Origin of the sequence: Caballeronia sp. SBC1 (assembly GCF_011493005.1) — a bacterium.
Classification (GTDB): Bacteria; Pseudomonadota; Gammaproteobacteria; order Burkholderiales; family Burkholderiaceae; genus Caballeronia.
The window spans coordinates 517,284-574,954 of record NZ_CP049156.1; the positions used below are offsets into that span (position 1 = coordinate 517,284).

The 57,671-nt window shown below is 59.7% G+C and carries 46 protein-coding genes and 1 pseudogene (2 of these 47 cut by a window edge); 21 read left to right on the forward strand and 26 right to left on the reverse strand.

Annotated features, from left to right (window positions below):
* Together SBC1_RS02300 and SBC1_RS02305 are read right to left on the reverse strand one after the other, a co-directional pair.
* Nucleotides 1-133, reverse strand: the 5' end (the start) of a protein-coding gene (locus tag SBC1_RS02300; RefSeq protein ID WP_165086281.1) for an NAD(P) transhydrogenase subunit alpha. Its footprint begins 197 nt before the window's first position; 133 of the gene's 330 nt are visible here — the first part of the coding sequence; it begins with the start codon at nucleotides 131-133; its stop codon lies beyond the left edge, outside the window.
* 1 nt (nucleotide 134) lies between these two features.
* Entirely contained in the window at nucleotides 135-1,286 is a 1,152-nt protein-coding gene (locus SBC1_RS02305; protein ID WP_165987138.1) for a Re/Si-specific NAD(P)(+) transhydrogenase subunit alpha, read from the reverse strand.
* 283 nt (nucleotides 1,287-1,569) lie between these two features.
* Between SBC1_RS02305 and SBC1_RS02310 the strand changes: the two genes are divergently transcribed.
* The 4 genes from SBC1_RS02310 to SBC1_RS02325 all read left to right on the forward strand — a co-directional run bounded on the left by SBC1_RS02310 (nucleotide 1,570) and on the right by SBC1_RS02325 (nucleotide 6,058).
* Nucleotides 1,570-2,070, forward strand: coding sequence for an NUDIX hydrolase (locus tag SBC1_RS02310; protein ID WP_165086285.1), 501 nt, complete (start codon nucleotides 1,570-1,572; stop codon nucleotides 2,068-2,070).
* Between the two features lie 33 nt (nucleotides 2,071-2,103).
* The gene (gene mnmA / locus SBC1_RS02315) at nucleotides 2,104-3,255 is read left to right on the forward strand and encodes a tRNA 2-thiouridine(34) synthase MnmA (protein WP_165987140.1); all 1,152 of its coding nucleotides are present in this window, start codon (nucleotides 2,104-2,106) and stop codon (nucleotides 3,253-3,255) included.
* Between the two features lie 443 nt (nucleotides 3,256-3,698).
* Nucleotides 3,699-4,274, forward strand: coding sequence for a TetR/AcrR family transcriptional regulator (locus SBC1_RS02320; protein ID WP_165086290.1), 576 nt, complete (start codon nucleotides 3,699-3,701; stop codon nucleotides 4,272-4,274).
* Nucleotides 4,275-5,032: 758 nt separating this feature from the next.
* The gene (locus tag SBC1_RS02325; RefSeq protein WP_165987142.1) at nucleotides 5,033-6,058 is read left to right on the forward strand and encodes an alpha/beta hydrolase; all 1,026 of its coding nucleotides are present in this window, start codon (nucleotides 5,033-5,035) and stop codon (nucleotides 6,056-6,058) included.
* 98 nt (nucleotides 6,059-6,156) lie between these two features.
* Here SBC1_RS02325 and SBC1_RS02330 read toward each other — a convergent pair whose 3' ends face one another.
* The 5 genes from SBC1_RS02330 to SBC1_RS02350 form a co-directional block, all read right to left on the reverse strand.
* Entirely contained in the window at nucleotides 6,157-6,777 is a 621-nt protein-coding gene (locus tag SBC1_RS02330; protein ID WP_165987143.1) for a glutathione S-transferase C-terminal domain-containing protein, read from the reverse strand.
* 231 nt (nucleotides 6,778-7,008) lie between these two features.
* On the reverse strand, nucleotides 7,009-7,737 hold the full coding sequence (locus SBC1_RS02335) for a membrane integrity-associated transporter subunit PqiC (RefSeq protein ID WP_165987144.1): 729 nt from the start codon (nucleotides 7,735-7,737) through the stop codon (nucleotides 7,009-7,011).
* Entirely contained in the window at nucleotides 7,734-9,407 is a 1,674-nt protein-coding gene (locus SBC1_RS02340) for an intermembrane transport protein PqiB (protein ID WP_165086298.1), read from the reverse strand. The genes SBC1_RS02335 and SBC1_RS02340 overlap by 4 nt, the downstream gene beginning before the upstream one ends.
* A complete protein-coding gene (locus SBC1_RS02345; RefSeq protein ID WP_165086301.1) occupies nucleotides 9,400-10,095 on the reverse strand; it encodes a paraquat-inducible protein A in 696 nt (231 codons plus the stop codon). Before SBC1_RS02345 ends, SBC1_RS02340 begins: the two co-directional genes overlap by 8 nt.
* Complete coding sequence (locus SBC1_RS02350) at nucleotides 10,092-10,892, reverse strand: paraquat-inducible protein A (protein WP_165086303.1); 801 nt, start codon at nucleotides 10,890-10,892, stop codon at nucleotides 10,092-10,094. The genes SBC1_RS02345 and SBC1_RS02350 overlap by 4 nt, the downstream gene beginning before the upstream one ends.
* A gap of 458 nt (nucleotides 10,893-11,350) precedes the next feature.
* Between SBC1_RS02350 and SBC1_RS02355 the strand changes: the two genes are divergently transcribed.
* From SBC1_RS02355 to SBC1_RS02370, 4 genes are all read left to right on the forward strand, one after another.
* Entirely contained in the window at nucleotides 11,351-11,911 is a 561-nt protein-coding gene (locus tag SBC1_RS02355; protein WP_165987146.1) for a cytochrome b, read from the forward strand.
* A 146-nt stretch (nucleotides 11,912-12,057) separates the two neighbouring features.
* Entirely contained in the window at nucleotides 12,058-12,630 is a 573-nt protein-coding gene (locus tag SBC1_RS02360) for a YceI family protein (protein WP_165086308.1), read from the forward strand.
* Nucleotides 12,631-12,690: 60 nt separating this feature from the next.
* Nucleotides 12,691-13,275 carry a YceI family protein gene (locus SBC1_RS02365; RefSeq protein ID WP_165987148.1) on the forward strand — a complete coding sequence of 195 codons (585 nt, stop codon included), beginning with the start codon at nucleotides 12,691-12,693 and terminating at the stop codon, nucleotides 13,273-13,275.
* A 289-nt stretch (nucleotides 13,276-13,564) separates the two neighbouring features.
* Nucleotides 13,565-14,839 carry an MFS transporter gene (locus SBC1_RS02370; RefSeq protein ID WP_165987150.1) on the forward strand — a complete coding sequence of 425 codons (1,275 nt, stop codon included), beginning with the start codon at nucleotides 13,565-13,567 and terminating at the stop codon, nucleotides 14,837-14,839.
* A 139-nt stretch (nucleotides 14,840-14,978) separates the two neighbouring features.
* On the opposite strand, the gene secF is transcribed toward SBC1_RS02370, so the two are convergent.
* The 5 genes from secF to queA all read right to left on the reverse strand — a co-directional run bounded on the left by secF (nucleotide 14,979) and on the right by queA (nucleotide 21,034).
* On the reverse strand, nucleotides 14,979-15,929 hold the full coding sequence (secF, locus tag SBC1_RS02375) for a protein translocase subunit SecF (RefSeq protein WP_165987152.1): 951 nt from the start codon (nucleotides 15,927-15,929) through the stop codon (nucleotides 14,979-14,981).
* Nucleotides 15,930-15,946: 17 nt separating this feature from the next.
* A complete protein-coding gene (gene secD / locus SBC1_RS02380; protein WP_165987154.1) occupies nucleotides 15,947-18,016 on the reverse strand; it encodes a protein translocase subunit SecD in 2,070 nt (689 codons plus the stop codon).
* A 105-nt stretch (nucleotides 18,017-18,121) separates the two neighbouring features.
* Complete coding sequence (gene yajC, locus SBC1_RS02385; protein ID WP_062091715.1) at nucleotides 18,122-18,445, reverse strand: preprotein translocase subunit YajC; 324 nt, start codon at nucleotides 18,443-18,445, stop codon at nucleotides 18,122-18,124.
* Between the two features lie 171 nt (nucleotides 18,446-18,616).
* On the reverse strand, nucleotides 18,617-19,804 hold the full coding sequence (gene tgt / locus SBC1_RS02390) for a tRNA guanosine(34) transglycosylase Tgt (protein WP_165987156.1): 1,188 nt from the start codon (nucleotides 19,802-19,804) through the stop codon (nucleotides 18,617-18,619).
* Nucleotides 19,805-19,981: 177 nt separating this feature from the next.
* Nucleotides 19,982-21,034, reverse strand: a complete 1,053-nt coding sequence (gene queA / locus SBC1_RS02395; RefSeq protein WP_165086323.1) for a tRNA preQ1(34) S-adenosylmethionine ribosyltransferase-isomerase QueA — start codon at nucleotides 21,032-21,034, stop codon at nucleotides 19,982-19,984.
* A 368-nt stretch (nucleotides 21,035-21,402) separates the two neighbouring features.
* Here queA and recG point away from each other — a divergent pair, with 368 nt between their 5' ends.
* The 7 genes from recG to SBC1_RS02430 all read left to right on the forward strand — a co-directional run bounded on the left by recG (nucleotide 21,403) and on the right by SBC1_RS02430 (nucleotide 30,309).
* Nucleotides 21,403-23,643 (forward strand): ATP-dependent DNA helicase RecG, encoded by a 2,241-nt coding sequence (recG, locus tag SBC1_RS02400; RefSeq protein WP_165987158.1) that lies wholly within the window; start codon nucleotides 21,403-21,405, stop codon nucleotides 23,641-23,643.
* 200 nt (nucleotides 23,644-23,843) lie between these two features.
* Complete coding sequence (locus SBC1_RS02405) at nucleotides 23,844-24,803, forward strand: hydrogen peroxide-inducible genes activator (RefSeq protein WP_165086328.1); 960 nt, start codon at nucleotides 23,844-23,846, stop codon at nucleotides 24,801-24,803.
* A 357-nt stretch (nucleotides 24,804-25,160) separates the two neighbouring features.
* On the forward strand, nucleotides 25,161-26,654 hold the full coding sequence (locus tag SBC1_RS02410) for a catalase (RefSeq protein ID WP_165987160.1): 1,494 nt from the start codon (nucleotides 25,161-25,163) through the stop codon (nucleotides 26,652-26,654).
* Nucleotides 26,655-26,748: 94 nt separating this feature from the next.
* A complete protein-coding gene (locus tag SBC1_RS02415) occupies nucleotides 26,749-26,919 on the forward strand; it encodes a hypothetical protein (protein ID WP_165987162.1) in 171 nt (56 codons plus the stop codon).
* Between the two features lie 155 nt (nucleotides 26,920-27,074).
* On the forward strand, nucleotides 27,075-27,566 hold the full coding sequence (locus SBC1_RS02420) for a Dps family protein (protein ID WP_031357483.1): 492 nt from the start codon (nucleotides 27,075-27,077) through the stop codon (nucleotides 27,564-27,566).
* 178 nt (nucleotides 27,567-27,744) lie between these two features.
* Nucleotides 27,745-28,605, forward strand: a complete 861-nt coding sequence (gene ubiA, locus SBC1_RS02425) for a 4-hydroxybenzoate octaprenyltransferase (protein ID WP_165987163.1) — start codon at nucleotides 27,745-27,747, stop codon at nucleotides 28,603-28,605.
* Between the two features lie 414 nt (nucleotides 28,606-29,019).
* Nucleotides 29,020-30,309: an NCS2 family permease gene (locus SBC1_RS02430; protein ID WP_165987165.1), complete on the forward strand. Its 1,290-nt coding sequence runs from the start codon at nucleotides 29,020-29,022 to the stop codon at nucleotides 30,307-30,309.
* Here the strand turns inward: SBC1_RS02430 and SBC1_RS02435 are convergent.
* Genes SBC1_RS02435 through guaD form a run of 3 tightly spaced genes read right to left on the reverse strand, consistent with a single transcriptional unit; the run spans nucleotide 30,304 to nucleotide 34,243 of the window.
* Nucleotides 30,304-31,590: a nitrate/nitrite transporter gene (locus tag SBC1_RS02435; protein WP_165987167.1), complete on the reverse strand. Its 1,287-nt coding sequence runs from the start codon at nucleotides 31,588-31,590 to the stop codon at nucleotides 30,304-30,306. The two genes, SBC1_RS02430 and SBC1_RS02435, sit on opposite strands and share 6 nt — an antisense overlap.
* Nucleotides 31,591-31,611: 21 nt before the next feature.
* Nucleotides 31,612-32,997, reverse strand: a complete 1,386-nt coding sequence (locus SBC1_RS02440) for a nitrate/nitrite transporter (RefSeq protein ID WP_165987169.1) — start codon at nucleotides 32,995-32,997, stop codon at nucleotides 31,612-31,614.
* A complete protein-coding gene (guaD, locus tag SBC1_RS02445) occupies nucleotides 32,939-34,243 on the reverse strand; it encodes a guanine deaminase (protein WP_165987171.1) in 1,305 nt (434 codons plus the stop codon). The genes SBC1_RS02440 and guaD overlap by 59 nt, the downstream gene beginning before the upstream one ends.
* Before the next feature lie 265 nt (nucleotides 34,244-34,508).
* Here guaD and SBC1_RS02450 point away from each other — a divergent pair, with 265 nt between their 5' ends.
* The 3 genes and pseudogenes from SBC1_RS02450 (at nucleotide 34,509) to SBC1_RS39735 (ending at nucleotide 37,150) form a co-directional block, all read left to right on the forward strand.
* Nucleotides 34,509-35,006, forward strand: coding sequence for a MarR family winged helix-turn-helix transcriptional regulator (locus SBC1_RS02450; protein WP_207958422.1), 498 nt, complete (start codon nucleotides 34,509-34,511; stop codon nucleotides 35,004-35,006).
* A 111-nt stretch (nucleotides 35,007-35,117) separates the two neighbouring features.
* Nucleotides 35,118-35,261, forward strand: a pseudogene (locus SBC1_RS02455) (4-hydroxybenzoate octaprenyltransferase); the annotation flags it as partial.
* Nucleotides 35,262-35,506: 245 nt separating this feature from the next.
* Nucleotides 35,507-37,150 (forward strand): Ig-like domain-containing protein, encoded by a 1,644-nt coding sequence (locus SBC1_RS39735; RefSeq protein ID WP_243830265.1) that lies wholly within the window; start codon nucleotides 35,507-35,509, stop codon nucleotides 37,148-37,150.
* A 209-nt stretch (nucleotides 37,151-37,359) separates the two neighbouring features.
* Here SBC1_RS39735 and proC read toward each other — a convergent pair whose 3' ends face one another.
* The 6 genes from proC to SBC1_RS02490 form a co-directional block, all read right to left on the reverse strand.
* Nucleotides 37,360-38,172: a pyrroline-5-carboxylate reductase gene (proC, locus tag SBC1_RS02465; RefSeq protein ID WP_165086346.1), complete on the reverse strand. Its 813-nt coding sequence runs from the start codon at nucleotides 38,170-38,172 to the stop codon at nucleotides 37,360-37,362.
* A gap of 26 nt (nucleotides 38,173-38,198) precedes the next feature.
* A complete protein-coding gene (locus SBC1_RS02470; RefSeq protein WP_165086349.1) occupies nucleotides 38,199-38,903 on the reverse strand; it encodes a YggS family pyridoxal phosphate-dependent enzyme in 705 nt (234 codons plus the stop codon).
* 81 nt (nucleotides 38,904-38,984) lie between these two features.
* The gene (gene glcF, locus SBC1_RS02475) at nucleotides 38,985-40,211 is read right to left on the reverse strand and encodes a glycolate oxidase subunit GlcF (protein WP_165086351.1); all 1,227 of its coding nucleotides are present in this window, start codon (nucleotides 40,209-40,211) and stop codon (nucleotides 38,985-38,987) included.
* Between the two features lie 14 nt (nucleotides 40,212-40,225).
* The gene (gene glcE, locus SBC1_RS02480) at nucleotides 40,226-41,314 is read right to left on the reverse strand and encodes a glycolate oxidase subunit GlcE (protein WP_165086354.1); all 1,089 of its coding nucleotides are present in this window, start codon (nucleotides 41,312-41,314) and stop codon (nucleotides 40,226-40,228) included.
* Nucleotides 41,315-41,516: 202 nt separating this feature from the next.
* Nucleotides 41,517-43,010, reverse strand: a complete 1,494-nt coding sequence (locus tag SBC1_RS02485) for an FAD-linked oxidase C-terminal domain-containing protein (RefSeq protein WP_165086356.1) — start codon at nucleotides 43,008-43,010, stop codon at nucleotides 41,517-41,519.
* Between the two features lie 195 nt (nucleotides 43,011-43,205).
* Entirely contained in the window at nucleotides 43,206-44,621 is a 1,416-nt protein-coding gene (locus tag SBC1_RS02490; protein ID WP_165086358.1) for an FAD-binding oxidoreductase, read from the reverse strand.
* A 204-nt stretch (nucleotides 44,622-44,825) separates the two neighbouring features.
* Here SBC1_RS02490 and SBC1_RS02495 point away from each other — a divergent pair, with 204 nt between their 5' ends.
* Complete coding sequence (locus SBC1_RS02495) at nucleotides 44,826-45,377, forward strand: cob(I)yrinic acid a,c-diamide adenosyltransferase (RefSeq protein WP_165086360.1); 552 nt, start codon at nucleotides 44,826-44,828, stop codon at nucleotides 45,375-45,377.
* Between the two features lie 135 nt (nucleotides 45,378-45,512).
* A complete protein-coding gene (gene hmpA, locus SBC1_RS02500; protein ID WP_165987173.1) occupies nucleotides 45,513-46,715 on the forward strand; it encodes an NO-inducible flavohemoprotein in 1,203 nt (400 codons plus the stop codon).
* Nucleotides 46,716-46,781: 66 nt separating this feature from the next.
* Here the strand turns inward: hmpA and aroG are convergent, their stop codons facing one another.
* The 5 genes from aroG to SBC1_RS02525 form a co-directional block, all read right to left on the reverse strand.
* Nucleotides 46,782-47,855: a 3-deoxy-7-phosphoheptulonate synthase AroG gene (aroG, locus tag SBC1_RS02505; protein WP_165086365.1), complete on the reverse strand. Its 1,074-nt coding sequence runs from the start codon at nucleotides 47,853-47,855 to the stop codon at nucleotides 46,782-46,784.
* Between the two features lie 158 nt (nucleotides 47,856-48,013).
* On the reverse strand, nucleotides 48,014-48,214 hold the full coding sequence (locus SBC1_RS02510; RefSeq protein ID WP_165085146.1) for a hypothetical protein: 201 nt from the start codon (nucleotides 48,212-48,214) through the stop codon (nucleotides 48,014-48,016).
* Nucleotides 48,215-48,300: 86 nt separating this feature from the next.
* Nucleotides 48,301-49,767 (reverse strand): metalloprotease TldD, encoded by a 1,467-nt coding sequence (gene tldD / locus SBC1_RS02515; RefSeq protein WP_165086368.1) that lies wholly within the window; start codon nucleotides 49,765-49,767, stop codon nucleotides 48,301-48,303.
* Nucleotides 49,768-49,867: 100 nt separating this feature from the next.
* The gene (locus SBC1_RS02520; RefSeq protein WP_165987174.1) at nucleotides 49,868-50,701 is read right to left on the reverse strand and encodes a carbon-nitrogen hydrolase family protein; all 834 of its coding nucleotides are present in this window, start codon (nucleotides 50,699-50,701) and stop codon (nucleotides 49,868-49,870) included.
* Between the two features lie 97 nt (nucleotides 50,702-50,798).
* A complete protein-coding gene (locus tag SBC1_RS02525) occupies nucleotides 50,799-54,992 on the reverse strand; it encodes a YhdP family protein (protein WP_165987176.1) in 4,194 nt (1,397 codons plus the stop codon).
* Nucleotides 54,993-55,198: 206 nt separating this feature from the next.
* Here SBC1_RS02525 and glnE point away from each other — a divergent pair, with 206 nt between their 5' ends.
* Nucleotides 55,199-57,671 carry the 5' portion of a bifunctional [glutamate--ammonia ligase]-adenylyl-L-tyrosine phosphorylase/[glutamate--ammonia-ligase] adenylyltransferase gene (glnE, locus tag SBC1_RS02530; protein ID WP_165987177.1) on the forward strand. It continues 326 nt past the right edge of the window, so 2,473 of the gene's 2,799 nt are visible here — the first part of the coding sequence; the start codon lies at nucleotides 55,199-55,201; its stop codon lies beyond the right edge, outside the window.

The window sequence follows — 57,671 nt, forward strand, 5'->3', positions numbered from 1 at the left end:
CCGAAATTGCGTTGGTCACGGCCATCAAAGGCGTGTGCAAGGCGGGCGTGACGTTCCACACCACGTGATAGCCAACGTAGATCGCCAGCACGAAGATGATGAGGTTGATGACCGTGTGATTTACCAGTTCCATGTCAGTCTCCTTTGATCCCGCGCGTGACCTGGCCGTCGCGGCACAGGAGCGTCGCGGCGACAATATCGTCGGCCATATCGATGTTCAGCGTCCCTTCCTTCGTCACAATCAGCTTGATGAAATCAAGCAGGTTGCGAGCGTAGAGAGCGGAGGCATCGGTGGCGACCATCGAGGCGAGATTGGTGTAGCCGACCACATGCACACCGTGTTTCATCACGACCTGATCGACTTCGGTGAGCGGACAATTGCCGCCGCGGCGGCCTTCGAATTCAGGACCGCGTCCCGCCGCCAGATCGACGATGACCGAGCCCGGTTTCATCTGCTGGACGGTTTCCGCCGCGATCAACGTAGGCGCGGGGCGACCGGGAATCAGTGCGGTCGCGATGACGATATCGGCTTGTTTTGCACGTTCGGCCACCAGCACGGATTGCCGCGCGAGCCAGCTTGGCGGCATGGGACGAGCGTAACCACCGACACCAACCGCGGCTTCGCGTTCTTCATCGGTTTCGTAGGGAACTTCGAGGAATTTCGCACCCAGCGATTCGATCTGCTCCTTCACAGCTGGACGCACATCGGACGCTTCGATCACCGCACCCAGCCGCTTCGCCGTGGCGATAGCCTGCAAGCCCGCCACGCCCGCGCCGAGCACGAGCACGCGTGCCGCTTTGACGGTGCCGGCTGCGGTCATCAGCATCGGCATGAAGCGCTGATAGATATTGCTTGCAACGAGCACGGCCTTATACCCGGCGATATTCGCCTGCGACGACAACACATCCAGGCTCTGCGCACGCGTGGTACGCGGCGCGGCTTCCAGCGCGAACGCCGTGATGCCGGACGCTGCCAGGCGCGCATTGTTCTCGGCGTTGAATGGATCGAGCATGCCGGCAATCACCGCGCCGGACTTCAGCAGCAGCAATTCGGCTTCGTTGGGCGAATGAACCTTGAGGACGAGATCAGCAGCGAACGCGGTGTTGGCATCGACTAGCTCGGCGCCGGCAGCGGCGTAGGCATCGTCGATATAACTCGCTGGCACGCCCGCGCCGCGCTGCACCGTAACCCGGTGACCTTGCGACACGAACTTCTTGACCGTCTCCGGCGTCGCGGCGACACGCGCCTCGTTCGCCCGCGTTTCGGCAGGCACTCCGATATGCATCTTCAATCCTCCTCACGTTCTAGTTTTTGATTTGGCCGTGTGCAGTCGCTCGCGCTGTTGTCAGCAACCCTCTTGCATGGGACCGGAGCAAGCGCTAAAGCTCCAACTCTGGTCGACAAACGGGAGACGCCTGGTGCACGTGATTAAGCGGTTATTTAAGCTGTTATTTGCGACTGATTGTCACTGTAACCGAAACATTCGCGAAAAATGACGCGATCGGACAACAACCTGCACGATCCTTGCCGACGACGGAAAAACGCGCAAAACGGTAAAATACCGTCCCATGAAACCAGAACGTTGGACACCGCGCGTGACGGTCGCGGCAATTGTGGAGCGGGACGGGCGCTTTCTCGTGATCGAGGAGCACACGTCGGACGGGCTCAGGATTAATCAGCCGGCCGGGCATCTGGAAGCGGGAGAAACACTCGTCGACGCCGTGAAGCGCGAGACGCTCGAGGAAACCGCGCACCGTTTCGAGCCGCAGGCGCTTGTCGGCACGTATCTCACGCACTTCGAGCGGCCCGGACGGTCGGTCACGTATTTGCGGTTTACGTTCTGCGGCACGACATCAGGCGAAGTGCCGGGCATGGCGCTGGACGCGGGCATCGTGCGGGCCATGTGGCTTACCGCCGACGAATTGCGCGCATGCGCTGACCGGCACAGGTCGCCAGCGGTGCTGGAATGTCTCGATCATTACCTCGACGGGCGCCGCGTGCCGCTCGACTTCATTCATACCCTTTCGGTCGCGCCGGTGCCGGTTGGGACCCAGGCTGACGCCGGGTGACTTTAGCCTCAGGCAAGTAACGTAGAGAGAGAAATGAGCAAGGCCGGAAAACAGAAAGTCGTGGTGGGCATGTCGGGCGGCGTGGATTCGTCGGTGACCGCATGGCTGCTCAAGGAGCAGGGCTACGACGTGATCGGCCTGTTCATGAAGAACTGGGAAGATGACGACGACAGCGAATACTGCTCGACGCGGCAGGACTGGATCGACGTGGTGTCGGTGGCGGACCTGATCGGCATCGACGTGGAAGCGGTCAACTTCGCAGCCGAATACAAGGATCGCGTGTTCGCTGAGTTCCTGCGCGAATATTCGGCCGGCCGCACGCCCAATCCGGATGTGCTGTGCAACGCCGAGATCAAGTTCAAAGCCTTCCTCGACCACGCGATGTCGCTTGGCGGCGAGACGATCGCAACGGGGCACTACGCCCGTGTGCGGGAGCGCGACGGGCTGTTCGAACTGCTGAAGGCCACCGATTCGACCAAGGATCAGTCGTACTTTTTGCATCGGCTGAATCAGGCGCAGTTGTCGAAGACGCTGTTTCCGCTCGGTGAGATGCCGAAAACGAAGGTTCGCGAAATTGCGGCGCAGATCGGCTTGCCGAATGCAGCGAAGAAAGATTCCACGGGCATTTGTTTTATCGGCGAACGGCCGTTTCGCGAGTTCCTGAACCGCTATCTGCCGACTCAACCCGGTCCGATGAAAACACCCGATGGAAAAGTGATTGGCGAACATGTCGGGCTGGCGTTTTATACGTTCGGTCAGCGCAAAGGCATCGGGCTCGGTGGCAGCAAGGACGGCAGCGGCGACCCGTGGTTCGTGGCGGGCAAGGACATGGCGTCGAACACGCTGTATGTGGTGCAGGGGCACGACCATCCGTGGCTGTTGTCGCACTCGCTCGTGGCCGGCAATACCAGTTGGGTCGCGGGCGCTGCGCCGGGCGAAGGCACCGTTTGCGCGGCCAAGACGCGGTATCGGCAGTCGGATGCACCTTGCGTGATGGGAGCGTCGGGACCGCTGGATGGGCGCTTCGAACTTCGTTTCGACGACGCGCAATGGGCCGTCACGCCAGGACAATCGGCCGTGCTCTATCAAGGCGATGTGTGCCTGGGCGGCGGGATTATTGAGTCGGCTGCGACTGCCCAGCCTGTGCGACGCGATCCAGGAGCCGCCCTGCTCACGGCAAGGTAGGCTATCTTTCTTACATCACGCTGGTTGGGAGCGGGCTGCGGCCCGCTTTTTGTTGCGCGGAGTTCACCGAGAAAAACGCACAAATCAGTAATTCACAAAAAATTGGTACATACCCGGTGAAGTTGGGGTGCCTTCTGAGCACTCCAGAGGGAGAAAATTGGGGCTGCGTGGGGAAAAACGTCCGAAAAACTCGTACAAAGATCTTGACTATCTATCTTCTAGTAGATAAATTATCGCTGTTGGTAACGGGGCCAATGACGACGTCAATGCCGAGGCCAATGATGATGCCAACAACGATGCCGCTGATGATAACGGCATGGTAACTAGATGACGATGTGCCCGGACTTGTGCAGCAAGATGGAGTGAATCGATTGGATCGTAACTGTGCGCAACGAGGCCACACGAGCGCAACAACCTTATGGAAGTAGCGAGCCAGAACCGACATGAATACCGACAAAACCCCTGACAAAAATACTGTGCGCGAACAGTTGCTCGACCACGCCCAGGTTTTGCTGATGACCCGCGGCTACAACGGTTTCAGTTATCGGGATCTGTCGACGCTGGTCGGCGTGAAAACTTCGAGCATTCATTATTACTTCCCGTCTAAGGAAGATCTGGTGCTCGAAGCGGTGAATACGTACAGCGCAGACGTGATGTCGTCAATTTACGCCATCGATAGTTCTGCCTCCGCCGAGAAAAAGCTAGACCGGTATGTAAAGCTGTTCGGCAAAATCGTAGGTGAGGGCGATCAGGTTTGTCTTTGCGGAATGCTTGCCGCGGATATTGAATCGCTTCCCGAAGACGTCCGCCATGCGGTTCAGGCCTTCTTTAAAGCTAACGAAACTTGGCTGGCTAAGGTGCTGGCCGAAGGCGAGAAGCAAGAAACCCTCAGGGTGAACGGAAAGCCTGACGTGACGGCCCGCGCATTGTTCGCGGCATATCAGGGAAGTTTGCTGGCCTGCCGGTTATTTCACACGAAGGTGCGTCTAGATGAAGTCACCCAAACTGTGAAACGTTAATTCACGATGTGAGTGAAAGCGCGGTGGTTAGAGTCTGATTGTCCGGTAACTGTTTCGAACGAATTGAGTATTGCGAAGGGGCGTCGAATAGGTCGCGGGTGGGTATCAAGCGGAAAGAGTGGTGTGCTGTCCGCCTGCTGACCTCGTTGGGAATATTGTTAATAAAGATTTAGTGTGTTCCAAAAATTGGCATTTATTTCGTGACTTACACTCATTTATCTATCTTCAAGTAGGTAGATTTTGATTGCCGATTCAATATGCATCTAAGTTATTTCGAAGTTATTTTTACCGTCATCAAAAACATCGACGAAGATAGGTCGACGAATTATGGTTGGCGCGCTAATGGTGAATCAGTATCGCCGGTTTGCTTTTTAGCCGATAAGGCGCACTTGCACCGTCTGAGGACTAGCGCTCTTGCTGGGCTGAACACTTGTCCGGTACCGCCACGCGCTGGTTCGCATCAATTTTGTCGCCACCGTTGTGGCTAGTGGCCACGCTGACAAAGAGGCTAGCTAGCGTAGTCAGTTCCTTGTAGTTAGTTCGTTTAGTTATCTATCTATGAGTAGATGCAGTCGAAAGTTTTTGGGTACTTCGTTTTCACCACCCCGTTTTCACCACCCCGTTTTCAGCATTCCGTGTTTCAGCCGTTTCGCATCACAAGTCGTAGGCAGTCAGGCATTACCCGTCTTACCAACCGCAGCACCCCGGTTTTCGCACTGGGCCCTCATCCACTGTCCGATCACTAACAGGAGTGAACCATGTACAAGCTCAAGTCCTTCGCCATCGCCTCCGCTGTTGCTGCATTGCTTGGAGCAAGCGCCGTCGCACAAGCCGCTCCGGTGCTCGAACCCGCGACGCAGCAGTTTATCGACGCGCTCACGGCTCAAAAAGGTCCGCCGATCTACACCCTTTCTCCCGCCGATGCCCGCAACGTCCTCGCTGGCGCCCAGTCGCAGCCAGTGCAGAAGGAAGCCGCGCGGATTGAGGACCGCGTGATCGACGCAGGCCCGTCGGGCAAGATCGCGATCCGCATCGTACGTCCCGCCCACGCCAAAGGCGTGCTGCCTGTGATCATGTATTTCCACGGTGGCGGCTGGGTGCTGGGCGACAAGAATACGCACGACCGCCTTGTCCGTGAGATCGCGAACGGAGCGCAGGCTGCGGTGGTCTTCGTGGATTACGATCGCTCGCCCGAGACGAAATTCCCGGTGCCGACGGAAGAGGCCTACGCCGCGACGCGCTACGTGGCTGAGCATGCAAAGCAGTTCAACGTCGATGCGACGCGGATGGCCGTGGCGGGCGACAGTGTCGGCGGGAACATGGCGGCGGCCGTCACGTTGATGGCGAAGGAGCAGGGCGGTCCGGCGCTGCGGTACCAAGTGCTGTTCTACCCGGTCACCGATGCGAATTTCGACGACGGCTCGTACAACGAATTCGCCGATGGACCGTGGCTCACCAAAAACGCGATGAAATGGTTCTGGGACGCATACGCACCGAACGCCGCTGATCGGGACAAAATCACGGCGTCGCCGCTGCGCGCGTCGCTTGATCAGTTGAAGGGTTTGCCGCCGGCGCTCGTCATTACCGACGAAAACGATGTGCTGCGCGACGAAGGCGAAGCGTATGCGCGCAAGCTGTCACAGGCCGGCGTCCGGGTGACGGCGGTGCGCTACGGCGGCACGATCCACGACTTCGTGATGCTGAACGCACTGGCCAATACCCCGGCCACGCGCGCTGCGATCGATCAGGCGAATACCGCGCTGAAGAAGGCGCTGGCGAAATAAACGGGTGCGCACGCCGGGAATCGCCCATATGCAAAAGCCCCACGTGCCTTGCGGCGCGTGGGGCTTTTCAAGTCACGCTCACTGCTGCGAATGAATTCTCAGCTACCGTCAGTCGGCAATGTATCGATGAAAGACTGGCGCTGCGACAAACGCTGAACGTGCTTGTCCAGATTGGGATACTCCTCGCGCCAGTTCATGTGGGGCATCCGGAAATCGAGATAGCCAAGCGCGCAACCGCAAGCGATATCGGCGAGGGTGAAGTGATTCGCCGAACACCAGTTCTTGGTGGCGAGCCCTTTCGACATGGCCTTCAGGCCATCGTCAATCTTGCGCTGTTGGCGCGCTACCCATGCCTCGTTGCGTTGCCCTTCCTCGCGCTGGGTGGTTTCCAGGCGAATCAGAACGGCGGCGTCGACCATGCCGTCGGCGAGTGCTTCCCAGCATCGCACTTCCGTGCGCTCGCGGCGTTCCTGCGGCAGCAGCTTGCCGACCGGCGTAAGCGTATCGACGTATTCGCAGATCACGCGCGAATCGAAAACGGCTTCGCCATCGTCCAGGATCAGGCACGGCACTTTGCCGAGCGGATTAAAGCTATGGATTTTCGAATCGGATGCCCAGACGTTTTCGAGCACCAGTTCGCAGTCGATTTTCTTTTCTGCCATCACAATCCGCGTCTTTCGGACGTACGGGCTGTTGAGCGAACCGATCAGTTTCATCATCTGTGTTTTCGTTTCTGCAAAGAGTAGTCACGGAGATGGATCTTAACCGCCCAAACGCGCGCCGACTGTAAATTCAAGATGGCGGCGTTGTGGTCGGGCGACAAAAAACCCGGTGCACCTTTTGGTGCAACCGGGTTGCGGTCTGGCAGCACGAAGTCGTGCCCGTGACAGATGCTTCGGCCTATACGCGGCGTCTTCCAGCAACATAGCGCGCAACCGTGTCAGCCATGCTCACTGGGCAGGCGCCGCGTTTGCGGACATGGCGGCGGCAGGACAGGGAAGCACCGCCGGGGTGCGAGCTGTCACTTTTCCGGCCTTGCCTGCCGTAGCGGAAGACGAGACGGACGATGACAGGGGCACAGGCACCGAACTCACCGTCCGAACCCCGGCGGAAATCTCGCTGGCGAGTTGATCGACCGCTCGCCGATGTCCCGCCACCAGCGCGTCATATCCAGCATCGACAGGTTGTTCGGCCACCGTCCGGCAGGTCAGGACAGCCTGATTGTTCACGCCGCGCACGCTCCACACAGCGTCAATCAACGCGCGCCGGCCCGGCGACGACTCGAAGCGCTGAACATTCACCTTCACGCGGTACACCGGTACGCCATCGGGATGCGGCGTGCCGAAAACGTCGATGGCGCCCAGCCGCTGCGACAAGTCCGCCGACAGCGCGCGCCGGACTTCGTCGGCCGGAAGGGACGCCCAGCGCTCATCCTCGAGCACCCGGACTTGCGCCGAGCCGTCCTGCACGACCATCTGGTTCTTCGCGACTTGCGGCGGCATGTCCACTGGCGACACTTCCAGATAGAACGAAGCGGGCGAGGCCGTTCTTGTCGCGGCGTCGGTGCCGCCGAGCGTATAAAAGCGGCTGGCTGGCGAACTGCTGCACGCGGCGAGCGCGGCGACCAGACCTATCGCCGACACCCCGCCGACGGCCCTCAATACTCTGGCCAAGCTCATGGCTTATCTCCTGGTTTTCCACGCACGAGCGATTCCGGATGACGTTCCAGATAATCGGCGAGCGCATTGAGCGATTGCAGTGTCCGCGTGAGTTCCTGCAGCGCCTGATGAACATCCGACTGCAGCGGCGAGTCCTGTTGCAGCGTGTTTTGCGCCTCGCCGAACGTTTTCCGCGCGGCGGTGAGCGTGTCACGCGCTTCGGGCACAACCTGCGTGCCAAGTTGGTTAAAGAGGCTGTTCGCGTTCTTCAGCGCGCCGTTCAAGTTGGTGCCGATCTCGTCGAAGGGAATCTTGTCGAGTTTCTTCGCGATGTCCGCTACCTGAAGTTGCAGTTCGTCGAGCGTATTGGGCACGGTTGGCAACTCGAGCGGATCGGCTGTGGCGTCTATCGTGACCTTGGCCGCTTTCGGGAACACATCGAGCGCGACATAAAGCTGCCCGGTCAGCAGATTGCCGGTACGCAACTGTCCGCGCAAACCGTTCGACACCAGTTTCTGGAGCAATTCCTGTCCGGCCACGGTGTTTTGACGCGGCACCGAGTCCCGGAAGCGCTTGCCCAGCCGGTCAGGATAGATATTCATGGTCACCGGCATCTGGAAGCTGCGCGTTTTCGGGTCGTATTCGATCCCGATGCCCGTCACGCTGCCGAGCAGGATGCCGCGGAAGTCGATTGGCGCGCCCACCGACAAACCGCGCAGTGACTGGTTGAAATTCATGACCACGCGGATGGGCTGGCCGTCCGGATCGCGCATGGAGTCCTGTTCGTCCGAGCCGAGGCGGAAGGTCATGTTGTCCGGCGCCTGCTGCCCGGGCTCCTGATTCGGCGGTGTCTGGAAGGCAATACCCCCGAGTACGACGGTCGCAAGCGACTGCGTGTTCAGCTTGAAGCCGCTTGCATCCAGCCGCAGGTCAACGCCGCTTGCGTGCCACCAGCGCGAGTTCGTGCCAACATATTGATCGTACGGCGCGTTCACGAACACCTGCATGGTGACGCCCGTGCCGTCCTTGTCGAGCGAAAAGCCCACCACTTGCCCGACCTGCACGCGCCGGTAATAGATAGGCGAGCCAATATCGATGGAACCCAGCGACTCACCGCGCAAGGTGAACTGCCGCCCTTTCTGATCGCCGGTCACAGCAGGTGGAGTTTCGAGCCCGACGAAATGGGTTTCGTCCTCTTTGGACTTCCCTGCATCCACGCCAATATATGCACCGGACAACAACGTGCCGAGTCCGGTCACGCCGCTTGCCGCCACGCGCGGGCGCACTACCCAGAAGCGCGTGTCTTTCACCGCGAAGTCCTCGGCGACCTTGGTCAACTGGACGTCGACGAGCACGCGCGAGTGGTCTTTCGACAGCGTGATCTCCTTGACCGTGCCAACATCGACGTCCTTGTATTTCACCTTGGTTTTACCCGTCTCCAGGCCTTCGGCGCTCACGAAGCTGATGGTGATCGTCGGTCCGCGTCCCGACACCGATTTCACCACGAGCGCAATGCCGATCAGCGCGGCGATCAGCGGAATCACCCATACGAGCGACGGTATCCAGCGGCTGCGCGGCTCGATCACCGGATCAGGAAGATTGGGCGGCAAGCCACCGCCGCCGCCCGCGTTTCGCGACGGCTCGTTCGGGCCTTTGACGGTGTTGTTCGAAGGACCTTGCGGGCTAGTCATGTTTCTTTCCTGAAGGTTCGATGTGATCCCACATCAGTCGCGGGTCGAATTGCATGGAGGCCAGCATGGTGAGCACCACCACGCAGCCGAACGCAAGTGCGCCCGGCCCTGGCGTGATGACGGCGAGTGAACCGAAGCGCACGAGCGCGACGGTCAGTGTCACGACAAAGACATCGAGCATTGACCATCGGCCAATTTTTTCGACGATTCGATACAACGTCGTGCGCTGGCGAGGACGCCATTTGGAGCCCGATTGGGTGGCCCAGGTGAGAAACGCGAGCGTGCCGAGCTTGAGCATCGGCACGAGAATACTGGCGATAAAAATGATCGCGGAGAGCGGATAGTCGCCATCGTTCCAGAACATCGCCACGCCGCTCATGATCGTGTCGTCTTCGGAACCGACGATCGACGACGTGTGCAGCACCGGATATAAATTCGCCGGAATGTACAGGATCGCGGCGGACAACAGCAACGCCCAGGTGCGCACGACCGAGTCCGGAGTACGCCGATGCAGCGGCGAGCCGCAGCGCACGCAAAGCTGACGCTCGACCGTGAACACGCGCTTTTGCACGCGGTTGCAAGCGTGGCAGGCGATCAGCCCCGCCTCCGTAGCCGTGGTGAATACCGGCTCGGGAGAGTCGGATGCGGACGCGTCGGGAGTGCCGGCGGTATCGGGCTTGTCGATCATGGCTTACTCCCTGGAGCGGCTGCGTCGGGCGGCGTCCCCCGTGTCGTCCCTTGCGTCATCACGCGTTTCGGCGCTAACGGATGCGGCGGGTTGGATGGGGAGCTGGAACGCGAATCGGCTGAATAAGCCGAGCCTGAGCCGGGCCGGAGGCCGCCGAAAGGCGTGTACCGCAACGGTCCGCGACCGCCCACACGCTCGGCGATTTCCCACAGCGCGCGCGGATCGAAGGTGAGGATGACTGCGAACAGCAAGGTTAGCGCGCCGAATGCGAACAGCGCAGCCTCCGGAATAACGCGCGCGATGCTCACCATTTTCACCAGCGTTACGAGTATCCCGAGCATGAACACTTCGATCATTCCCCACGGCCGCACAAACTGAATCGCGCGCAGCACCTGGCTGAAGCCGGCAGGAATGAAACCCGCGCGCAACGGCACGAGCAGATACAGCATTGCAACCAGTTCGGTGAGCGGAAAGAGGATGGTCGCGCAAAAAACCATGGTGGCGATCACTTCCATGTTCTCACCCCACAACGCGACGATTGCACCAATCAGGGTCGTTTGGGACGTGATGCCGTTCGTTTCCAGTTCCACAATAGGAAAAGCCTGCGCGATCAAAAACGTAATCAGCGCGGCGAGCGTGATGGAGCAAAGCTTGTCCAGATTCGTCGACACGCTCTGGTAGAGCGTGGCGCCGCAACGCGTGCATTTCGCAGAGCTGCGGGAAGGCAGGGCGCGCTTATGAAACAGTGTGTCGCATTCGTGGCATGCGATCAGATCGTCTAGATCGTCTTCTTCCATAGGCGGAATACTGGGCTCGTAATGGCGTGTTGTTTTAGTGTCTTAAACGTCGCGGTTCCGGGGCGGCTGCATACAAGAGCAAGGGCCGGGCCAGCGGGCATGGTAACAAACGGCAAGCTGCCGCGCGGAAGAGGCGCGCAGATCAGGCTTGCGATCCCTTCACGGGCAAAAAGCGCTGCAGCGCGGGCGCATGCCGATGAGCGGACCTTGATTAGCTCCTCGCCCAATGGAATTGTCGGCGTTCGTGGCCCGTTTACCCTGGATACAAGCCACTGATACCAGATTTGTAACGCGGGCGCGAAGGGGGCGGCAACTATTTCTTCAGGGAAAAGCCGGTTTTTACTTGTTCGGGTAGGATGGCGGCCTTGAGACCTTAACGTCGGGTTATTGCGGTTGCCGTGCGATAAACCGTTTGGGGTCAAGTCATCAATTCCGCACTATTTTTTGGTGGACCACGTATGGAAAGCAGCCCGAATTTCGCCAGCTCCGACAGCTACAGCCGGACTGCGATCGGCCTTCACTGGCTGATTGCACTGCTGATTGTGTGCGGCTTCTATCTTGGCTGGATCATGACCGATATTCCCGGTTTCACGCCAACCAAGCTCAAATATTTCTCCTGGCACAAATGGATCGGCGTAACGGTGTTCGCGCTCGCCGTCGTGCGCGTGCTCTGGCGCGTCACGCATAAGGCACCGTCCATGCCGCGGCGCATTCCCACGTGGCAAAAAGGTGTTGCTCATGTCACGCACTTCCTGCTTTATGCGCTGATGCTCGTGATTCCGGCCTCCGGGTACCTCTATAGCTCGGCTGCCGGCATTCAGGTCGTGTATCTCGGGTTGGTGCCGCTGCCAACGATCATCGGACCGGATACCGCGTTGAAAGCCACCCTGAAGATGGTCCACATTTACCTGAATTACACGCTGCTCGTGCTCGTGATCATGCACGTCCTGGCGGCGTTGAAGCATCAATTCGTCGATCGTGATGGTTTGCTCGCACGCATGATTCCGTTCCTCCGATAAGCATTGTTTGGTTCGCATTCAGCGAAAATGAGGCGTAATTGATTCCTTGTTGTTGATAGCCAGTTTCCTGCGCACGGGTTGCGCTGGATTGCGTTTGACTTTTCAATAGCGGCTCAACCGGTTTTCCCGGTGGCCTCAGGACATACATGAAACACGCGAAATTTTCCCGTTGGTTGCTTGCAGGCGTTTGCTCCGCATCGCTGGTCGCGGCGGTTTCCGCCTTTGCTCAAGCCCAGGTCGACACGACCAAAAGCACGGTGACGGCGACATCGAAGCAAATGAACGTGCCGGTTGAAGGCAAGTTCAAGAAGTTCACCTCGCAACTCGACTTCGATCCGGCCAAGCCGGCTGCGGGCAGCGCGAATATCAGCATCGATACGGGAAGCTACGATCTCGGCGATGACAGCTACAACAAGCAGGCGACCGACAAGGACTGGTTCGATACCGCCCATTTCCCGACCGCTACTTTTGTTTCAACGGCTATCGCGCCGGCTGGCGGGACGAAGTTCAATGTCAGCGGCAAGTTGACCATCAAGGGCAAGTCGCAGAACGTCATCGTGCCGGTCACGGTCACGAGCCAGGGCGCGACGCAAACCTTCGATGGCTCATTGCCCATCAAACGCACGCAGTTCGATGTCGGCACGGGCGAATGGAAAGACACCTCGGTCGTGGCCGACGAAGTCGTCATCAAGTTCCACCTCGTCGCGACGAAGAAATAAGCCACGCAATAAGCCAAGTCATAAGCGCTCATCGCTTTCAACATTCATCCTGGAAAATTCATGAAAAAGAACCTCCTGATTGCAGCCGCTGGCGCGCTTCTCGCGGCCGTTTCGTTCAACGCGATGGCTGAAGAAGTCACGTATCAACTCGACCCGAACCACACGTACCCGAGCTTCGAAGCCGATCACTTCGGCGGCATCTCGACCTGGCGTGGCAAGTTCAACAAGAGCAGCGGCACGGTGACGCTTGATCGCGCGACCCAGAAGGGTACGCTGGATGCGACCATCGATATGACGTCGATTGATATCGGCAATGAGAAGCTGAATGGCGAACTGAAGAGCGCGCAATTCTTCGACGCCGACAAGTTCCCGACGGCGACCTACAAGGGCACGTCGATGAAGTTCAAGGGCGACGTGCCGGTGGAAGTCATCGGCGAGCTGACGCTGCATGGCGTGACGAAGCCGTTGAACCTGAAGATCGAATCGTTCAAGTGCTTCACGAACCCGATGATGAAGAAGGAAGTGTGCGGCACGGAGTCGACGGCAACGTTCGATCGTGGCGACTTCGGCGTGGACTACGGCAAGGCGTATGGCTTCAAGATGAAGACGACTCTGCATATTCAAGCCGAAGGCATTCGGCAATAAGCGGGAAGTTCTTTCCCGCTGGTTCTTTCCCGCCAGATAAGAAAACCGCTTCTGACCGAAGCGGTTTTTTTTCGCCCCCCGGTATTGCGAGCATTTCGATCCGGATTTCGGTGTGGCACAGTCGGCAGCGTTTGCACTTTGGCCGACAGCCCGTCATACCGACAATAACGGAACCACCTTTCATGCGACCGGAGTAAGCGCTGAGGCGCCAACTCTGGTCGAGCGCAAAAATTGCATGGGACCAGAGTAAGCGCTAAAGCGCTAACTCTGGTCGACACAGGAGAAATGCATGAGCAGTACGCCCGCAGTAGTATCGATCAGCCGCCCGGCCGCGTGGCGCGCCGTGGTGGCAGCTTCCATAGGCAACGCGCTCGAATGGTTCGACCTCGTGGTCTACGGGTTCTTCGCGGTCGTTATCTCGAAGTTGTTCTTCCCGTCGGGCAACGACTCGGTGTCCATCCTGCTGACACTCGGCACGTTCGGCGTATCGTTTTTCATGCGGCCGCTCGGCGCCATCGTGCTTGGCGCGTATGCCGACCGGGCAGGGCGCAAGGCGGCGCTCACGCTGTCCATCCTGTTGATGATGATGGGCACGTTCATCATTGCCGTGTTGCCCACGTACTCGTCCATCGGGGTCGCCGCGCCGTTGATCCTGGTGCTCGCGCGCCTGATGCAAGGCTTCTCGGCCGGCGGCGAGTTTGGCAGCGCGACGGCGTTCCTTGCCGAGCACGTTCCCGGCCGGCGTGGTTTCTTCGCGAGTTGGCAGGTCGCAAGCCAAGGCTTGACCACGCTCCTGGCGGCTATATTCGGCGTGGTGCTGACCGGCAACCTCTCGCCGGAACAGATGAGTACCTGGGGCTGGCGCGTGCCGTTCATCTTCGGCTTGCTGATCGGGCCGGTGGCGTACTACATCCGCACGCGCCTCGATGAAACGCCGGAATTCCTCGCCGCCGTTCAGACCACCACCCCTTTGCGCGACACCTTCGCGTTGAACAAGGAACGCTTGCTGATCGCCATTGGAACGGTGGTGCTGGGCACAGTGGCAACTTACCTCGTGCTCTTCATGCCGACGTATGCAATCCGGCAGTTGGGGCTCGCGCCATCGGTTGCTTTCACGGCCATCCTGCTCACGGGCGCAATCCAGATGGTGCTCTCACCATTCGTTGGCCATCTCTCCGATACCCACGGCCGCACGCGCATCATGCTGATCTCGGCGGTGCTGCTGCTCGTGTTGATCTATCCGCTGTTCACGTGGCTGGTGGCGCATCCGACCTTCGGCACGCTGCTGGTCGTTCAAGCGGTACTCGGCGTGTTGATGACCGGGTATTTCGCGGCATTGCCGGGGTTGTTATCGGAGATGTTTCCAGTTGCCACGCGCACGACCGGAATGTCGCTGGCTTATAACATCGCGGTGACGGTGTTTGGCGGATTCGGGCCGTTCATCATCACGTGGCTGATTGCATCGACGGGATCGAAGGCCGCGCCCAGCTTCTATTTGATTTTTGCCGCGGTAGTGAGCCTGGTCGCGTTGATAGCGGCGCGCAAGCGGCTGGGATTCAGTTGATGGTTCTGTGCGGACGTATTCGCACGTAGCCGTTGCAATTGCTGGCTCAAAAGCAAAAAGGCCGATTCGCGAGAATCGGCCTTTTGCACTTTCGAACCCCGGATGTCAGCGTTCGAAACTCACATCTTGATGCCTGCTATCAAACCTCTGCGCCTGCGTTGGGATCGCCTGGATCGTATTTCGGCTTCTTTTCCTTCATCAGGTCTTCGCGCTTCACGCCCAGCCACATGGCGAGCGCGGCTGCAACGAACACCGACGAATAGATACCAAACAAGATGCCGACCGTCAGCGCCAGCGCGAAATAATGCAGCGTTGCCCCGCCGAACAGGAACATGGACAGCACCATCATTTCCGTACAACCGTGGGTGATGATGGTTCGCGACATTGTGCTGGTGATGGCGTGGTTGATGACCTCGATCACCGTCATCTTGCGTTGCTTGCGGAAGGTTTCACGAATCCGGTCGAAGATAACGACCGACTCGTTCACCGAATACCCGAGCACCGCGAGAATAGCCGCCAGTACGGACAGCGAAAACTCCCACTGGAAGAACGCGAAGAAACCGAGAATGATCACCACGTCGTGCAAGTTGGCGATCACGCCGGCCACGGCGTATTTCCACTCGAAGCGGAACGACAGGTAGATCACAATGCCGATCACCACGCACGCCAGCGCGAGCAAGCCGTTGGTCACAAGCTCTTTCCCGACCTGCGGGCCGACGAATTCCACGCGCTGCAACTGCACCTGCGCGTCTTGATTCTTCAGCGCCGCCATCACCTGATCGCTCTGCTGCGCCGACGTCAAACCCTGCTTCAACGGCAGGCGAATCAGTACATCACGTGACGTGCCGAAGTTCTGCACCTGCGCATCGGGATAACCGAGCGCGCCCAGCGTGCCGCGCACCGGTTCAAGCGGCACCGCTTGCGGATACTGCACTTCCACCACCGTCCCGCCGGTGAATTCCACAGAGAGATGCAGCCCGCGATGCACGAGGAAAAACACAGCCGCGAGGAACGTGATGAGCGAGATTGCGTTGAAGATCAACGCACGCTGCATCAGCGGTAAGTCGCGGCGAATACGAAAGAATTCCATGATTTATTCTCCGGGACTCAGTTGGACGAGCCGGGTTTTTTCGGTTCAATACCAGGGCCCGAGCGACGACGTACGACCGGCTTGCCGGTGCGGACGGGAGGCGCGGCCTGCTTTTGCGAACGGGTCGGAACCGGTGCTTTGGCGCGTGTTGCAGGCATGACGACTTGATCTACGGCGGAGTCGTCGCCACGCTCATTCGCCAGGTAAGCGGCGGTGGCCGCAGCCGTGTCACTGCCGGCAGGACGCCAGACCTGACCGATTGCGAGCGACTGCAACTTCTTCTTGCCGCCGTACCAGAGGTTCACGAGGCCGCGCGAGAAGAACACGGCCGAGAACATTGACGTCAGGATGCCGATACAGTGCACGACCGCAAAGCCGCGCACCGGACCGGAGCCGAACGCCAGCAGCGCCAGACCTGCAATGAGCGTGGTCACGTTTGAGTCAACAATCGTGGCCCATGCATGCGCGAAGCCGTTCTGGATAGCAAGCTGCGGCGGCGCGCCGTTACGCAGTTCCTCGCGGATCCGTTCGTTGATCAGCACGTTTGCATCGATTGCCATACCGAGTGCCAGTGCAATAGCAGCAATACCCGGCAGCGTCAGCGTGGCCTGCAGCATCGACAGAATGGCGACCAGCAGCAACAGGTTCACCGACAGCGACAACATGGAGATCAGGCCGAACAGCATGTAGTACGCGATCATGAAGACGGCGATCGCGGCGAAACCGTACTGCACGGAATCGAAGCCCTTGCGGATGTTGTCGGCGCCCAGGCTCGGACCAATCGTGCGTTCTTCGATGATGTCCATGGGCGCTGCGAGCGAACCTGCGCGCAGCAGCAGCGCCAGGTCGGCGGCGGCTTGCGGCGAGGGCTGGCCGGTGATCTGGAAGCGGTCGCCAAGTTCGGACTGGATGGTCGCGACGGTCAGCACTTCGCCCTTGCCCTTTTCGAACAGGATCATGGCCATCGGCTTGCCGATGTTGTCGCGCGACACGCTGCTCACCGCGCGGCCACCTGCCGCGTCCAGGCGAATGTTCACCGACGGACGCTGGTGTTCGTCGAAGCCCGACGATGCGTCGATGATCCGGTCACCCGTGAAGATCACCTGCTTTCTCACGAGCGTCGGCCCGGTGTTGCCTTGCGTGAAGAGTTCGTCGCCGGGGGGAACCGGATCGTTCGGACCGGGGTGCGTGTTGATCGGGTCAGCGAGCCGTGCTTCAAGCGTTGCCGTCCGGCCGATAATGTCCTTCGCCTTCGCCGTGTCCTGCACGCCCGGCAATTCGACCACGATGCGGTCGGAGCCTTGTTGTTGGATCACCGGTTCCGCCACGCCGAGTTCGTTCACCCGGTTATGCAGCGTGACAATGTTCTGCTTGAGCGCGCTGTCTTCCGCCAGCTTTTGCGCCGCTGGCGTGAAGGTACCGACCACCTGGTAACCGTCACCGCCCGGACTTGTCGCCCATTGCAGTTCGCTCAGGCCGCTCGTCAGCATGGTGCGCGCGGCATCGGCTGCGGCTTGGTCCGCGAAATTCACCACGACCGACTGATTCACGCGATTCACACCGCCATCGCGGATGTTTTTATCGCGTAACAGCGCGCGGGCGTCCGCCGCGTTCGAGTCGAGCTTCTTGTTCAGCGCACCCGCCATGTCCACTTGCAACAGGAAGTGAACGCCGCCGCGCAAGTCGAGGCCGAGATACATGGGCAACGCGTGCAACGCGGTCAGCCAGCGCGGGGAAGCCGCCTGCAGATTCAGCGCGACCACGTATTGCGGATCGCTCGGGTCGCTGTTCAGCGTCTTCTGCAACAGATCCTTCACGCGCAATTGCGTGTCGGTGTCTTTCAGGCGCACGCGAATGTTGGCGTTCAGCGATGAATTGTCGAACGTCACTTCATCCGGCGTCACCTTGTCGGCAGCCAGCGCGTTTTCGATGTTGGCAAGCGTAGTTGAATCCAGCTTGACCGTTGCCTTGCCGCTCGATACCTGCACCGCCGGCGCTTCGCCGAAAAAATTGGGCAAGGTATAGACGAGGCCGATGACTAGCGCCACCAGCATCACGGCATATTTCCAAAGTGGGTAGCGATTCATGGGGATGGCCGAACAGGAAAGTTGGCGAGGAGGGGTAAGCGATGCGTCCGGCGACGAGCGGGCAATGGGCCGCGGAGGCCGCGCCGAACGCGAGAAAAGTTGGCCTTAGAGCGACTTGATCGTGCCTTTCGGGAGGATAGTCGTGACAGCAGCCTTCTGGATGGTAATTTCCGTACCTTCCGAAATTTCGACGCCAACGTATGCGTCCGTCACCTTCGTGACCTTACCGACAATACCGCCGTTCGTTACTACTTCATCGCCCTTTGCCATGGCGGACAGCATATTGCGATGTTCCTTCTGCCGCTTCATTTGCGGACGAATCATGATGAAATACAGCACTGCAAACATCAAAATGAGAGGCAAAAAGCTCATGATGCTCGACTGCGCGCCATCTGCGCCGCCGCCGAAGGCTTTTGAAATAAAATCCACGTTGGTCTCTCCGTTATGACGATCAGAAAATTAGCCCGCTATTCTACCACTGGGCCACGCCACGTAAGCGCGGAATGCGCTTTGTGATCAAGCTGTTAAAGCGTGGCGTAAAGCAATTGTAATGTTTATCGGGCCGATTGCAGATTCAATGGCCGGACGTTAGCCATCCGGTCAGTCAATTCCGCGTGCGCGATCCTCTTTAAACTGCTTCACGAATGCGTCAAACGCGTGATTTTCGATCGAATCGCGGATCTCCTGCATGAGCTGCAGGTAGTAGTGCAGATTGTGAATCGTGTTCAGTTGCGAGCCAAGAATTTCGCCTACACGATGCAAGTGGTGCAGATACCCTCGCGTGAAGTTGCGGCAGGTATAGCAGCCGCAGGTTTCGTCGAGTGGCTTGAGCGAGTTCTTGTGCGTCGCGTTGCGGATCTTGACGTCGCCGAAACGGGTGAACAGCCAGCCGTTGCGTGCATTTCGGGTCGGCATTACGCAGTCGAACATGTCGATGCCCGACGCCACGCCCGCCACCAGGTCTTCCGGCGTGCCGACGCCCATCAGGTAGTGCGGTTTGTCGGCGGGAAGCTTCGGGCCGATGTGTTCCAGCACGCGCATCATTTCTTCCTTCGGTTCGCCGACGGACAACCCGCCGATCGCGAAGCCGTGGAAGCCGATGTCGGTGAGACCCGCCAGTGATTCATCGCGCAAATCTTCGAACATGCCGCCCTGGACGATGCCGAATAGCGCATTCGGATTTTCACCCTTGGCGAATTCATCGACGGAACGCTTGGCCCAGCGCATCGACATGCGCATGGAATCGGCCGCATCCTGGTGTGGCGTGGGCACGTCGTTGGTTGCATACGGCGTGCATTCGTCGAACTGCATCACAATGTCCGCGTTCAGCACCTTCTGGATCTGCATCGAGATTTCCGGCGATAAAAACAGCTTGTCGCCGTTGATGGGTGACGCGAACGTGACGCCATCTTCGGTTATCTTGCGTAGATCACCCAGCGAAAAGACCTGGAAACCGCCGGAGTCAGTGAGAATCGGGCGCTGCCAGTTCATGAACCGATGCAACCCGCCGTGCGCCGCGATCGTTTCCAGCCCCGGGCGCAGCCACAGGTGGAACGTGTTGCCGAGGATGATCTGAGCGTTCATTTCCTCGAGCTCGCGCGGCGCGACGGCTTTGACCGTTCCGTACGTGCCCACAGGCATGAAGATCGGCGTTTCGACTACGCCGTGGTTCAACGTGACGCGGCCGCGCCGCGCTTGGCCGTCGGTGGTGAGCAGCTCGAACTTGAGGCCGTTTTCGGGGCGGGCCGTTGCTTCAAGGGTATCGGCTGGGTTGTTTGCTTCGTTCATTCAAAAGCTCCTGTGCCACCGGAAGCAGCTTTGCATGGGGCCGGAGTAAGCGCTAAAGCACGAACTCCGGGCCGACAAGTCCGGCGCAATTGGGTAAAGGGTGAGGTATATGGGCGCCACGATTATGTGGCGCGTTCAATCATTCATGCGTTAGAGCTGCGTTGCAGACAGCGCTCTTCAGGCCGCCGTTTGCCGCGTGAGCAGCATGGCGTCGCCGTAGCTAAAGAACCGATACCGCTCCTCAATCGCATGCGCGTACGCCGCGCGGATCGCGTCCATGCCGGCGAATGCGGAAACCAGCATCATCAGCGTCGACTTCGGCAAATGGAAGTTCGTCACCAGCCGATCGACCACGCGGAACTGATACCCCGGTGTGATGAAAATGTCCGTCTCGGCACTGGTTTCCGCGAGCGGGCGCCCTGCAACGGCCGCGTCTCGGGCGGCCGCTTCGAGCGCACGCAGCGAAGTCGTGCCGACCGCAATCACGCGGTTCCCCCGCGCTTTCGTCGACGTGATCTTGTCCGCCAGCTCCTGCGGCAGCCGATACCATTCGCTATGCATCTTATGTTCGGCGAGATTCTCCACGCGCACCGGCTGGAACGTGCCCGCGCCCACGTGCAGCGTCAGCGTTGCGCGCTCCACGCCGCGTGCGTCGAGCGCGGCAAACAGCGCCGGGTCGAAGTGCAGGCCGGCCGTGGGCGCCGCGACCGCGCCGGGGTTCGCCGCGTAGACCGTCTGGTAGCGGGTTTCATCGAAGGAATCGGGATCGTGTTCTATATACGGCGGCAACGGCAGGCGGCCATATTGTTCGATCAGCGTCAGGCAATCGGCGGGGAAATGCAGCGTGTAGAACGGTTCCACGCGCTCGCCGACCGTGACCTCGAATGCATCGGCGAGAACCAGTTTCGTGCCCGGCAACGGGCTTTTGCTCGCCCGGATCTGCGCGAGCGCAGTGGTTGCGCCAGTCAGCCGCTCAACCAGCACCTCAATACGGCCACCGCTGGCCTTCTGGCCGAGGAACCGAGCCTTCAAGACTTTGGTATCGTTGAATACAAGCAGGTCGCCGGGTTCCAGCAGGTTGGGCAGCTCGGTGAAGTGGCGATCGGTGAAAGCGGCTATTGCGGCGTGGTTGTCCACGTCGAGCAAACGGCTCGCGCTGCGCTCGGCGAGCGCCGTTTGCGCGATCAGCTCGGGCGGCAGATTAAAATCGAAGTCAGAAAGCGTGAACATGGGGAAAGCAGGTCGATGCGCGATGAAACGCGCGTTATTTTGGCCAGGCGTTGGCCAAGGCGGCGCAAGTGAGCGCGGGTTCAGTGCGGTAATGCGGGTTCGCGGGCCGGCTGTCTGATCGGCCGTTGCGGCGGTTTCAAATAGCGCCGCGGCCTCTCGAAATCCACTGGGCCGCTTCCAGATTGCACCCCGCAATGCCCGCGAAGCGACTGGTTTCGCGGCTGCGTCCGGTACGATCGATGGAGCAAAAACCCTCCGCCGGCCGCATATTCACGCGCTTTAACGAACCCGCACATGCCGCGCGGCGAACGGATGATGACCGTATCGCCGTGCCGAACGAAGCCGATATTGTACTTTGAAGAGATTAGATGCCCTTGTCCGACCGCCGTTTGCTCGTTGCTCCCGACGCTGAAGACGCTCCCGATGCAGCCGGTGAACCCGACGCGCCTGTTCAAAAGCGCAAGCGCCGGCGAGCGGCGGGCGCGAAAACGCTCGCGAATCTGGAGATCGCCACAGACAAGATCCAGCCGCTAAAACCCGCCGCCGCGCCGCCCAAACCCGTCGATAAACTCGCCAAGCTCGGCCTGAAATCGGATATCGACCTCGTGCTGCATCTGCCGATGCGCTACGAGGACGAAACCAGCATCACGCCAATTGCCCATCTGATCCCCGGCGACAACACGCAGACCGAAGGCGTGGTGTTCGACAACGAGATCGCGTACCGGCCGCGTCGACAGTTGCTGGTCAAGATCCACGACGACGCCGGCGACGAACTCACGCTGCGTTTTCTCAATTTCTACGGTTCGCAGGTCAAGCAGATGGCTATCGGCGTGCGCCTGCGGGTGCGTGGCGATGTTCGCGGCGGTTTTTTTGGCATGGAGATGGTGCACCCGGCGGTGCGTCCGGTGGATGAAGACACGCCGCTGCCGCAAGCGTTGACGCCGGTGTATCCGAGCACGGCGGGGGTATCGCAGGCGTATTTGCGCAAGGCTATCGACAGCGCGTTGTCGCGGGTTCATCTGCCGGAGTTGCTGCCGGAAAAAATCGACCGGGCGCATCTGCAGCCGCTTAACGTGCCGGCGTTGCTCGATGCCGTTAGAACCCTGCATCATCCGCACGCCGATTCCGATGAAAACGCGTTGATCGACGGCACGCATCCGGCGTGGACGCGCATCAAGTTCGAGGAATTGCTCGCGCAGCAGTTGTCGCTCAAACGCGCGCATGAGGAGCGCCGCACGCGCGCCGCGCCAATGATGCCGCGGTTACAGGATGTGCCCGAATCGTTGGTCGCACGGTTTCTGGCTACGCTGCCGTTCAAGCTCACCGGCGCGCAGGAACGTGTGTGCGCCGAAATATCCGGCGAACTCATGCTGCCTCATCCAATGCAGCGCCTTTTGCAAGGCGATGTGGGCAGCGGCAAGACGATCGTGGCGGCGCTTGCTGCCGCGCAGGCTATTGACGCCGGTTATCAGGCCGCGTTGATGGCGCCGACCGAAATCCTCGCCGAACAACACGCGCGCAAGCTGCGTGCTTGGTTGGAGCCGCTGGGCGTGACGGTGGCGTGGCTCGCCGGCAGCCTGAAGGCGAAGGAAAAACGCGCGGCGCTGGAAGCGGCGGCATCGGGGGCGGCGCAGCTTGTGATTGGCACGCACGCGATCATTCAGGAAGCTGTTGAGTTTGCGCGGCTGGGGTTTGTGATCGTCGATGAACAGCATCGGTTTGGTGTGGCTCAGCGGCTTGCGTTGCGGGCCAAGGCGCATAACGCCGCCGATGGTGTGAACAACTTCCAGCCGCATCAACTGATGATGTCGGCCACGCCCATTCCGCGCACGCTCGCCATGACGTATTACGCGGATCTCGATGTATCGACTATTGATGAATTGCCGCCGGGGCGCACGCCGATCCTGACCAAACTCGTCGCCGATAACCGGCGGGAAGAGGTGATCGCCCGCGTGCGTGAAGCGGCGCTGACTGGGCGGCAAGTATATTGGGTGTGTCCGCTGATCGAAGAGAGCGAGACGCTGCAATTGCAGACGGCGGTGGAGACGTACGAGACGCTTGTAGCCGCGTTACCGGAGTTGCGTATAGGGCTCGTGCATGGGCGTTTGCCGCCGGCAGAAAAGGCCGCCGTCATGGATGCGTTCACGCGTGCCGAGGTCCAGTTGCTGGTCGCGACAACGGTGATCGAAGTGGGCGTGGACGTACCGAATGCCTCGCTGATGGTGATTGAGCACGCCGAGCGCTTTGGCCTGGCGCAGCTTCACCAGTTGCGTGGCCGCGTGGGGCGGGGCAGCGCGGCTTCAGTGTGCGTGCTGATGTATGCCGGGCCGTTGTCGCAGACGGCGCGCGCCCGTTTGCAGACCATGCGCGAAACCACCGATGGCTTTGAAATCGCCCGTCGTGACCTGGAGATTCGCGGTCCTGGCGAATTCCTTGGTGCGCGTCAGTCGGGTGCGGCGATGCTGCGTTTTGCCAGCCTTGAAAATGATGGCTGGCTGATCGAACCGGCGCGCGCGGCAGCGGACCAGATGCTGGCCCAGTTCCCCGAAGCGGTGACGAATCACTTGGCGCGATGGCTTGGCGCGCGCGAGCAATATCTGAAAGCTTGAACGCAGTGAGGTTTCGCGGGTCTTAAGCGACTGCACACAAGCACGAAGCAGCACGGTGGCAGTGCTTGTGCGCTGAGACCGATAGCCGGCGAGAGATTCCTTCCGCTGATTCATCGGCTCCGCTTGGTCACAGTTGGCGAATCCCCCCGACGGGTGTATAAGTCAAATCCTATCGATTCAATGACTCTGATTGGCCCCTAATGACCCTTACCGAATTGAAGTACATCGTTGCGGTGGCCCGCGAGCGGCATTTTGGCCGTGCGGCCGAGGCATGTTTCGTGAGTCAGCCGACCTTGTCGGTAGCAATCAAGAAGCTGGAAGATGAACTGAACGTGCAGATTTTCGAGCGCGGCACCAGCGAAGTCAGTGTCACGCCAATTGGCGAACAGATCGTCACACAAGCGCAGCGTGTTCTTGAACAAACCCTCGCCATCAAGGAAATCGCCAAGCAGGGCAAAGACCCGCTGGTCGGACCGTTGCGCCTGGGCGTGATCTATACCATTGGGCCGTATCTACTGCCCACGCTCGTCAAGCAGATGATCAAGCGCGTCCCGCAGATGCCGCTGATGCTGCAGGAAAACTACACGCTCAAGCTGATCGAACTGCTGAAGCAGGGCGAAATCGATGTCGCCATCATGGCGCTGCCGTTTCCGGAAACGGGCCTGATGGTGCGTCCGCTATTCGACGAACCGTTTGTTGTCGCCATGCCGGCGGGCCATCCGTGGGAAAACCGGCCCAAGATCAATGCCGATGACCTGAAGCTGGAAACCATGCTGCTGCTGGGCAGCGGCCATTGTTTTCGCGATCACGTGCTCGGCGTATGTCCTGAATTGATGCGTTTTTCGCAGAACGCAGACGGAATCCAGAAGACGTTCGAAGGGTCATCGCTGGAAACCATCCGGCATATGGTTGCCAGCGGCGTTGGCATTACCGTGCTGCCGCGGATGTCGGTGATGGAAGTGAAACCGCACGCAGGCGGTGTGGATGCCGGTTTGCTGAGCTACGTTCCCTTCGATGACCCGATTCCGGACCGGCGCGTCGTGCTGGCGTGGCGCAAGAGCTTCACGCGGATGCCGGCTATCGAAGCCATTTGCGACGCAATCGCCGCCTGCAATATCCCGGGTGTCACGCGGCTAGAGTTGCCCGCCGCCGTCAACTAATCCTTCTTTAGCTCGATTTATCCCGTACCGCGTCCCGCATGGGCGCGGATTCCGGCACCATTTCCCCGCTTCTCGAAAGCCTCGCGCGCCTCACCTCTGCTCGGCCTATCGCATAGATTGAATTAATTGAATTCGATATTTCAATAGTCTTTGTTATTCTCACCTCCATGGATCGGCCCCGATCCAACAGAACAAACCGGAGGAAGCCATGTCGCTGATCGCCCGCCAGGCCACGCAACTCACCGCCGTTTATCGCGAAGCCAAAGGCGTAGTGGTTGACGTTCTAGCCAGCTTCGCCCGCACTTGCTAAACCCCGACATAAGGTTTCGTCCCAGACAAACTTCACGGAGCAAATCGATGACCAATCGCATCCTCACCACTGCAGCAGGCGCGCCTGTCGGCGATAACCAGAACTCGATAACCGCCGGTCCGCGCGGTCCGATCGCGCTGCAGGATTTCTGGCTGCTCGAGAAGCTCGCGCATTTTGACCGCGAAGTGATCCCTGAGCGCCGTGTGCATGCCAAAGGATCGGGCGCGTTCGGCACGCTCAAGATCACGCACGATATCTCGCGCTTCACGAAAGCCAAGGTGTTCGCGGAAGTTGGCAAGGAAACGCCGTTGTTCATGCGCTTTTCGACCGTTGCCGGCGAACGCGGCGCGGCTGACGCCGAGCGCGACGTGCGCGGCTTCTCGATCAAGTTCTATACGGAAGAAGGTAACTGGGACGTGGTCGGCAACAACACGCCGGTGTTTTTTATCCGCGATCCGCTGAAATTTCCTGACTTCATCCATACGCAAAAGCGCGATCCGTACACCAACATGCGCAGCAACGTGGCGGCGTGGGACTTCTGGTCGCGGCATCCGGAGTCGTTGCATCAGGTCACCATCCTGATGAGCGATCGCGGGATTCCGAAGAGCTACAGGCAGATGCATGGCTTCGGCTCGCACACGTATTCGTTCATCAACGCGAACAACGAGCGCTTCTATGTGAAGTTCCACTTCAAGTCGCAGCAGCCACTCGAGAATTACACCGATGCCGAAGCGTCTGCGGTCGTGGGCAGCGATCGGGAAAGCGCGCAGCGCGATCTGGTGGACAATATTGATCGCGGTAATTTTCCGAAGTGGAATTTCCGCATCCAGGTGATGACGGAAGCGCAAGCCGCGACGTATCGCATGAATCCGTTCGATATCACCAAGGTCTGGCCGCACAAGGATTTCCCGCTGATCGACGTGGGCACGATCGAGTTGAATCGCAACGCGGGCAATTATTTTGCCGATGTCGAGCAGGCCGCTTTCACGCCCGCGAACGTGGTGCCGGGCATTGGCTTCTCGCCTGACCGCTTGTTGCAAGGGCGCTTGTTCTCGTATGGCGATGCGCATCGGTATCGTCTTGGCATCAATCACCATCAGATTCCGGTGAACGCGCCTAAGACCGCCGTGCAGAACTCGTTTCATCGCGATGGCGGCATGCGCACCGATGGCAACAGCGGCGGCCGCGTGAACTACGAGCCGAACCGCTTCGGCGACTTCGCGCAGGACCCGAGCGTGAACGAGCCGGCGTTGGCGGCGGGAGCGGTGGAGCGTTACAACCATCGTGAAGACACGGATTACTACAGCCAGCCGGGCGCGCTGTTCCGTCTCTTCGACGACGCGCAAAAGCAGCGCTTCTTTGGCAACATCGCACGGCACATTTTCGGCGTGCCGAACGAGATTGTCGCGGTGCAGATCGAGCACTTCCGGCGTGCCGATCCGGCGTATGCGGCGGGTGTTGTAGCGGCGCTGGCGGCGTTGGGCCAGAAGGTTGAAGTGGTTGAAGGGGTTGACGCGAACGCTGAAGCCGCAATGAAGTAAGCAGGACGGGACGCGTGTTCAGCAATGCGCAGAATATGCGTCCCTCGCTGATTTGATACGCATGACTTAAAGGCTGAATTCAGGGAGAACGACGATGACACAAGCCATCATGACACTCGAACGGGCGGTGAGCGGTATTGAGGCGAAGAGCCTGAATGCGTCGCGCGGCGTACGGTTGGTTATCGGCTTTGGCATTGTCGCGGCGAGTTACGCGGCGGTGATTATCGAAGGATTGCATGGTGTTGGTTTCGCCGGATTGTCCTGACGACGCGTCGTATTGACGCGCCCGATAACCCTTGTGGCCCGCCTCCATGGCGGATTGCACCGCGTTTCTAATATAAACTGACGAACGTTCGGCACCCCCGGCAGCAGCTTCGGCCGGGTCGCTCGCACTGTTCGTATCACTCTCACGGAGTCACTATGGCGAAGAAAATCGCATCACCGGCTGTGAACATCGGTATCAGCGACAAAGACCGCAAGAAGATCGCCGATGGTTTGTCGCATCTATTGGCCGATACCTACACGCTGTATTTGAAGACCCATAATTTTCACTGGAACGTCACGGGGCCAATGTTCAACACGCTCCATTTGATGTTCGAAGGGCAATACACGGAACTGGCGCTGGCAGTGGATTCAATCGCTGAACGTATTCGCGCGCTGGGCGTGTACGCGCCGGGTAGCTATCGTGAATTCGCGAAACTGTCTTCCATTCCCGAAGCAGATGGCATTCCGGTAGCCGAAGAAATGATTCGCCAGTTGGTGGAAGGCCAGGAAGCAGTTGTGCGCACGGCGCGCGCGATTTTCCCGCTGACCGATAGCGCCAACGATGAGCCGACGGCTGATTTGCTCACGCAGCGCATGCAGATTCACGAAAAGACCGCGTGGATGTTGCGAGCAATGCTGGGACAGTGAGATTTTGAGTTGATCGCCACGGGTTGAGCGTGGCGAATGGAATGGAAGAAGCCCCGCGTTTGTCAGAACGCGGGGCTTCTTGGGTTTGGGGGTTTCTCGTCAATACGGAAGCGAAAGGCAACCACGAATCTCCGCTGCCTTAAAATGCTGTCATCGCCATTTGCCGTCGTCCGCTCCCATGCTCGCACGCCTCCCGCTCTATCTTCGCCTCGTCCGCATGGACAAGCCCATCGGCAGCTTGCTGTTGCTGTGGCCGACGCTCAACGCGTTGTGGATTGCATCGAACGGGCGGCCGTCGCCCATGCTTCTGCTGATTTTCGTACTCGGCACGCTGCTCATGCGCTCGGCGGGTTGCGCGATCAACGACTACGCCGATCGCGACTTCGATAAACACGTCAAACGCACCGAAGACCGCCCGATCACCTCCGGCAAGATTGCCGCATGGGAAGCCGTGGCGCTGGCGGCGGCGTTATCGCTGATCGCATTTCTGCTGATCTTGCCGCTCAATACGCTGACGAAAGAACTCTCGGTGCTCGCGCTGTTTGTTGCGGGCAGCTATCCATTTACCAAACGGTTCTTCGCGATTCCTCAGGCGTATCTGGGCATCGCGTTCGGATTCGGCATCCCCATGGCTTTTGCCGCCGTGCAAGATCACGTGCCGCCGCTCGCGTGGATCATGCTGGCCGCGAACGTCTTCTGGTCCGTCGCTTACGATACCGAATACGCAATGGTCGATCGCGACGACGACATCAAGATCGGCATTCGCACCTCGGCGCTGACGTTCGGTCGCTTCGATGTGCTCGCGATCATGCTTTGTTATGCCGTGACGCTTGGGATCTATGTGTGGATCGGTGTGGCGTTGCAATTCGGTGCGTTGTACTGGATCGGCTGGGCGGCTGCTGTTGCCTGCGCGATCTATCACTACACGCTGATCAAGAACCGAGAGCGCATGCCGTGCTTCGCCGCGTTCAAACATAACAACTGGCTCGGCGGTTTGTTGTTCGCGGGCATCGCGGCGCATTACGCGTTTATGCGATAACGCGGGCATCTGTCGGGGGGGCTGCTATAGACCACAGCATGGGCGCTTTGCCGGCCAATCAAAGGGGGCAAGCGACTAAGGCGAGATGATCGACTCATCAGCGCGCACGCGTCTCTGGATTCTCGCAGGCGTCACTGACATGTGATCTGCTTCAATTCCCCCGCCGCAGAGGTTCAATGCTGTTGAAGTGGATGCGTTCAGCAATCGTGTGCTCCCTTTCGATTCGACCAGTTCGGAGCACGGCGATTGACGATTGCCAATTTATACCCGCATTTTTATGACATGGAATTTTCTTTAGGAATTTGCGCAGAATCAATCCTACAGAAGAAGTCATGTAGTGGCGTCCGATATAATCCAGCCCCTCCGCGTGTCGGCAAAATGTCAAGACATCGGCGGCTGATGCATCGGAATGTCATGTTAGATAAATATTTCGCACTCGCTACTAATAGAACCAACGTACGTACAGAGTGTCTCGCCGGGTTCACCACGTTTTTAACCATGTCTGCCATTCTGTTTGTGAATCCGGACATCCTCAAAGCTGCGGGTATTGACCACGGCGCGGCGTTCGTGGCTACCTGTCTCGCCGCTGCTATTGGCAGTTTGCTGATGGGTCTGGTTGCCAATTACCCCATTGGACAAGCACCGGGGATGGGAATTAACGCCTTCTTCACTTTTGGTCTGGTCAAGGGTATTGGGTTGTCGTGGGAAGTGGCGTTGGGAGCGGTGTTTTTATCTGGCGTCATGTTCGTGTTATTCAGTCTTTTCAAAGTGCGCGAATGGTTTGTGAATGCCATACCCGCCGGACTGAAGCTTTCTATTTCCGCTGGCGTCGGTTTATTCGTGGCATTGGTCGCGCTGCATCAGGCAGGCATAGTCACCGCGAATGCGGACACGCTGGTCTCCATTGGCAATATCAAATCGCCGCAAGCATTACTCGCCATGGCTGGCTTTCTACTGATGGTGGCGCTGGACAAGCGTGGCGTACCGGGCGCTATCCTGATCGGTATATTGGCTGTTACCGGCGTATCGATTGCAATGGGCGTAACGCCGTATGGCGGTATTACGTCTAGTCCGCCCTCGCTCGCGCCTACGTTCTTGCATGCCGATATCAAAGGCGCACTCAATGGCGCTGTGCTCGGCGTGGTGCTGTCTTTCTTTCTGATGAGCTTATTCGAAACGTCAGGCACGCTGATCGCCATCGCCAGTCGCGGCGGGTTTCTCGATGACAATGGCAAGTTGCCACGTTTGAAACGTGCTCTGCTGGCTGATTCACTGGCGATCAGCGCCGGTGCGTTGCTGGGCACTTCCAGCACCACGTCTTATATTGAAAGCACCACGGGCATAGTCGCTGGCGGACGTACCGGACTCACCGCCGTGGTCATTGCCTTATTGTTCCTGGGCAGCCTGTTTTTCGCGCCCTTGGCAGCAATGATTCCGCCGCACGCGACCGCGCCAGCGTTGCTGTTTGTGGCAATACTGATGCTTAAAAGTCTGGCCGATCTGGATTGGCAAGATCTCACGGAGTCGGCGCCTGCCGTCGTGTGCGTTACGGTCATGGCGTTCACCTTTTCGATTTCAGACGGCATCGCCTTTGGCACCATCGCGTACGTTTTCTTAAAGTTATTGAGCGGCCAGCACCGGAGCCTGAATATTCCTATTGTGGTGGTGGCCGCGTTGTTTCTGGGCCGCTATTTGTTTCTATGAGTGCTGCGGGTGGGCCGGCAACCAGATAAACGCCGGTATGACCAGTAGCAGAAACAGGGGTAGCCCGGTTAGCGCGAGCAGTACGCCGCCGCTTTCCACCCAGCGCGCTGGCATCATCATCATTAATCCGCCCGTCACAAACTGGCTGCCATTCACCAATGCCGATGCAATGCCCGCTTTATCAGGGCCGACCAGCATGCACGCAATGCTGAAACACAGCATGGAGGCACCTGCTGCAAGTCCGAAAATAAACAGAAGGAAGGCCAGCGGCACGACACTGATACGGCCCCCCTGCAGCAGCAATACCAACACGACTAATTGAAGCAGCACGCCAATGAGCAATGGCCTTTTAGGATTGCGGCCAGCGCAGCGGGCAAATAATGGTGCGCCAAATGCCATACCCAGCCAGCAACAAGCGCCGGCAATGCGTGCGGGTTGCTGGGCTATGCCATAAGCCTCAACCAGCCGCGGCGCCCACACCACGCCAAGGGCCAGCATGGCGCCGAAACTGGCCGCGCCAATGAACAGATTGCTCAACATACCGGGCTTGCGCGCCACGTTAATCAGGTCGCACACCACCTGGCGCGCAAAGAGCTGCGGTCTATGCGGCCATCCGTGATTACTGTTCCAACCCGGCGGATCACGCATCAATAACATCGTCACGGCAAGGCAGAGAGCGACTGCAGCCAGTGAATAGATGAGGGTAGACCACGGCCATGTAACGATCGATTGCGTGATGGTGATCTGAGACAAAAATGCGGCAATTGAAGCAACGAATTGAACCCAGGCGAACATTGCGCCGTATCGTTCCGGGGCGAACCATACTCCGCCCACAAAGCCTGCACCAATAAAGGCAAACGATGCCCCCAAGCCCAGCGGCAACTGCGCCATTAGCAACGCAGTAAGACTATTCGCGCTGGCTACAAGCGTCGCACCAAAGGCCAATAACGCACACGCGAAAGGCAGCAAGCGCCGCACGCCCACGCGATCAAGCAAGGCGCCGGAAATCAACTGGCTTATTGCGAAACACCAGGTATAGGCAAAGCCAACCAGGCCAATATCGGCCATGTTCAGGCCCAGGCTATGTGCGATATCGCTGTTGGTGATTGCATAACCCGTCTGGAAACCAAAGACCAGAACCACGAAGCAGACACTAAGCGCCCAGTTGAACCAGGGGTGGCAAGCAGATAAAACGCGGGTGTGCATGAGCATGCTCCCGAGAGGATGAAAACAGGGCGGTCCATCACTATCCGACCACCATGCCAAGGCGCGCCAGCGCAATGCTGGCGCGGCTGTAGGGGCTTAACGCTGATGCGCCGGATGAGATTCTTTGACGATGAGCGACACCGCGCAAGACACGACGAGCAGCGCCGGCATGCTCAACATCGCATGCTGGAAAGCGGGCAAATCGCCTGCGGTGCCTTCGAGGAAGCGGCCCGGCAGATTCATCAGGACTCCTCCCACGATGAACATGGCGCCATTGACGACCGATGCCGATGTACCAATCAGGCGTGGCGGAACGTTATCGCCAGCGATGGTGAATGCAAGCATGTGGCCCGCATTGGCAAAGCCGACAATGAAGCACAAGGCCATAGCCAGGATGCCGGTCATTGGCAGATAGATTATTGCGAGGAGGGCCGCAAGCTGAATCAAGCTGGTGATGATGACCGGGCTTTTGCGTGCCTTGATCGCATCCGACCACTTGTTGATTAATGGGCTGCCAGCGGCCAGACCGAGCCATAAACAAGCGTTTGCGATGTTTGCATCGGACTCGCTGACGCCATGCGCCATGATCAGCTTTGGCATCCACACGACACCAAGCGCCAGCATCACGCCGAAGGTAATGGCGCCTGCCACGGAAATGAGCAGTACCTGACGGTTCTTGAGCACTTCGGCCATTGAACCGATGACATCGGAGAGGAACCGGCCCGCGGTCAGGCCGCGCGTGTCCGGGGCGACGGGATTGCGCATGAAGATAAGCGATGCCAGTAACAGGAGCACACCAAAGCCACCGAAACCGAACATTAACTCGCGCCAGGTCATGACAGACAACGCAGCATTGAATCCGGCAGCACCGAAAGCGGAGGACAACGCCGCCACCAATTGCACCAGACCAAACATCACGCCGAACTTGGCCATTCCAAACCAGACGCCGCCTACATAACCCGCGCCAACAAAACCGGCGCAGGAACCCAGTGCGAGCACGACTTGAGACAGCAACAGCATCTCGAAGCTATGAGCCGTGGCAAACAGAAACACGCCAAGGCCAACCAGCAACATGGCCGGCAGTAATACCTTGCGGGATCCCAGGCGATCTAATAATGCGCCGGAGAATAATTGGGCAATTGCGAAGACCCACGTATAAACGGCGGCAATCAAACCGACCTGATCGAGTCGCAGGCCGATATCAGCTTGCACGTGGGCGTTGAGAATGGCGTAGCCGGTTTGAACGTTGAACAGCCACACTACAAAAAGGGTGGCCAGTATCCATACCAGCCATGCGTAACCGCCGCCCTGCGCCGCAACCGGCGTGGGTGTTACGGTGCTCAGAACGTTATCGCGAGCACTCATGATTTTGATTCCAAAGAAGTGATTGCCGCTGCACGGGACAGCGACAACAGAAAGACGGTCAGATACGGTCGTAGACCTGCTGGCCGGCCACGTACGTAGCGGCAATGGCGCGGTCATCGGCCAGGGTCATCTGGATAAACAATGACTCTTCCAGGCTTTCGCAATAGCGCATGCGGTAGTCGATAATCGGAGTGGAATGCAGATCGATCACGGCCAGGTCAGCTTCAAAGCCCGGTGCAATCGTGCCGATTTTGTCTGCAAGGCCCAAGGCAGTGGCCGTACCACGGCTCGCCTGATAAAACGCATGGCCCGATGAAAGCGCGTTGCAGTTCAATTGCGCGGCTTTATACGCTTCATTCAAGGTTTGCAGGATGGAGAAACTAGTGCCTGCGCCCAGATCAGTTGCAATGCCTACGTGTACTGGATTTTTGCGGGTTCTGGCATTTTTCATATCGAAATAGCCCGACCCGAGAAAGAAGTTAGAGGTGGGGCAATGCGCAATGGCAGCGCCGGTCGCGGAAAATAAATCGAGTTCCTCGTCGCTGAGGTGAATGCCATGCCCATAAATAGCCCGATCCCGCAGCAAACCGTATTTATGATAAACGCCAGTGTAGCTGTCGCATTCAGGATAAAGCGATTTCACCCAGGCAACTTCGTTGATGTTTTCCGAAACATGGGATTGGATCAGTGCGGTGGGTAGATCACGTGCCAACTGGGCGAGCATTTCGAATTGCTCAGGTGTAGACGTTGGTGCGAATCGAGGCGTAATCACATATTCATTACGGCCGGTGCCGTGCCACTTTCTCGCCAATGCCGCAGATTCATCATACGCGCGCTGTGGTGTGTCTAGTAACGCGGCCGGTGCGTTGCGATCCATACAGATCTTTCCAGCCTGCACGCGCATGTTGTACTTGCTGGCAACTTCAAAAAAGGCATCCACGGATTGCGGATAAACGGTGCAATACACAGTGGAACTCGTGACACCGTTCCGTAGTTGCTCACGTATGAATACCTCGGCTACTTCCTTGGCATGTTCCTTTTGCGAGAATTGCTGCTCGGCTATAAACGTATAATTGTTTAGCCAGTCCAGCAACTGTTCGCCATAAGCACCAATTATCTGTGTTTGCGGATAATGCACATGACTGTCAATAAAACCGGGCACAATCAGGCTATTTTTATATTCGCGAACTTTGGTATCGGCATTCATAGTGCCGATTAAATCTTTAGCCGGCCCGACTGCGTTAATGAGGCCGTCTTCCATGACGATGATTGCATCGGAATCGTACACCATGCAATCTTTCATATCCCGTTGGAATGGGTCGTCTTTGAATGTGAGCATTGCGCCGCGAACTGCTGTTTGCATCTGAAAACTCCCTTTCTACACCTTCACTGGGCAGTCGAAATTCAGTGTGACTACCGCCTCAGGCCGCGCAACAGTCGCTTTCTAAATGTGCGCTGATCGCCTTCGGTGCAGTTATTGTGCGTCGCAACCTTCTCGTGCTCCTTGCTCTTCGTCAAGTATCTTTGAATCAAGATACTTTGTATGAAGAAGCTTTTGATCGAGCAATTTGGCCGTGCGGTTCCGATCTGTTTTAATGGCGGCTACCTCACTGCTACAGATACCGTTGATGCCAGATCGAACCGACGGCGTTGATCAGATCGTCAGCCGTTGGCGGCGAGTCCGCCCCGATCTAGATCCGTCCAGCACCGAAGTTATCGGCCGCATTGTGCGGCTGGAATATTTCATCACGCGGCGTGTTTTGCTTGATCTCGCGCGTTATCAGCTCACGGTCGGTGAGTTTGATGTGATCGCCGCATTGCGTCGCATGGGCGAGCCTTTTGAGCTGTCGCCTTATCAGCTACAGAGCATGGTCCTGATTTCGTCCGGTGGTTTGACGAACCGGATAGATCGGCTTGAAAAAGCCGGCTTGGTTACGCGCCATCCTGATCCCGCTGACCGGCGCGGGGTGATTGTGCGGCTGACCGAAAAAGGCGTGGAAGTGTCCAACGACGCCACCGAGCATCATCTGGGTGCGGAGGCAGAGCTGCTCAAGCCTTTGGATATCGATGAACGTCAGCAACTGGCCGGACTCTTGCGCAAGCTATTGAGCCGGCACGAAAGCTGAGCTTGTTGCTACTTTTAGCAATCCGGAGAGGGGCGTCGTTGCGGGGATGTTCATCGCGGTTATCGCGCCATATGGTGTGCGTGGTCAATCGGCGAGCAACGGCGCGAGAGGGCTGCTGCTGCCTGCGCTATCTATCACTACACGCTAATCAAGAACCGCGAGCGCATGCCGTGCTTCGCTGCGTTCAAACATAACAACTGGCTTGGCGGAGTGTCGTTCTCGAGCATCGCGAAGCATTACGCGTTTCTCCGCTAAGGTCAGATTTACGTTCCTCCATGCTGAGATTGCCGGGTACTTCACGCTCGGCACTTCGTCATTCTTTTCGCACTCCAATGTATTTAGGATTGTTCCGATTTTTTGGTGCGACATGGTGACAGAGAATTGCTTCGTTTTATGAAACGAGATTTCGAATTGAAGCGGAAATCGATTTTATGAAATGAGGGCGGTGCCTTATTTAGTGCAGCCGCATGCAATTTCCCAGCACAGAGGTTATGAAAAATATGTCGCAAACTACGTACACCAATCAAGATCTCGTCGGTGCAATTGACTATCCGATCATCTCGGCTCTCGCCGAAGTAGTGTTGCCAGCACCGGGTTTCATAGGTTTGTCGGAGCACTCTCTTGCTGGGATTCAGGATGTCACCAGGGGGCAGACGATGCAGGACGCCAATCCCGTACTCGTGTTCAATTCGATCGCGGGTGCCACCTATTCGGTATTCGACAATGACGTACTGGTTGGCACGATTACCGCCGTGGGCAACGAATCGCCCTGGTTCTTTTCGACGCTGTCAGAGGGGCTGCACAACATCACGGTCACCTACGCGACGGACGCGGGCACGAGCGCGCCGTTGGCCTTCAGTTTCACCATTGATACTTCGCCTGTCGTACCGACCATTGCCAGTGTTATCGATGTAGCCGGGCCCTTGGCGGGCGCGGTCGCTATGAGCGGCATCGCAACTGACCAGCATCCGGTCATCGAGGGTTCGGGTCATCGGGGCAACATCGTCGAGGTCTATGACAACACGACGCTGCTTGGCTCAGCGCCCGTCGATGGAGAGGGCAAATGGAGTTTTCAACCTGTCGCGGCATTGTCGGATGGCGCACACAACGTTCACGTAACGGCTACGAGCCTCATCGGAACAAGCGAAGCATCGCCTTCCTACGCATTCAGCACCACGCAAATCATGGTGACGGGCGTAACCAGCAATGGCGTTGATGTTGCGAACGGTGGGACGGTGAACGGCACGGTGACGGTGACCGGATGGATTGCCGACCCAAGCCTCGCGTCCAAGGGCATCGGGATTTACCTGAGCGGCGGCAATCAGGGAACGACTCGCGCGTGGGATAACAGCGTCGTCGGAAACATGACGATTAACGGCAATATTTTTACCGCTGTCATTGCCAAGGACTCAATCCTTCCCGGCAATTTTCCGCTCGCCGACGGTACTTACCACATCGACGTGAAAGCGCTGGGCGCGTCGAGCGATATCAGGACGACATCGAACGCGGACCTCGGCTGGACTTTCACCGAAAACTCCAGCGCCCACGCAGTCCAAAGCGTAGCTGCAACCCACAGCGATGCGTCGACGGCAGCCACGCAAGCGGCATCGGCGGATGTTCAAGCCACGGCGAGTTCGGCGGTCAGTGACCACGCGGTTCTTCAAACGTCGAGCGCCAACCACACGGTGGACCTCAACGCTGATCCGGCATCCTATTTCAAGGACGCTTCGGCACACGTTCAGGGCGGCACGAGCGGCGTCAGCACGTTGCATCTGACGGGCGACCATCAGGTTCTGGACCTCACGTCGCTCAGCGGCAAGACGGCGGCGGCGAAGGTATCGGGTATTGAAGCGGTCGATCTGGGTGGCGCGCACAACATGCTGAAGCTGTCGCTGGTGGACGTGTTGAACCTGGCCGAGCCGGACCTGTTCCAAAAGGACGGCAAGCAGCAGATGCTGGTCAGCGGCTCGAATGGCGATTCAGTGGATCTGTCGAATGCGCACATTGCGGGCGTGGCTGACGGTCACTGGATGCAAGGTGGTACCGCAGTAGTTAGCGGCGTAACGTACAACGTGTACGAGCACTCGGGCGCTCACGTTGAACTGCTGGTTCAGCAAGGCGTGCAGATTGCATTGCACGGGTAAGAACCTCGGCTGGCGGACTGCTGGTGAAGTAGCGGACTATCGGCGGAGCAAGACGAAAAATGCCGCTGCGGAAACTAATCCGAAGCGGCATTTTTTTCGCTTGTGCCGGATCTTAGCCTCAAGCCTGACCTTCCGGCCTGACCTTGAAGCCTGATCGTCAAGCCTTACCTTCGAGCGTTACCTTCTAGCTTGATCGTCAGGCCCTCCCCTCAAGCCTTCCCCAACTCCGCGCCCATTTCCTTGGCCCTTGCATCAGCTGCCAAGGCGCCACGGACGATAGCGTCCTTCACGCCCTGGGCATCGAAGGAAGCTAACGCCGCTGCTGTCGTGCCACCCTTCGACGTCACGCGTTCGCGCAACACGCTCGCCGGTTCGCCCGATTGCGCCGCCAATTGCGCTGCGCCGGTGAACGTTGCTACCGCGAGCGCGCGGCCTTGCTCCTCGTCCATGCCGAGCTGGCGCGCGGCTTCCTGCATGGCTTCGATGAAATAAAACACGTACGCCGGACCGCTGCCCGAAATGGCGGTGACGGCGTCGATCTTCGATTCATCGTCGAACCAGACGATCTCACCAACGGCTTCAAGTACCTTCGACGCCAGCGCCTTCGCTGAACTGTCGACACCGGGCAGCGCTGCCAATCCTGTCACGCCCATGCCAATGAGCGCGGGCGTATTCGGCATGGTGCGCACGATCTGCGTGTAGCCACCGAGCCAGCGCGACAAATCGGCGGCACGAATGCCGGCAGCAATGCTGATCACCAGTTGCTTCGACAACACCGGCTGCAACGCCGCAGCCACGTCCTTCAACACTTGCGGTTTGACGGCCAGCAGGATGGCGTCATAGTCCGCGAGCTTCGAATCGACCGCCGCGCCAGTCGCAATACCGAACTCCTTTTCAGTGCGCTGCCGTGCTTCTTCGCCGGGATCGACAACGTACAGATCCGCCGGCGCGACGCCACGCTTGATCAACCCGCCAACGAGTGCCGACGCCATGTTGCCGCCACCGATAAATGCAATTTTCATGATGAAGTTGAAGTGGTCGAGAAGAGTTAGTGAGAATAATCGCGGGCGCCGAAGATAGCCGTGCCAATACGAACCATGGTCGAGCCTTCGAGAATAGCGGCTTCAATATCCGCCGACATGCCCATTGAAAGCGTGTCGAGTTCGAGGCCGTCAGCGCGCAACGTGTCCATGATTTCACGCAGGCGCCGATGCGGCGCGCGTTGTTCATCGAGTGTGCCGGCCGGTTCTGGAATCGCCATCAAGCCGCGTAATTTGAGCTTCGGCAGCGCGGCAATCGCGCGCGCAAGCGCCAGCGTTTCCTCTGGCGTCACGCCACTTTTCGACGCCTCTCCACTGACATTTACTTGCAGGCAGACGTTGAGCGCAGGCAAGTTGTTGCCACGCTGATCGGACAAACGCTCGGCAATCTTGAGCCGATCCACCGAATGCACCCAGTCGAAATTCTCGGCAACAACCTTCGTCTTGTTCGACTGCAACGGTCCGATGAAATGCCACTCAATCTCGCTGCGCAAATCCGCCAGTTCGCTTATCTTCGCGACCGCTTCCTGCACGTAGTTCTCGCCGAATGCGCGTTGCCCGGCGTTGAAGGCAGCGCGAACATCCTCTGCAGGAAAGGTCTTCGATACCGCGAGTAACGTGACCGCTGACGCGTCGCGCGAAGCGTCAGCCGCCGCTTTCGCGATGCGCTGACGGACTTCGTCGAGGTGACGGGCTACATGAGAGGAGGACATGGAATCGGACGCCGCTGGGTGAGTAGGCAGAAGTCCGATTATACGGATGCGATGTGCCGATCCAGCACGTGGCCGCCAGCGTTAGCCATACAGCAGATGCTCGACCAGTTGAATCCAGTGCACGACGGGCGTGGACGTGCCGCTCTGCAAATGCGCGATGCAGCCCACGTTCGCCGAGACAATCATCTGCGGTTCAAGCTTCTCGAGCGCATCGAGTTTCTGGTCGCGCAGTGCGTACGAGAGCTTTGGCTGCAGTACCGAATACGTTCCCGCCGAGCCGCAGCACAAATGGTTATCGGCGGGAAGATGCACTTCTATGCCCAGCGCCGTCAGCAAGTTCTCCACGTGACCGCGGATCTGCTGGCCATGTTGCAGCGTGCAGGGCGGATGGAACGCGACAGTGTGGACTGCGCGCCGCCTTGTCATCGCGGTCAGTTCGTCCTCGTATTGCGGCAGGATCTCGGACAGGTCGCGCGTCAAGGCCACGATCCGGGCGGCCTTCTCCGCGTAGACGGGGTCATTACGCAGCAAATGTGCGTATTCCTTCACCGTCGCGCCGCAACCGGACGCGTTCATCACGATCGCCTCGACGCCGTTTTCCACATACGGCCACCACGCGTCGATGTTCTTGCGCACGTCGTCCAGCGCTTCGTCGTTGAAGCCGAGATGCAGGCGAATCGCGCCGCAACAGCCCGCGTCGGGCGCGGTCAGGATCTGGATGCCCAATGCGTCGAATACTCTGGCAGTCGCGATGTTGACGTTCGGCATCATGGCGGGCTGGACGCAGCCGGCGAGCATCAGCATGGTGCGCTCATGCGTGCCGGTTGCCGGTTCGAGCGGCTGTTGCGCGATGGGAATCTTGGTCCGCAAGGCTTTGGGCAACAGCGGCCGGAACTGCTGGCCGAGTTTCATCGCAGGCGTGAAAAGCTTGCTGTTCGGCAGGAAGTTGGCGAGCAGTTTGCGTTGGACGCGTTGGCCGAACGGCCGCTCCACTTTTTCTTCCACCACCTTCCGGCCAATCTCCACCAGCCGTCCATATTGCACACCCGATGGACACGTGGTTTCGCAATTGCGGCACGTGAGGCAGCGGTCCAGGTGTAGTTGCGTGCTGCGTGTAACGGGCGCGCCTTCCAGCATCTGCTTGATCAGATAGATCCGGCCACGCGGGCCGTCGAGTTCATCGCCGAGTATCTGATAGGTCGGGCACGTTGCCGTGCAGAAGCCGCAATGCACGCACTTGCGCAGGATGGCCTCGGCCTCTTCGCCATCGGGCGTGTCGCGCATGAAGTCGGCGAGGTTGGTTTGCATTGCGTGTGTTCAGTTCAGAAGTCGGGGTAGAGACGTCCGCGATTAAAAATGCTCGCGGGATCGAATGCAGCTTTCAGGCCACGATGAATCTTCATCAGCGGGGCAGGCAAGGGCGTGAAGACGCCCGCGTTGCGGTCGTACGATGCGCTTGAGCGGAAGATGGTCGCGTGGCCACCGGCCTGCTTGGCACTGATGCGCACGGTTTGCGGGTCGGCGTCGGTGATCCACCAGCGTTGCGCGCCGCCCCATTCCATCAGATGCGGGCCGGGAAGATGCATCGGCTCGGCAATCGATGGCAGCGAGAGCCGCCACAGAGCCGATTTCGGCGGTATGACCGCGAAGAACGGGTCGGATTGCTCGCGCAAGCCGCACCAGAAACGCTCGGCTTCCACGGCGTCCACCACTTCGCCGCCCAGCGATGTCCGCGCTGCTTTCACCGCGGCTTCCGCGCCGCCCAGGCGCAAGGCGAGCGTGTGGTCGCGCCACGCGCTGCCGCTCAGCGGCAACGGATGGCCGCTCCACTCGTTGAGCTTGCGCACGGCGTCGGTGTCGTTCATTTCGAACTTGAGCGTGGCTTCGGCGACGGGCTTCGGCAGCACTTTCACCGATACCTCCAGGATCAGCCCCAGCGTGCCGAGAGAACCCGCAAGCAGCCGCGAGACGTCGTAGCCAGCGACGTTCTTCACTACCTGACCGCCGAAGTGCAGCACGTGGCCCTGGCCGTTCATCACCACGGCGCCGAGCACGAAGTCGCGCGGCGCACCGGCCGCAGCGCGCCGCGGGCCGGCGAGGCCGGCTGCAATACAGCCGCCGAGCGTGGCGTTTGGCCCGAAGTGGGGAGGTTCGAACGGCAGCATCTGGCCGCATTCATCCAGCCGCGCTTCGATCTCCCTGAGCGGCGTGCCGGCTTTCGCGGTGATCACGAGTTCGGCCGGGTCATATTCGATAATCCCGCGATGCGCCCGCGTATCGACTATTTCGCCTTGCAGCGCCTGCCCGTACCAATCCTTCGTGCCGCCGCCGCGAATCCGTAGCGGGGTGTTGCTCGCCGTCGCGGCGCGTATACGCTCGGACCAGCTCGCGACAATATCTTCCTCTGTCATGGTGTCCCGCGTTTTTTATGGCTCTTGGGTCAGTGTATCGGCGTGTTCCCGCACGGCCACTCGTATAAACGTGGATACCTGCGGGGGCTTGAACGCCTGGAACCACCGCCGATGTTTCAAAGGGACATCAATGGGAATATTAAAGAGGCGTTATCCGCACGATCCGCACGCAACGTTTAGACGCGCCTCCTAAACACGCCGCTTAAAAGCGTGGAATATCGGGATGCGGCAGCAAGCCGCCGCGAATATGCATTTTCCCGTACTCGGCGCAACGCGCGCGCGTCGGGATGCCTTTGTCGGGATTAAGCAGGCCGGGGGGATCGAAAGCACGTTTTATCGCGTGAAACGTATCGCGTTCTTCGGGCGAAAACTGGACGCACATGGAGTTGATCTTTTCGATACCCACGCCATGCTCGCCCGTCACCGTGCCGCCCAGTTCCACGCAGGTTTCCAGGATGTCACAACCGAATGCCTCTGCCCGGTGCCATTCGTCCAGATCGTTGCCGTTGAACAGGATCAGCGGATGCATGTTGCCGTCGCCGGCGTGGAACACGTTCATGCAACGCAGTGCATACTTTTTTTCCATCTCTTCAATACGCGCCAGCAGCGGCCCGATCTGGCGGCGCGGCACGGTGCCGTCCATGCAGTAGTAATCCGGCGAGATACGGCCAGCAGCCGGAAATGCGTTCTTCCGGCCGGACCAGAACTTCAACCGTTCGGCTTCCGAGCGCGAAATCTGGATGCGGTTCGCGCCGAATTCGCGCAGCACTGCCGTCATGCGCACGATTTCCTCCATGACTTCGTCTTGTGTACCGTCGGATTCGCACAAGAGGATCGCCTTGGCGTCGAGGTCGTAGCCCGCTTTCACGAATTCTTCCACGGCGCGTGTCGCGGGTTTATCCATCATTTCGAGCCCGGCGGGGATGATGCCGGCCGCGATAATCGCTGCCACCGCATTGCCGCCTTTGACGACGTCGTCGAAGCTCGCCATGATCACTTGCGCCGTTTGCGGCTTCGGGATCAGCTTGACGGTGATCTCAGTGACGATGGCGAACATGCCCTCGCTGCCGATCAGCACAGCCAGCAGGTCGAGCCCCGGCGCGTCCAAACCGAGCGAACCGAATTCGAGGATGTCCCCTTCCATCGATACCGCGCGTACCCGCATCACGTTGTGACACGTAAGGCCGTATTTGAGGCAGTGGACGCCGCCGGAATTCTCGCTGACATTGCCGCCGATAGTGCAGGCAATCTGCGATGACGGATCGGGCGCGTAGTAGAGCCCAAAGGGAGCGGCGGCTTCGGATATGGCGAGATTGCGCACGCCCGGCTGGACCGTGGCGGTACGCGCGTACGGATCGACTTCCACAATCTTGCGAAAGCGCGCAAGCGACACCACGATCCCGTGCCGGATCGGCATGGCGCCGCCTGACAGGCCCGTGCCCGCGCCACGCGGGACAATGGGCACGTCGAGCCGCGCGCAGATCTGCACAACGCGCTGCACCTGCGCTTCGGTTTCCGGCAGCGCGACTGCAAGCGGCAGCCGCCTGTATGCCGCGAGCCCGTCGCATTCATAAGCGGCTGTGTCTTCCTCGCGATACAGCAAGCAGTGCGTTGGCAGCACGGCCATCAGCGCCTGGACCACTTCGCGCTGACGTTGCGCGAGCACTTCCGGCGAAAGCTCGGCGGGTGCGTTCATGTCTCCTCCCGGCGGTGTTTGTGCTCTGGAGCATTCCAAAAAGCAGAGCATTGATCTTGCACCTGCGCGCGGCTGCCGTCGATCGGGCTAATTACGGGGACGGAGCATGTTTTTACGCCAGCGCGTTGTTCGCGCCGGACGCTCGCTGCTCAGTTGTCCGGGAGTAATCAGCCGGAGATTGCAACCTTCTTTGGATCAAGCGTCGTACGAGAAAATCTTGCCCGGGTTCATCAGGTTTTTCGGATCGAGCGCATGTTTGATCGAACGCATCACGCTGATTGCGTCCTCGCCGTGTTCCTCGATCATGAAACCCATCTTGTGCAGCCCGACACCATGTTCGCCGGTACACGTTCCACCCATGCGCAGCGCGCGCTCCACAATACGATGATTGATCCGCTCGGCTTCTTCGAATTCTTCCGGCTTGGCCGGATCGAGCAGCATGGCGACGTGGAAATTGCCGTCGCCTACATGGCCGACGATCGGGCAGGGCAGGGTGCTGGCCTTCAAGTCCTGCTCCGTTTCAATCACGCATTCGGCCAGCCGCGAGATCGGCACGCAGACGTCGGTTGTGACGGCGCGGCAGCCGGGCTTCAGTTGCAGCATCGCGAAATAGGCGTTGTGACGCGCGTTCCACAGTCGGCTGCGGTCTTCCGGGCGGCTGGCCCATTCGAAGTCCGCGCCGTTGTTTTGCGCAACGATTTCCTGCACCGTTTCCGCCTGCTCCTTCACGCTGCTTTCCGTGCCGTGGAATTCGAAGAACAACATGGGCGATTCGCGGAACGTGAGGTTCGAATGGCGGTTGATCGCGCGCACAGCCAGCGAATCCAGGAACTCGACACGGGCCACGGGCACGCCCATCTGAATGGTTTCGATGGTGGCGCGCACGGCGTCGCCCATCGACGGAAATGCGCACACCGCCGCCGATACCGCCTCCGGCTGCGGGTAAAGCCGCACGGTGATTTCGACGATCACGCCGAGCGTGCCTTCCGAGCCGACGAACAAACGCGTGAGGTCGTACCCGGCCGAAGATTTGCGTGCTCGCGTACCGGTCTTGATGACACGGCCATCGGCTAACACGACGGTGAGGCCCAGGACGTTCTCGCGCATCGTGCCGTAACGCACGGCGTTGGTACCCGACGCTCGCGTCGCCGACATCCCACCAATGCTCGCATCCGCGCCGGGATCGATTGGGAAAAACAGCCCGGTGTCTTTCAGTGCTTCGTTCAACTGCTTGCGCGAAATGCCTGGCTGCACGGTAACCGTCAGGTCTTCAGCGTCGATCGACAACACCTGGTTCAAGCCGGACATATCGATGGATACACCGCCTTGAACCGCCAGCAAATGACCTTCCAGCGACGACCCGTTGCCGTACGGAATGACCGGCACATTGTGTTCGGCGCAGAGCCGGACCACGGCCTGGACATCTTCCGTGCTGGTCACGAAAACGACGGCGTCGGGCAGTTGCGGATCGAAAGGCGATTCGTCGCGGCCATGGTGTTCGCGGACTGCAGTGGTGGTCGAGACGCGTTCGGCGAACGCAGCCTTCAGCGAGTCGAGCAGGGCGGCGGGGAAAGTGCGGCGGACGGCGAGCGGCGGGACGGGGTGGTTCACGGCATGTCTCCGGACATCGATGTGATGGGATGTTGGGATGCACGAAATCTCGCATCGAAATGCGGCAATCGTGCGTTTTATGTATTCATTTTACGCCGATAGCCCATATCGAACCTGCCGCGAACCTGCCCCCGGCCGACGCTCCCACGTTGCCTATAATGAGCGCGGGCGCTGACCGGCGTTCCGGGCTACCTGGAGAACATCATGGGCAACCGCCTGAGCAAGATATCGACGCGCACCGGCGACGACGGCACGACCGGCCTCGGCGACGGCACCCGCGTGCAGAAGGACGACGCGCGGATCACGGCGATCGGCGACGTTGACGAACTCAATTCGCAGCTCGGCGTGTTGCTTTGCGAACCACTTCCGGACGACGTACGCGCCGCGTTGTCGGCTATTCAGCACGATCTCTTCGATCTCGGCGGCGAGCTGTGTATTCCCGGCCATTCGATGATCGAGAAGTCGCATCTTGCTCGTGTCGATGAATGGATCGCGGAGTACAACGCAACCTTGCCGCCGCTCAAGGAGTTCATCCTGCCGGGCGGATCGCCCGCGGCGTCGCTTGCGCATGTCGGACGAACGGTGTGCCGGCGCGCGGAGCGATCGATTGTTGCGCTCGGCCGGGTGGACAAGATCAACGCGGCGCCGCGGCAGTATGTGAATCGGTTATCCGATTTGCTGTTCGTGCTGGCGCGGGTGTTGAATCGTGCCGATGGCGGAACGGACGTGTTGTGGAATCACGAACGGAAGGTCTAGGGTAGGGCGTGTTCTTCGGCACGGGTTGCGCTGCTGAACAACAATCAGCATCGTCCTATGTCCCTGCGACAAAACGCGCGGACGTCTGGCTCCTTTAAAGATGTAAAATAAATGCATCTTTAAAGGAGCCCTGCAGTGACGACCTTGACCGCCGACCAGATTGCCCGTGTAAAAGCCACCGCGCCCGTGCTCGCCGAACATGGCGAAACCATCACCAAACACTTCTACAAGCGGATGTTCAACCACCATCCCGAGTTGAAAAACGTGTTCAACCAGGCGCACCAACAAAGCGCCAGTCAGCCGCAGGCGTTGGCGCGAGCCGTGTACGCCTATGCCGCGAACATCGATAACCTCGGCGCGCTCGGTTCGGCCGTCACGCATATCGCGCACAAGCACGCGAGCCTGAATATCCGGCCGGAGCAATATCCGATCGTCGGAGAAAATCTGCTGGCAGCCATATCCGAAGTGCTGGGCGATGCCGTCGATGAACCCACACTCAATGCATGGCGAGCCGCCTACGCGCAACTTGCGGAGATTTTGATCGGCGCGGAAAAAGATCTCTATGCCCAAGCCGCGTGGAGCGGCTTCCGCCCGTTCGTGGTGTTTCGGCGCGAACAGGAGAGTGACGAGATCACATCGTTTTATCTGAAGCCATCCGACGGTGGTCCGGTCTGCCATTTCGAGCCGGGCCAGTACGTCAGCGTGAAGCGGTTCATAAAGGAAATTGGCGTTGACCAGCCGCGTCAATACACGCTCTCCGACGCCCCGAACGGTCAGTGGCTGCGCATTTCGGTGAAGCGCGAACGGTTCGAGGATTTGCCGCCTGGATACGTTTCCAATCTGATGCACGATGGGATGGAAGTCGGCGGGATTGTTGAAGTCAGCGCGCCGATGGGCGAGTTCAAACTCGATCGAAGCAAGACCACGCCTGTTGTGTTGATCAGCGGCGGCGTAGGTATTACGCCTATGGTGTCGATGCTCGCGTCGCTGACCGCGCAGAATAGCAAGCGGCAGATATCGTTTGTCCACGCTTGCCGCAATGGCCGCACGCATGCATTTGGCCGGTGGCTGGACGCGATCGTCGCAAAACATCCGAACGTGTCGCGCACGGTCTTCTATGAAAAGACCCACGCCAATGACCGCCCGGGAACGGATTTCGACTTCGCCGGACGGCTGGATTTTGCCCGCATCGCCGATAAAACCCTGCTTCCCGACGCCGATTATTATTTGTGCGGCCCCGTGCCCTTCATGCGCGCGCAGCAGGATGCGTTGATGGCGGCGGGGGTATCGAAGGCGCGAGTGCGCACCGAGATTTACGGTTCCGGCGAGATGGCGTAGCGCCTTAGCGTTTGAAAGAGAGGGCCGCCAGATGTTGCGGCCCTTTTTATCCCGTGCTCAGGCCAATCAGTTCCCGTTCCCACGCGCCACGCGCCGTTGCTTCACGGCTTCGGCCAGCCCTTCCAGTACGTTCAAGCTATCTTCCCAGCCGATGCACGCATCCGTGACGCTCTGCCCGTAGGTCAGCTCGCAACCTTCCTTCAGATCCTGCCGTCCAGCGACCAGATTCGATTCCACCATCACGCCGATGATCCGCTCGTCGCCGCCTGCGATCTGCTGGCCGATATCGGCGCAAACCGGGATCTGGTTCTCGTGCTTTTTGGAGCTGTTCGCGTGGCTCGCATCAATCATCAAACGTGCGGCCAGGCCGGCCTTGCCGATGTCGTTGCATGCGGCGTTCACGCTTTCCGCGTCGTAGTTCGGCGTTTTGCCGCCGCGCAGGATGATGTGGCAGTCTTCGTTACCGGCCGTCGACACGATGGCCGAATGGCCGCCCTTCGTCACCGAGAGGAAATGGTGCGGCTGCGACGCTGCCTTGATGGCGTCCACGGCGATCTTCACGTTGCCGTCCGTGCCATTCTTGAAACCGACCGGGCACGACAACCCTGACGCCAGCTCGCGATGCACTTGCGATTCCGTCGTCCGCGCGCCGATCGCGCCCCACGAGATCAGGTCGGCAATGTACTGCGGGCTGATCATGTCGAGGTATTCGGTGCCGGCCGGCAGGCCCAGTTCGTTGATTCGCAACAGCAATTCGCGGGCGGTCCGCAGGCCGTCGTTGATCTTGAAGCTGTTGTCCATGTACGGGTCGTTGATCAGACCTTTCCAGCCGACCGTCGTACGGGGCTTTTCGAAATACACCCGCATCACGATTTCGAGTTCGCCGGCAAAGCGCTTGCGCTGCTCGACGAGACGCCCCGCGTATTCCAAAGCCGCTTTGGTATCGTGGATCGAGCACGGACCGACGATCACGATCAGGCGGTCTTCCATGCCGTGCAGGATGCGATGCATCGACTGGCGCGAGTGGTAGATCAGCTCCGAAACGGTCTCGGCGCAGGCGAACTCACGGATCAGGTGAGCGGGGGGCGTCAGTTCTTTCAATTCGCGGATTCGGACATCGTCGGTGTTGTGCGGGGGCATGCTGGTTCTCCAGGAACTCGTTTTCGATGCGGTGTTCGTTGGTCGCTACGTCCGACAGATCACGAACAGTGCAAAAAGTCGTCAAAAAAAGTGGGCATAAAAAAACCGCCAGGCTGCGCTGGCGGTTTTTCGGGAAACTTGGGTTCTACACAAACGACTCACCCCTCTCGATCCGCCAGCGGCTTGAGATGCCAAAAAAAGTAAAAATAAAACTTGGCGGACATGATGGTTTCGGTCGCGTTGGTAACAAATGAACGTCTGGCTTTATAACCCCAAACACGCGCGGTTGGCAAGTTGTCAGCCGGCAAAATGCGGACATTCCGCGTTGCAGCGCCGATTTTTGCAGTAAACGTGAGCATTCGATGCGGATTTCCCGCGTGGCATGCTCGAAAGCTTCACTGAGCGCGGCGCGGGAAAATCACGGGTCAAATGGCGGACTACGCGCTCAAACCGTGCCGCCCACCGTCATTTTTTCGATTCGCAAGGTAGGCTGGCCTACACCTACCGGCACACTCTGGCCTTCCTTGCCGCACACGCCCACGCCGCCGTCGAGCGCCATGTCATTGCCGATCATGGTCACGTACTTGAGCGATTCCGGGCCGCTGCCAATCAGCGTTGCACCCTTCACCGGATACGTGATCTTGCCGTTCTCGATCATGTACGCCTCGGACGCCGAGAACACGAACTTGCCGTTGGTGATATCGACTTGGCCGCCGCCGAAATTCACCGCGTACAAGCCGTTTTTCACCGATGCCAGGATCTCACCCGGGTCCTTGTCGCCGTTGAGCATGTACGTGTTGGTCATGCGCGGCATAGGCAGGGCGGCGTACGACTCGCGCCGCGCGTTGCCGGTTACCGGCATTTTCATGAGACGCGCATTCAGCGAATCCTGAATGTAGCCCTTGAGAATGCCGTCTTCGATCAAGGTCGTGCACTGCGTAGGATTGCCTTCGTCGTCAATATTCAGCGAGCCGCGCCGGTTCGGCAGCGTGCCGTCGTCGACAACCGTCACGCCTTTCGCCGCCACCCGTTCACCAATACGCCCCGCAAACGCCGACGAACCCTTGCGGTTGAAGTCGCCTTCCAGCCCGTGGCCAATCGCTTCGTGCAGCAAGACGCCCGGCCAGCCCGGTCCAAGCACAACGGTCATTGCACCGGCAGGAGCCGGACGCGCATCGAGGTTAACGAGCGCCGCGTGCACGGCCTGATCGACATAGTGGGACAGGATTTCATCTGTGAAATAGGCGTAGTCGTAACGTCCGCCGCCGCCGCCGCTGCCCATTTCGCGGCGGCCGTCTTTTTCGGCGATGACCGTCACGGATACCCGCACGAGCGGCCGAATGTCCGCAGCCAGTGCGCCGTCGCTGCGCGCGACCAGCACGACGTCGTATTCGCCCGCGAGACCGGCCATGACCTGCACGATGCGCGGATCGCGGCCACGCGCCATTTTCTCGACACGTTCGAGCAATTTCACCTTCGCGGTGGCGTCGAGCGACGTGAGCGGATCGGACGGCAGGTACAGATCGCGGCCGAACACGCCCGTCAGCGAACTGGCCGACTTGATCTTGTGCTTGCCGCCGCCGGCCTTTGCAATCGCGCGCGTGGCGATTGCTGCCTGACGGATGGAGTCTTGCGACAAGTCGTCCGAATAGGCAAACGCCGTCCGGTCACCCGACACGGCGCGCACGCCCACACCTTGATCGATGCTGAAGCTGCCCGATTTGACGATGCCTTCTTCCAAACTCCACGCTTCGCTGCGCGTGGACTGGAAATAGAGATCCGCGTAGTCCACGCGGTGCGTGAAGATCTCCGCCAGCGTGCGCGTAATCGTGGATTCGTCGAGGCCGTAGGGCGTCAACAGAATCTCTTTCGCGGTGGCGAGATTTCGGATGCCGGGTTCGATGATGTTCATTCGTTGCCTGTGGCGAAGTCTGTGGGGATTAAAAGCATTCTAACGTCAGGATGTTCGTGCGACATTCTGACCAAATGGAGGGGGGCTCCGCAAAAACAAGCTATCCCAGCACGCGATGGCGATAAGCTGGCAGGCTTTGCCGGACCGACGTTATGCGTTTGGCATCAATTATTCCTGCCACTACGCCCACGCCTTCCGCCAGCACGGCCACGACTTCGCCCCACGGGTCGATCAGCATGCTGTGGCCCCAGGTCCGGCGGCCGTTTTCGTGTTTGCCGCCTTGCGCGGCGGCCAGCACGTAGCACTGGTTCTCCACTGCACGCGCCTTCAGCAGCGTTTCCCAGTGCGCCTCGCCAGTGGTGTAGGTGAACGCGGACGGCACGACCATCAACGCGCAATCGCCCATTTTTCTGTAAAGCTCGGGAAACCGCAGGTCATAACACACCGACAACCCCACGCGTCCGAATGGCGCATCAAACGTACGCACTTCGCTGCCCGGACAGATTGTGCGGGCTTCCTCGAAGGATTCCGTGCCTTTCTCGAAATTGAACAGATGAATCTTGTCGTAGCGCGCGACCTGCTTGCCGGTTGGATCGAAGACGAGCGTGGTGTTGAGCACGCGCGCCGCTTCAGGCGATTCCAGCGGCAGCGTCCCTCCGATCACCCATACGCGATGTTCACGCGCCGCGTCCGCCAGGAACTGCTGGATCGGACCGTGGCCGGGCGTTTCGCGGATCGCGAGCTTGTCCGTGTCCTTGAAACCCATGTAGCAGAAATATTCCGGCAGCAGCACAAGCTGCGCACCATCCCGCGCGGCTTCGGCAATCAGCCGTCCCGCCTCCGCGATATTGCGTTCACGATCCGGCGCACTCACCATTTGCAGCGCGGCTACACGGAACGTCCCGGGAGTGCCTTCGCTTGATTTTTCGCTCATGTCAGCCTGCTAAAAAGGGGCGCGATCGCGATCGAAACGGTGATCGGAATCGCCTGCCGCTGGCCCGTGCGATCTTCGCCGAACGTTATCAAAACGCTCAGTTGGGCACGCTGTCAGCGGGAATTTCGATCTTACCCTGATCGCCTTTCACCCGCTTAATGACGGGTTTCGACCACGAACCGGTAATGGAATAGTCAATGGTGAACGCTTTTCCAATCGACTTCGATAGCAGCAGGTCGGCCACCAGCGTGCCGAGCCCGAGCAAAGGATTGATCACGGCCGCGCCCAGCGCCACGGCGCCTGCGCTGATGGTCGGGATGATCTTGGCGTGCAGGTCCTGGGTTTCCTTCGGCAGATCGACCAGCCCTTTCAGCTCGACGCGTGCAGGCGCCGTGATCATCGTGAAATCGTTGGTGCGGCCGATTCCGTTCTGAACGGTGCCCGAGCCCGTGATCTTTTCGAACGGCAGCCCCTTGCCGACCACGTCCTCGAAATTCAGCGTGAGGAAGTGCGCGAGGCTTTGCAGACTGAGCACGCCCAGCAGCTTGGCCGCGCCCGGATTGACCTTGAGAATCTGACCGTGCTGCAAGTCGACATTCACGCGGCCGTTGAGCGTGGGCAGGTCGAGCGCGGCCGGACTGCCGTCCCAGCCAAACTGGCCCGTCACGGTGCCCTTGCCGTTCTTCACCGTACGCGGCAAGCCCAGCCGTTCAACCAACGCACCGGCATCCATGATGTCCAGCTTGAAATCCAGCGCGGTGCGGCGGGGGGCGTTGTCGTCGGCGTCGGCCGGGAAACCGACGGGACCGCTGATCGTGCGCCAGTTGGCTGTGGCCGAAAGCGTCGCGTCCGGGTTGCTCAGGTCCAGCTTGTCCAGATGCCAGACCGGCACGTTGTCTTCCACGTCGTTGTGCGCGTCCACCTCAAGGCGTCCGAGCGTGCGTCCGCGCACCACGAGTTCGTTCACGATCAGGTCGATGGACGGCATGTTGGCCGGCGGCTTGCGGATCATCTGCGTGACCAGGTCGGTTTCCTGTTTCCCCGGAATCACGACCTTCGTGAACCGCGCCTGCAACGCGCCCGGACTGCCCTTCGTTGCGCCTGGCATCCATTGCGCATTTCCAGTGATCTGATCCGACGCAATGTTCGCCTGCCACATGCGGTCATCGCCCAGATTTGCGCCGATCGCCACATCTTCCCAGCGCCGGTTGAGCAGCTTGATCGTGGCGAAATGCAGCGTGAAGCGCTTTGGGACGAACTGCTTCACCACCTGCGATTGCGTCTTCGGATCTGGTTGCGGAAGCGGTCCCAATTCGGCGATCAGCTTGCGCCACGCATCGGCATCGAGTTCGTCGATATCCACCGCCGCCGTCACGCCCTGCGCCGGCAGATCGGCCGGTTTGTTCACACCGATAGCACCGCGCTCCACGACCGGCGCTTCCTTGCCGGTCTGTTTGAGCAAGTAATGCGCTTTAACCGGCCCGAGCGTGAGTTTCGCGTCGTGTTCCTGAGGCGAGCCCGTGACCGGCATGAACGTGAACGAGACGGGCATGGGCGTGCCCTCGCTCTTGTTGAAAGGCGCCGGGAAGTCCAGGCCGAGGCCGGTCAAGTCGGAGTTGGCCTCGACTTGCGGCAACGTGTTTTTCACGCCGCGCACTCGCACGTCGTAAGGCGCGGTGCCGCTGATGTGCTTGAGAATCTGCGCGGCTTGCGCCTGATCGTGCGCGTTCAGCCCTTGGGCGGCGTCGGCGCCAATGCGGCCGCTAACGTCGAAGGCATAACTGCCGTCGGGTTTCACGCCACCGGTGCCGCGCACATTGCCGCCGAGGAATGTCGCCGTAAGGCCATCGAGCGATGCGGTTTTCTCACCGAACCGCACCCGCCCCTTGAGATTCGACAGCGGCGGCACCGCACCGTACGCAAGGTCGTTGTCATTGAAGGTGAGCGCGCCTTTGTACCCCACGTGCGGCCGAACGCCGGGCGGCGGCGCGACCCGCGGAATTTCCAGTTGCAACGCGAGCGCGGCGTTACCGGTTGCACGGATCTTCGTGGCCACGTGGTGTGAGAGCGCGCCGAGCGAGCTGTCTTCCACGTAATGAAGCATGTCGGTGACCGGGCCGTGCGCGTCGGCATCGATCAGCAGCTTCGATTCACGATTGCCCAGGTCCTCAATCCGTCCCGTTGTCTTGACCACGCTCACGCCGAGATAATGGCCGCGTGAAATATCGAAGCCGAGCTTGTTTTCGGCGAGATGAAACGTCCCGTCAATACCGTCAAAAGCCGGCCAAATGTTCGGCGTGCCGTTCGCCATGGTCCTGGGCGGATAGGGCGTTGGCTCGAATTTGCCCCCAGAGAAGGGCGCGACGATGCGGAACTGGCCGGCATCGGGGAACTTCGAATAGGGGAATTTCGTCAGGTCGCCATGGATCTCGATGGTGGCATTGCGCGAGATACCCGCTTGCAACGCGTGGCCCAGATACAGGCGCACTTTTTCGCTGATGCTGGTAGGCAGATAGTGCACGAGGCTCGTCACATTCAGGCGCGCGGCCTTTGCCTTGAGATCGAGCGAACCGCGGCCTTCGCCTTCGTTCTTGTAATCCGCCGTCGCACTGGCTTCCGCATCCGCGTTCTTGACGTGCAGCGTCTCCACGTGCGCGGTGATCGCCTTGTGCGGCTTGCCGGGCGCGTCGGCGAGAGTCCAGGTCACGCGGCCATTGATCTGGTCCAGCACGAGACGCGGGTTATCGAAGACGCCGGGCACGGTGATCGCAGTATTTTTCGTATCGATGACCGCGCTGCCATGATCCTGATCGGCGTCAATACTGCCCCACAGGTTTTCAACGCCCGGAATCCCGGCCCGCGGGTGGTTGTTGATCGTCAATCCCGGCGGCGGTTCCTGGGCCTGCACGCTCACGCCATGCAAGTCGCCCTTGACCGTGTAGCGCATCGGCGGTTCGGCGCCCGTCTGGCGCTGGGCCAGCATTTGAGCGTGAGTGGTTGGCCTGGGCCGCTCGGTTTGTAGTGTGTAGTTGGCAATCTGGCCACGCGGGTTGAAGCGGATCAGATCGTTTTGCAGCTTCGACGGCAACGGCAACGCTCGCAAGAATTCTCCGAGAACACCGAGATCGACGACATCGCCCGCCACGCCGAACATTTGCCCGTGCTGCAAACTCGCCGCGCGGTAGTTTCCGGTCAGCGTATGCAAGGCCAGCAGGCGCGACACCGGCGTGCCGTCGGCGAGCGGCGGCTGGCCGAGTTCCGCGTGCAGGTTCGCGAGCTGCAACGTGTATTCGTCGTCCTTTTGTGCGAGATTCCAGCTGAAGTTCGCGATTGGCACGTCCAGACGCGGCTGCGTTGGACGCACGCGCAACGCGATCTCGGAACCGGTCAGGTCGCCGCCCGCTTTTTGCAGCTTGCCCTTCGCGAAGTCGATCCAGATGCGGTTGTCGAAACGTCCGCCGTAGGTCGCGAACGGCATCGTCACGTACTGGGAGAGTTTGGGCAGATCGACAGGACCTGTCGACAGATAAGCCTCGCCCGTCCAGTTCGCCGGCCGGCCGGGCACGCTGAAACGCGGCGTGCGGAAGTCCGCGCGAAAATCGAGCGGTCCGTGCAGCAGGTCGCCGTCGGGAAGCGCCTGTAACGCCAGCCGATGATGCGGGCCGTCGTTGAGGATGGCGAGCTTGATACGCTTGAGCGCGAGTTCCGGCGCGTCGCGTTCGCCGTCGCGCCAGCGCAGCGTGCCGTCGCGCAGCACGATGGCTTGCTGTCTCAGCAGCCAGGTCATGAACGCGTCGTTGCCCGTGTGTTTCGCCTGGAGCGGCACGCCGGCTACGCTGAAGGTCCCGTCGGCAGCGCGCGAGATGACGACGTCAGGGCCATCGACGGTGAGATTCGCGAGCAGCGGAATAGGACCCAGCAGCGAGCGCCATGCGACGGTTGCGCTGGCATGCGGCACGGCGAGGCCTTGCGTGCCGTCGGCCGCGTCGATCCTGAGATTGTCGATATCGAATGAAGGCTGGAGGCCCGACCACTTCGCCGTGATGCGTCCTATGCGCAACTGGGCGTGGATCTTCGATGAGACCATTTGCTCGATGCGCGGCCTGAACGCATCAATCTGCGGAAGCAGGGCGTAACGCAGCGTGAGATAGATGCCGGCAACCGCGAAATAAACCACGGCAACCAGCACCAGAAGGACTTTGAGCGCTCGCGACAACGCGAGCTCGGCGCGACCACCTAGCTTCACGGGTACAGCTTCGGGTGGGTCGGCGAGTTCCTTTCGGTCGGACATGCTGCGGCGGGTCGGCGATATGGTAGGTTTTCGAGATTTGACGTTGAAATGTAACACAGCGTGCAGTGCAAAAAAGCGCTGTAACACGCTACGATGCGCCCGCTAAGCCACGCCGGACGGCGTTCTGCGCAGCGCACGCGAATTTGCACAAAAGCCCCGGCATACTGCCGGACTTGTTTGTGAGCAATGACTGAGCCCGACTTTTCATGACCGACGCCGTTTTGCTGAGTTCCAGCGCTTCCCACTACGCCGCGCGCGTGTATGCCGCGCGTCCCGAATTGCCGGCGCAAGTAGCCGAATGGTCCCGTGCGCCGATTCGCCGCGCGTGGATAGAAGCGCGGCTGAACGCCCTGTGCGACGCGTGTTCGGCGCGCTCGCCCGGTGGCCGGCTTGATGAAGCCGCGCTCAAGACTGCGCTCCGGCGGTTGCGCATCGAGGTCTTTTGCACGGTCATGGAACGTGATCTCGCCGGCCGCGCGCCTGTCGCCGAAGTCACGGGCGCCATGACCGATCTTGCCGAGCTGACTATCCAGCGCGCGCTCGCGGTGTTATCGGCGGATCTGGAAGTCACGTTCGGTGAGCCACGCGGGCCTGACGGACAGCGCTTGACGCTGGGTGTGGTGGGAATGGGGAAGCTCGGTGGACGTGAGTTGAATGTGTCGTCGGATATTGATCTGATCTTCGTCTATGAAGAAGACGGTGAGACGACAGGCGGCGAACGCGCGGCGTTATCGACGCAGGAATATTTTACGCGGCTCGGCCGCAAGCTGATAGGCGCATTGGCCGAGGTGACGGAAGACGGTTACGTCTTTAGAGTCGATATGCGGTTGCGGCCGAACGGTGATGCCGGTCCGCTCGCTTGCGGGCTCGGCATGCTCGAAGAATATTTCTATGTGCAGGGCCGTGAGTGGGAGCGCTACGCGTGGATCAAGGGGCGGCTGGTCTCCGAAGGCGAGAGCGAAGCGGCGCAACGGCTCGCGAAGCAGCTCGACGCGCTCGCTATGCCGTTCATCTACCGGCGGTATCTCGACTACGGCGTGATCAGCGCAATTCGCGCGTTGCATGTGCAGATCCGGCAGGAAGCGCAGCGGCGGGCGTCAATGCGACCAGATAAAGCCGACGACATCAAGCTCGGCCGTGGCGGCATTCGGGAGATCGAGTTCAGCGCGCAGGTGTTTCAACTGATCCGTGGCGGCCAGATTGCCGATCTGCGGATTCGTCCGACCTTGTCCGTGCTGAATCGCGCGGCGGCGCACGGGTTGATATCGGCGAATGTATGTAGCGAACTCACCGACGCGTACTTGTTCCTGCGCAAGCTCGAGCACCGCTTGCAGTATCGAAACGACGCGCAGACGCACGCCATGCCGGTCGCGCCGCAAGACCGCGCGGTGCTTGCCGATGCAATGGGTTTCGCCAATTACCCGGCGCTGACCGACGCGCTGGAGGCGCATCGGGCGCGCGTGGAGCATCAGTTCGACCAGATTTTCGCCGATAAGGTGAACGGCGACGGCGGCTGTGCGGTCGCGGAAGATTCAGCGGCGTCCTGGGTCTGGAGCAGCGCGCTCGCCGACGACAGCGCCGAAGAACAGTTGGTCGAGCGCATGACCGAATTGGGTTTCACCGATGCCACCGCTGTGCTTACACGTCTGCGCAACGTGTGGAAATCGACACGATACGAAGGTTTGCCCGAGCGCAGCCGGGAACGATTCGACATCGTCGCGCAGCGTGCGCTCGAAGCCGCGAAGGCCGTCGAGCCGCCCGAACGGCGGGGCGACACCATTGCCCGGCTGTTCGACCTGCTCGAAGCGGTCAGCCGCCGCGGCGCTTATCTCGCGTTGCTCACCGAATATCCGGCGGCGCTCGCGCGGGTGTTGTCGGTGCTTGGCGCGTCGCGTTGGGCGGCGGGATATCTGATCCGCCATCCGCAGCTTCTTGATGAATTGCTCGACGATGAAGCGATCGCGAGCCCCTTCGACTGGGCGCAATTTCGCGAATCCTTGCGCGCGCAGATTGCCGCCGCCGATGGCGCCGAGCAACAGATGAACTTGCTGCGCCATGCGCATCAGGCTGAAGTGTTCCGCATTTTGCTGATCGACCTGGGCGGCAAGCTCACGGTTGAGCATGTTAGCGACCTGTTGTCGGCGCTCGCTGACGCCGTGCTTGATGTCACTATCGAAACGGTGTGGTCACAGTTTCCGAAGCGTCACCGCGAGGTGCCGCGCTTTTCTGTGATTGCTTATGGGAAGCTGGGTGGGAAGGAACTGGGTTACGCGTCGGACCTGGACCTGATCTTCCTCCACGATGACCCCGACGAATCTGCAGCCGATATCTACGCAACATTCGCGCGCCGGCTGATCACGTGGCTCACGACGGCAACGGGTGCAGGCACGTTATTCGACGTCGATTTGCGGCTGCGTCCGAACGGCGAATCGGGTTTGCTGGTGACGAGCCTGGAATCGTTCCGGCGTTATCAGATTCGTGAGGGCGATGCTGCGAATACCGCGTGGGTGTGGGAGCACCAGGCGTTGTCGCGGGCGCGTTATTGCGCTGGCGATGCCGAGATTGGCGAGCGCTTCGAGGAGATTCGCGCCCAGGTTCTCACTATGCCGCGAGATGCCATCGCCTTGGCGCAGGAGATTGTTGTCATGCGCGAGCGGGTGGATGCGGGGCATCCGAACC

Excerpts from the sequence above, each read along its gene's own strand:
- SBC1_RS02410 (WP_165987160.1), top strand. The coding sequence starts at position 25,161 with ATGACCAATCGCATCCTCACCACTGCAGCAGGCGCGCCTGTCGGCGAT.
- recG (WP_165987158.1), top strand. The coding sequence starts at position 21,403 with ATGCCCTTGTCCGACCGCCGTTTGCTCGTTGCTCCCGACGCTGAAGAC.
- SBC1_RS02310 (WP_165086285.1), top strand. The coding sequence starts at position 1,570 with ATGAAACCAGAACGTTGGACACCGCGCGTGACGGTCGCGGCAATTGTG.
- SBC1_RS02370 (WP_165987150.1), top strand. The coding sequence starts at position 13,565 with ATGAGCAGTACGCCCGCAGTAGTATCGATCAGCCGCCCGGCCGCGTGG.
- SBC1_RS02430 (WP_165987165.1), top strand. The coding sequence starts at position 29,020 with ATGTTAGATAAATATTTCGCACTCGCTACTAATAGAACCAACGTACGT.
- SBC1_RS39735 (WP_243830265.1), top strand. The coding sequence starts at position 35,507 with ATGTCGCAAACTACGTACACCAATCAAGATCTCGTCGGTGCAATTGAC.
- aroG (WP_165086365.1), bottom strand. The coding sequence starts at position 47,855 with ATGCCCCCGCACAACACCGACGATGTCCGAATCCGCGAATTGAAAGAA.
- SBC1_RS02495 (WP_165086360.1), top strand. The coding sequence starts at position 44,826 with ATGGGCAACCGCCTGAGCAAGATATCGACGCGCACCGGCGACGACGGC.
- SBC1_RS02335 (WP_165987144.1), bottom strand. The coding sequence starts at position 7,737 with ATGAGCTTGGCCAGAGTATTGAGGGCCGTCGGCGGGGTGTCGGCGATA.
- queA (WP_165086323.1), bottom strand. The coding sequence starts at position 21,034 with ATGTTCACGCTTTCTGACTTCGATTTTAATCTGCCGCCCGAGCTGATC.
- SBC1_RS02470 (WP_165086349.1), bottom strand. The coding sequence starts at position 38,903 with ATGTCCTCCTCTCATGTAGCCCGTCACCTCGACGAAGTCCGTCAGCGC.
- SBC1_RS02365 (WP_165987148.1), top strand. The coding sequence starts at position 12,691 with ATGAAAAAGAACCTCCTGATTGCAGCCGCTGGCGCGCTTCTCGCGGCC.
- ubiA (WP_165987163.1), top strand. The coding sequence starts at position 27,745 with ATGCTCGCACGCCTCCCGCTCTATCTTCGCCTCGTCCGCATGGACAAG.
- tgt (WP_165987156.1), bottom strand. The coding sequence starts at position 19,804 with ATGAACGAAGCAAACAACCCAGCCGATACCCTTGAAGCAACGGCCCGC.
- tldD (WP_165086368.1), bottom strand. The coding sequence starts at position 49,767 with ATGAACATCATCGAACCCGGCATCCGAAATCTCGCCACCGCGAAAGAG.
- glcF (WP_165086351.1), bottom strand. The coding sequence starts at position 40,211 with ATGCAAACCAACCTCGCCGACTTCATGCGCGACACGCCCGATGGCGAA.
- SBC1_RS02440 (WP_165987169.1), bottom strand. The coding sequence starts at position 32,997 with ATGACCGCGCCATTGCCGCTACGTACGTGGCCGGCCAGCAGGTCTACG.
- secD (WP_165987154.1), bottom strand. The coding sequence starts at position 18,016 with ATGAATCGCTACCCACTTTGGAAATATGCCGTGATGCTGGTGGCGCTA.
- SBC1_RS02405 (WP_165086328.1), top strand. The coding sequence starts at position 23,844 with ATGACCCTTACCGAATTGAAGTACATCGTTGCGGTGGCCCGCGAGCGG.
- SBC1_RS02340 (WP_165086298.1), bottom strand. The coding sequence starts at position 9,407 with ATGACTAGCCCGCAAGGTCCTTCGAACAACACCGTCAAAGGCCCGAAC.
- SBC1_RS02415 (WP_165987162.1), top strand. The coding sequence starts at position 26,749 with ATGACACAAGCCATCATGACACTCGAACGGGCGGTGAGCGGTATTGAG.
- SBC1_RS02525 (WP_165987176.1), bottom strand. The coding sequence starts at position 54,992 with ATGTCCGACCGAAAGGAACTCGCCGACCCACCCGAAGCTGTACCCGTG.
- SBC1_RS02510 (WP_165085146.1), bottom strand. The coding sequence starts at position 48,214 with ATGCTCACGTTTACTGCAAAAATCGGCGCTGCAACGCGGAATGTCCGC.
- SBC1_RS02485 (WP_165086356.1), bottom strand. The coding sequence starts at position 43,010 with ATGAACGCACCCGCCGAGCTTTCGCCGGAAGTGCTCGCGCAACGTCAG.
- glcE (WP_165086354.1), bottom strand. The coding sequence starts at position 41,314 with ATGACAGAGGAAGATATTGTCGCGAGCTGGTCCGAGCGTATACGCGCC.
- SBC1_RS02325 (WP_165987142.1), top strand. The coding sequence starts at position 5,033 with ATGTACAAGCTCAAGTCCTTCGCCATCGCCTCCGCTGTTGCTGCATTG.
- secF (WP_165987152.1), bottom strand. The coding sequence starts at position 15,929 with ATGGAATTCTTTCGTATTCGCCGCGACTTACCGCTGATGCAGCGTGCG.
- SBC1_RS02305 (WP_165987138.1), bottom strand. The coding sequence starts at position 1,286 with ATGCATATCGGAGTGCCTGCCGAAACGCGGGCGAACGAGGCGCGTGTC.
- SBC1_RS02355 (WP_165987146.1), top strand. The coding sequence starts at position 11,351 with ATGGAAAGCAGCCCGAATTTCGCCAGCTCCGACAGCTACAGCCGGACT.
- guaD (WP_165987171.1), bottom strand. The coding sequence starts at position 34,243 with ATGCAAACAGCAGTTCGCGGCGCAATGCTCACATTCAAAGACGACCCA.
- SBC1_RS02345 (WP_165086301.1), bottom strand. The coding sequence starts at position 10,095 with ATGATCGACAAGCCCGATACCGCCGGCACTCCCGACGCGTCCGCATCC.
- mnmA (WP_165987140.1), top strand. The coding sequence starts at position 2,104 with ATGAGCAAGGCCGGAAAACAGAAAGTCGTGGTGGGCATGTCGGGCGGC.
- SBC1_RS02450 (WP_207958422.1), top strand. The coding sequence starts at position 34,509 with ATGCCAGATCGAACCGACGGCGTTGATCAGATCGTCAGCCGTTGGCGG.
- SBC1_RS02420 (WP_031357483.1), top strand. The coding sequence starts at position 27,075 with ATGGCGAAGAAAATCGCATCACCGGCTGTGAACATCGGTATCAGCGAC.
- SBC1_RS02360 (WP_165086308.1), top strand. The coding sequence starts at position 12,058 with ATGAAACACGCGAAATTTTCCCGTTGGTTGCTTGCAGGCGTTTGCTCC.
- SBC1_RS02350 (WP_165086303.1), bottom strand. The coding sequence starts at position 10,892 with ATGGAAGAAGACGATCTAGACGATCTGATCGCATGCCACGAATGCGAC.
- SBC1_RS02330 (WP_165987143.1), bottom strand. The coding sequence starts at position 6,777 with ATGATGAAACTGATCGGTTCGCTCAACAGCCCGTACGTCCGAAAGACG.
- SBC1_RS02520 (WP_165987174.1), bottom strand. The coding sequence starts at position 50,701 with ATGAGCGAAAAATCAAGCGAAGGCACTCCCGGGACGTTCCGTGTAGCC.
- SBC1_RS02320 (WP_165086290.1), top strand. The coding sequence starts at position 3,699 with ATGAATACCGACAAAACCCCTGACAAAAATACTGTGCGCGAACAGTTG.
- proC (WP_165086346.1), bottom strand. The coding sequence starts at position 38,172 with ATGAAAATTGCATTTATCGGTGGCGGCAACATGGCGTCGGCACTCGTT.